The sequence below is a fragment of the Microvirga terricola genome (assembly GCF_011777495.1).
GTDB lineage: Bacteria > Pseudomonadota > Alphaproteobacteria > Rhizobiales > Beijerinckiaceae > Microvirga > Microvirga terricola.
The window spans coordinates 1-57671 of record NZ_JAATJS010000003.1; the positions used below are offsets into that span (position 1 = coordinate 1).

49 protein-coding genes and 1 pseudogene (1 of these 50 running past the window's edge) are annotated in these 57671 nt (G+C 63.2%); 20 read left to right on the forward strand and 30 right to left on the reverse strand.

From position 1 onward, the window contains the following. A partial coding sequence (locus HB375_RS08370; RefSeq protein WP_167672553.1) for a TolB-like translocation protein occupies positions 1–1635 on the reverse strand: 1635 nt, incomplete at its 3' end. A 299-nt stretch (positions 1636–1934) separates the two neighbouring features. Here HB375_RS08370 and HB375_RS08375 point away from each other — a divergent pair. Both HB375_RS08375 and mutL read left to right on the forward strand, forming a co-directional pair. Beyond that, positions 1935–3254, forward strand: coding sequence for a glucose-6-phosphate isomerase (locus HB375_RS08375; protein ID WP_167672554.1), 1320 nt, complete (start codon positions 1935–1937; stop codon positions 3252–3254). 192 nt (positions 3255–3446) lie between these two features. After that, positions 3447–5285 (forward strand): DNA mismatch repair endonuclease MutL, encoded by a 1839-nt coding sequence (mutL, locus tag HB375_RS08380; RefSeq protein WP_167672555.1) that lies wholly within the window; start codon positions 3447–3449, stop codon positions 5283–5285. Between the two features lie 47 nt (positions 5286–5332). On the opposite strand, the gene rsmD is transcribed toward mutL, so the two are convergent. Further along, positions 5333–5890, reverse strand: a complete 558-nt coding sequence (rsmD, locus tag HB375_RS08385; RefSeq protein WP_167672556.1) for a 16S rRNA (guanine(966)-N(2))-methyltransferase RsmD — start codon at positions 5888–5890, stop codon at positions 5333–5335. 10 nt (positions 5891–5900) lie between these two features. Next, positions 5901–8099: a pseudouridine synthase gene (locus HB375_RS08390; RefSeq protein WP_167672557.1), complete on the reverse strand. Its 2199-nt coding sequence runs from the start codon at positions 8097–8099 to the stop codon at positions 5901–5903. A 53-nt stretch (positions 8100–8152) separates the two neighbouring features. Here HB375_RS08390 and HB375_RS08395 point away from each other — a divergent pair, with 53 nt between their 5' ends. Further along, on the forward strand, positions 8153–8629 hold the full coding sequence (locus HB375_RS08395; RefSeq protein WP_167672558.1) for a nucleoside deaminase: 477 nt from the start codon (positions 8153–8155) through the stop codon (positions 8627–8629). Between the two features lie 17 nt (positions 8630–8646). On the opposite strand, the gene HB375_RS18490 is transcribed toward HB375_RS08395, so the two are convergent. Continuing rightward, complete coding sequence (locus tag HB375_RS18490; RefSeq protein ID WP_343232377.1) at positions 8647–8805, reverse strand: hypothetical protein; 159 nt, start codon at positions 8803–8805, stop codon at positions 8647–8649. Positions 8806–8871: 66 nt separating this feature from the next. Beyond that, a complete protein-coding gene (locus tag HB375_RS08400) occupies positions 8872–9555 on the reverse strand; it encodes an alpha/beta fold hydrolase (protein WP_343232378.1) in 684 nt (227 codons plus the stop codon). 553 nt (positions 9556–10108) lie between these two features. Between HB375_RS08400 and HB375_RS18365 the strand changes: the two genes are divergently transcribed. Next, positions 10109–11599: a PD40 domain-containing protein gene (locus HB375_RS18365; RefSeq protein ID WP_167672559.1), complete on the forward strand. Its 1491-nt coding sequence runs from the start codon at positions 10109–10111 to the stop codon at positions 11597–11599. Between the two features lie 22 nt (positions 11600–11621). Here the strand turns inward: HB375_RS18365 and HB375_RS08410 are convergent. Together HB375_RS08410 and HB375_RS08415 are read right to left on the reverse strand one after the other, a co-directional pair. Further along, a pseudogene (locus HB375_RS08410) lies at positions 11622–11840 on the reverse strand (phosphoribosylglycinamide synthetase C domain-containing protein); the annotation flags it as partial. Positions 11841–11890: 50 nt separating this feature from the next. Continuing rightward, complete coding sequence (locus HB375_RS08415) at positions 11891–12682, reverse strand: helix-turn-helix transcriptional regulator (RefSeq protein ID WP_167672560.1); 792 nt, start codon at positions 12680–12682, stop codon at positions 11891–11893. A 219-nt stretch (positions 12683–12901) separates the two neighbouring features. Here HB375_RS08415 and HB375_RS18370 point away from each other — a divergent pair, with 219 nt between their 5' ends. Further along, entirely contained in the window at positions 12902–14887 is a 1986-nt protein-coding gene (locus HB375_RS18370) for a hypothetical protein (RefSeq protein ID WP_281409337.1), read from the forward strand. A 23-nt stretch (positions 14888–14910) separates the two neighbouring features. On the opposite strand, the gene purD is transcribed toward HB375_RS18370, so the two are convergent. Both purD and HB375_RS08430 read right to left on the reverse strand, forming a co-directional pair. Continuing rightward, entirely contained in the window at positions 14911–16188 is a 1278-nt protein-coding gene (purD, locus tag HB375_RS08425; protein ID WP_167672561.1) for a phosphoribosylamine--glycine ligase, read from the reverse strand. A 134-nt stretch (positions 16189–16322) separates the two neighbouring features. After that, entirely contained in the window at positions 16323–21668 is a 5346-nt protein-coding gene (locus HB375_RS08430) for a cadherin domain-containing protein (RefSeq protein ID WP_167672562.1), read from the reverse strand. A 199-nt stretch (positions 21669–21867) separates the two neighbouring features. On the opposite strand from HB375_RS08430, the gene xseA reads away from it, so the two are divergent. Continuing rightward, positions 21868–23442, forward strand: a complete 1575-nt coding sequence (gene xseA, locus HB375_RS08435; protein ID WP_167672563.1) for an exodeoxyribonuclease VII large subunit — start codon at positions 21868–21870, stop codon at positions 23440–23442. Between the two features lie 66 nt (positions 23443–23508). Continuing rightward, positions 23509–23724 (forward strand): DUF2093 domain-containing protein, encoded by a 216-nt coding sequence (locus tag HB375_RS08440; protein ID WP_205800124.1) that lies wholly within the window; start codon positions 23509–23511, stop codon positions 23722–23724. Here HB375_RS08440 and lpxK read toward each other — a convergent pair. The 8 genes from lpxK to HB375_RS08480 all read right to left on the reverse strand — a co-directional run bounded on the left by lpxK (position 23711) and on the right by HB375_RS08480 (position 30901). After that, positions 23711–24724: a tetraacyldisaccharide 4'-kinase gene (lpxK, locus tag HB375_RS08445; protein WP_167672564.1), complete on the reverse strand. Its 1014-nt coding sequence runs from the start codon at positions 24722–24724 to the stop codon at positions 23711–23713. The genes HB375_RS08440 and lpxK overlap by 14 nt on opposite strands. Next, positions 24724–26013 (reverse strand): 3-deoxy-D-manno-octulosonic acid transferase, encoded by a 1290-nt coding sequence (locus HB375_RS08450; RefSeq protein ID WP_167672565.1) that lies wholly within the window; start codon positions 26011–26013, stop codon positions 24724–24726. Before HB375_RS08450 ends, lpxK begins: the two co-directional genes overlap by 1 nt. Continuing rightward, positions 26010–26762, reverse strand: a complete 753-nt coding sequence (locus tag HB375_RS08455; protein WP_167672566.1) for a lysophospholipid acyltransferase family protein — start codon at positions 26760–26762, stop codon at positions 26010–26012. The genes HB375_RS08450 and HB375_RS08455 overlap by 4 nt, the downstream gene beginning before the upstream one ends. A gap of 19 nt (positions 26763–26781) precedes the next feature. Next, positions 26782–27015 (reverse strand): DUF4170 domain-containing protein, encoded by a 234-nt coding sequence (locus HB375_RS08460; protein WP_167672567.1) that lies wholly within the window; start codon positions 27013–27015, stop codon positions 26782–26784. Between the two features lie 59 nt (positions 27016–27074). Then, the gene (locus HB375_RS08465; RefSeq protein WP_167672568.1) at positions 27075–27878 is read right to left on the reverse strand and encodes a 3'(2'),5'-bisphosphate nucleotidase CysQ; all 804 of its coding nucleotides are present in this window, start codon (positions 27876–27878) and stop codon (positions 27075–27077) included. A gap of 92 nt (positions 27879–27970) precedes the next feature. Beyond that, the gene (locus HB375_RS08470) at positions 27971–29362 is read right to left on the reverse strand and encodes a hypothetical protein (RefSeq protein WP_167672569.1); all 1392 of its coding nucleotides are present in this window, start codon (positions 29360–29362) and stop codon (positions 27971–27973) included. Positions 29363–29493: 131 nt separating this feature from the next. Further along, complete coding sequence (gene ubiA, locus HB375_RS08475; protein ID WP_343232379.1) at positions 29494–30426, reverse strand: 4-hydroxybenzoate octaprenyltransferase; 933 nt, start codon at positions 30424–30426, stop codon at positions 29494–29496. A 10-nt stretch (positions 30427–30436) separates the two neighbouring features. Continuing rightward, positions 30437–30901, reverse strand: a complete 465-nt coding sequence (locus HB375_RS08480) for a hypothetical protein (protein ID WP_167672570.1) — start codon at positions 30899–30901, stop codon at positions 30437–30439. A 221-nt stretch (positions 30902–31122) separates the two neighbouring features. Here HB375_RS08480 and HB375_RS08485 point away from each other — a divergent pair, with 221 nt between their 5' ends. The 3 genes from HB375_RS08485 to HB375_RS08495 all read left to right on the forward strand — a co-directional run bounded on the left by HB375_RS08485 (position 31123) and on the right by HB375_RS08495 (position 34792). Further along, positions 31123–31878 carry a 16S rRNA (uracil(1498)-N(3))-methyltransferase gene (locus HB375_RS08485; protein WP_167672571.1) on the forward strand — a complete coding sequence of 252 codons (756 nt, stop codon included), beginning with the start codon at positions 31123–31125 and terminating at the stop codon, positions 31876–31878. A gap of 159 nt (positions 31879–32037) precedes the next feature. After that, positions 32038–33177 (forward strand): carboxylate-amine ligase, encoded by a 1140-nt coding sequence (locus HB375_RS08490; protein WP_167672572.1) that lies wholly within the window; start codon positions 32038–32040, stop codon positions 33175–33177. Positions 33178–33421: 244 nt separating this feature from the next. After that, on the forward strand, positions 33422–34792 hold the full coding sequence (locus tag HB375_RS08495) for a glutamate--cysteine ligase (RefSeq protein ID WP_167672573.1): 1371 nt from the start codon (positions 33422–33424) through the stop codon (positions 34790–34792). Between the two features lie 151 nt (positions 34793–34943). Here the strand turns inward: HB375_RS08495 and HB375_RS08500 are convergent, their stop codons facing one another. The 4 genes from HB375_RS08500 to HB375_RS08515 all read right to left on the reverse strand — a co-directional run bounded on the left by HB375_RS08500 (position 34944) and on the right by HB375_RS08515 (position 39628). Beyond that, positions 34944–36446 carry a GGDEF domain-containing protein gene (locus HB375_RS08500; protein ID WP_167672574.1) on the reverse strand — a complete coding sequence of 501 codons (1503 nt, stop codon included), beginning with the start codon at positions 36444–36446 and terminating at the stop codon, positions 34944–34946. Positions 36447–36466: 20 nt separating this feature from the next. Continuing rightward, positions 36467–36784: a quaternary ammonium compound efflux SMR transporter SugE gene (gene sugE, locus HB375_RS08505; protein WP_167672575.1), complete on the reverse strand. Its 318-nt coding sequence runs from the start codon at positions 36782–36784 to the stop codon at positions 36467–36469. Positions 36785–37013: 229 nt separating this feature from the next. Then, entirely contained in the window at positions 37014–37334 is a 321-nt protein-coding gene (locus tag HB375_RS08510; RefSeq protein ID WP_167672576.1) for a hypothetical protein, read from the reverse strand. A 239-nt stretch (positions 37335–37573) separates the two neighbouring features. Then, the gene (locus HB375_RS08515; protein WP_167672577.1) at positions 37574–39628 is read right to left on the reverse strand and encodes a glycoside hydrolase family 113; all 2055 of its coding nucleotides are present in this window, start codon (positions 39626–39628) and stop codon (positions 37574–37576) included. A 160-nt stretch (positions 39629–39788) separates the two neighbouring features. Between HB375_RS08515 and HB375_RS08520 the strand changes: the two genes are divergently transcribed. Next, positions 39789–40619 (forward strand): class I SAM-dependent methyltransferase, encoded by an 831-nt coding sequence (locus HB375_RS08520; RefSeq protein ID WP_167672578.1) that lies wholly within the window; start codon positions 39789–39791, stop codon positions 40617–40619. A 71-nt stretch (positions 40620–40690) separates the two neighbouring features. Here HB375_RS08520 and HB375_RS08525 read toward each other — a convergent pair whose 3' ends face one another. Next, positions 40691–40969 (reverse strand): hypothetical protein, encoded by a 279-nt coding sequence (locus HB375_RS08525; RefSeq protein ID WP_167672579.1) that lies wholly within the window; start codon positions 40967–40969, stop codon positions 40691–40693. A 315-nt stretch (positions 40970–41284) separates the two neighbouring features. Here HB375_RS08525 and HB375_RS08530 point away from each other — a divergent pair, with 315 nt between their 5' ends. Together HB375_RS08530 and HB375_RS08535 are read left to right on the forward strand one after the other, a co-directional pair. Then, positions 41285–42463, forward strand: a complete 1179-nt coding sequence (locus HB375_RS08530; RefSeq protein WP_167672580.1) for a BaiN/RdsA family NAD(P)/FAD-dependent oxidoreductase — start codon at positions 41285–41287, stop codon at positions 42461–42463. Between the two features lie 73 nt (positions 42464–42536). Continuing rightward, positions 42537–43910, forward strand: coding sequence for an FAD-containing oxidoreductase (locus HB375_RS08535; protein WP_167672581.1), 1374 nt, complete (start codon positions 42537–42539; stop codon positions 43908–43910). A gap of 9 nt (positions 43911–43919) precedes the next feature. Here HB375_RS08535 and HB375_RS08540 read toward each other — a convergent pair whose 3' ends face one another. Together HB375_RS08540 and HB375_RS08545 are read right to left on the reverse strand one after the other, a co-directional pair. Then, positions 43920–44669 (reverse strand): class I SAM-dependent methyltransferase, encoded by a 750-nt coding sequence (locus HB375_RS08540; protein WP_167672582.1) that lies wholly within the window; start codon positions 44667–44669, stop codon positions 43920–43922. Positions 44670–44688: 19 nt separating this feature from the next. Continuing rightward, positions 44689–46038 carry an aminotransferase-like domain-containing protein gene (locus HB375_RS08545; RefSeq protein WP_167672583.1) on the reverse strand — a complete coding sequence of 450 codons (1350 nt, stop codon included), beginning with the start codon at positions 46036–46038 and terminating at the stop codon, positions 44689–44691. Positions 46039–46141: 103 nt separating this feature from the next. Here HB375_RS08545 and HB375_RS08550 point away from each other — a divergent pair, with 103 nt between their 5' ends. The 5 genes from HB375_RS08550 to HB375_RS08570 are packed head-to-tail and all read left to right on the forward strand — an operon-like array spanning position 46142 to position 50586. Continuing rightward, positions 46142–47098, forward strand: a complete 957-nt coding sequence (locus tag HB375_RS08550; RefSeq protein WP_167672584.1) for a type 2 periplasmic-binding domain-containing protein — start codon at positions 46142–46144, stop codon at positions 47096–47098. A 21-nt stretch (positions 47099–47119) separates the two neighbouring features. Continuing rightward, positions 47120–47920, forward strand: a complete 801-nt coding sequence (locus tag HB375_RS08555; RefSeq protein WP_167672585.1) for a deaminated glutathione amidase — start codon at positions 47120–47122, stop codon at positions 47918–47920. A 31-nt stretch (positions 47921–47951) separates the two neighbouring features. After that, the gene (locus tag HB375_RS08560) at positions 47952–48845 is read left to right on the forward strand and encodes an ABC transporter substrate-binding protein (RefSeq protein ID WP_167672586.1); all 894 of its coding nucleotides are present in this window, start codon (positions 47952–47954) and stop codon (positions 48843–48845) included. Further along, on the forward strand, positions 48842–49804 hold the full coding sequence (locus HB375_RS08565) for an ABC transporter permease subunit (RefSeq protein WP_167672587.1): 963 nt from the start codon (positions 48842–48844) through the stop codon (positions 49802–49804). Before HB375_RS08560 ends, HB375_RS08565 begins: the two co-directional genes overlap by 4 nt. Further along, the gene (locus HB375_RS08570) at positions 49801–50586 is read left to right on the forward strand and encodes an amino acid ABC transporter ATP-binding protein (RefSeq protein ID WP_167672588.1); all 786 of its coding nucleotides are present in this window, start codon (positions 49801–49803) and stop codon (positions 50584–50586) included. The genes HB375_RS08565 and HB375_RS08570 overlap by 4 nt, the downstream gene beginning before the upstream one ends. Positions 50587–50690: 104 nt before the next feature. Here the strand turns inward: HB375_RS08570 and HB375_RS08575 are convergent, their stop codons facing one another. Both HB375_RS08575 and HB375_RS08580 read right to left on the reverse strand, forming a co-directional pair. Continuing rightward, positions 50691–51107 (reverse strand): GNAT family N-acetyltransferase, encoded by a 417-nt coding sequence (locus HB375_RS08575; protein ID WP_167672589.1) that lies wholly within the window; start codon positions 51105–51107, stop codon positions 50691–50693. A gap of 225 nt (positions 51108–51332) precedes the next feature. Continuing rightward, entirely contained in the window at positions 51333–51959 is a 627-nt protein-coding gene (locus tag HB375_RS08580; protein WP_167672590.1) for a DUF1062 domain-containing protein, read from the reverse strand. Positions 51960–52609: 650 nt separating this feature from the next. Between HB375_RS08580 and HB375_RS08585 the strand changes: the two genes are divergently transcribed. After that, positions 52610–53803 carry a CAP domain-containing protein gene (locus HB375_RS08585; RefSeq protein ID WP_167672591.1) on the forward strand — a complete coding sequence of 398 codons (1194 nt, stop codon included), beginning with the start codon at positions 52610–52612 and terminating at the stop codon, positions 53801–53803. 58 nt (positions 53804–53861) lie between these two features. Continuing rightward, positions 53862–55148 (forward strand): NAD(P)/FAD-dependent oxidoreductase, encoded by a 1287-nt coding sequence (locus HB375_RS08590; RefSeq protein ID WP_167672592.1) that lies wholly within the window; start codon positions 53862–53864, stop codon positions 55146–55148. A 50-nt stretch (positions 55149–55198) separates the two neighbouring features. Here HB375_RS08590 and HB375_RS08595 read toward each other — a convergent pair whose 3' ends face one another. The 4 genes from HB375_RS08595 to HB375_RS08610 all read right to left on the reverse strand — a co-directional run. Continuing rightward, positions 55199–55909: an RNA polymerase sigma factor gene (locus HB375_RS08595; protein WP_167672593.1), complete on the reverse strand. Its 711-nt coding sequence runs from the start codon at positions 55907–55909 to the stop codon at positions 55199–55201. A gap of 173 nt (positions 55910–56082) precedes the next feature. Next, entirely contained in the window at positions 56083–56592 is a 510-nt protein-coding gene (locus HB375_RS08600) for a plastocyanin/azurin family copper-binding protein (RefSeq protein ID WP_246728427.1), read from the reverse strand. Between the two features lie 17 nt (positions 56593–56609). Then, positions 56610–57029, reverse strand: a complete 420-nt coding sequence (locus tag HB375_RS08605; protein ID WP_167672595.1) for a DUF5602 domain-containing protein — start codon at positions 57027–57029, stop codon at positions 56610–56612. Positions 57030–57311: 282 nt separating this feature from the next. After that, positions 57312–57671: the 3' portion of a helix-turn-helix domain-containing protein gene (locus tag HB375_RS08610; protein WP_167672596.1), read on the reverse strand. Its footprint extends 183 nt past the window's final position; the window shows 360 of its 543 coding nt (coding positions 184–543); the start codon falls outside the window, past its right edge — the gene reads right to left on this strand; the stop codon is at positions 57312–57314.

Sequence of the window (57671 nt, forward strand, 5' to 3'; positions counted from 1 at the left end):
GGCGCCGCCGCTCAGCGTGTCCTTGCCCAATCCGCCATAGATCCTGTTGGCGAAAGCATCGCCGGTCAGAATGTCATTGGCGGTTCCGCCGGTCAGGGTGGCGACGGCGGCGGTGTCGCGGGTCATGGTTCCGGCGGCGACATTGACCAGATAAGGCACGGTCCAAGACTGGCCGTTCTCCTTGACGGTGGCGAGCGCCGCCTTGAGGCCCGTGCTGGTGGCATAGGCATGGCCGAAACTGGCGAGGCCACCTGCGGGCGTGAGCGTGTCGACCGCCCCATCGCCCCACGCGACGCTCACGCTTGAAGCGGCGCCGACGCCGAAACGCGCCTCGACATAACGCCCGGCCGCGATGGCCGCGCCCTGGGCGATATAGTTGGTATCAACGAGGAAGACGTCGTCAGAGTCATTGGTGTCGCCCGGCACCAGGTTGTCGGCGTAATTACGGAACAGCACATAGCGGCCGTCGGGACTGATTTGGGCTTCGTAACTATGGTATTTGCTTTCGGTTCCGTCGGCTGCGGCCGAGATACGGACGATCTCGCCCGTGACGAGATCCTTGCGGAAAATGTCGGTGTGAGTGTTGGTGTCGCCGGGGACCAAGTTGCTGGCGTCGCTCTCGAAGACGACATACCGCCCATCGGCGCTGATCTTGGCGGTGGAGCTGTCAGAATTGCCTTGAACTCCGTTGGCCGCGCTGGACACGAGCACGATTTCTCCCGTCACCAGATCCTTGCGGAAGATATCGTAGGCATTGTTTCCATCATTCTCGACCAGATTGCTGGCACGGCTGACGAACACCACATAGCGCCCGTTAGCGCTCAGGGCGGCATCGCCGCTCCGGGCATTGCCAGGAGTTCCGTCGGGGGTAGTGGAGAGGCAGGTGACGGCGCCGGTGGTCAGGTCCTTGTAGAAGATATCGTACGTCCCGTTGGTGTCGCCACGGGCCAGATTGCTGGCTGAACTTGTAAAGACCATGAAGCGTCCATCGGCGCTGAGTTGTGCCTCGTAGCTAGAGCCATTGGCTTGAACAGCCCCACTTCCGGTGGAGAGGCGGACGACTTCCCCGGTCAACATGTCCTTGCGGAAGATATCGTAGTTATTATTGGTGTCGCCAGGCACCAGGTTGGCGGCCCCGCTCTCGAAGATCACATAGCGCCCATCGGGGCTGAACACGGGGTCGGAGCTATTGCCATCGCCTTGCGCACCATTGGCGGTCGTCGACACGAGAGCGACGATGCCCGTTTTGAGGTCTTTCCAGAAAACGTCGTGCTTGCCGTTGGTGTCGCCAGGCACCAGGTTGGTGGCGGTGCTTCCAAATATCACATAGCGCCCATCGGCGCTCATCGCGGCGCCAAAGCTCCCACCGTTGGCCTGCTCTCCGTCCACTGTGGTGGACAGGGCGTCGATGGCGCCTGTCCGCAGGTCTTTGCGGAAAAGGCCACCGGTTCCGGTCATGCCGGCCACGAGATTCGTCGCGTCGCTTTCGAAAATGACGTAACGGCCATCAGGGCTAAAGACAGGGGAAGAACTATTGTTATCGCCCTCTGTGCCATCCGCAGCGGTCGAGACGCGGGAGATGACGGAGGTAGAGGTCGGGCGGGAGAAGGATTGCAGGGTCAGGGTGAGGGGCATGGCGGCGTGCTTCTGAAGTGAAGGGGCTGTTGTTTATTATACGGTATTACGTATCGATAGCTAGATCGCTATGAAATCTGCGGCGGTGATCGCGTGCTTGAGGCCGGTGGCGGCGAAGGCGATGGCTTGCCCGAGCCCGAGCTGTCGACGCCGTAAGGGAGAGTGCTCTCGTTTGGATCGTCGAAGAGCTGGTCGAGGTGCTTTCGAGGAGAGCAGGGGGCGTGTTTTCCCATCCTAGCCTCCGGCACCTCTCTGTCCTATTGTCACGCTCCCCCGTTTTCGACTCGGAGAGTGTGTCTATGCCCCTGCAGCAATCGATCGATCTGGCCCTTGCGTCCAATATCGGTGGAGGCGGCTTGCCGCAGACGGCGCTGGACGCGGCGCTGACCGTGGTCGGGCGAGCCATGAAGCGGTTGGCCGAGGACGATGCCACCGGCCGCCTGCCGCTGCTGCACATGCCCCAGACCTCCGAGGACCTTGCCAGCATCCGCGAGGCGGCGGCTTGGCTGCGGCGCGATGCGACGGACGTGGTCTTCCTCGGCACCGGCGGGTCGAGCCTCGGCGGGCAGACCCTGGCGCAGCTGAAGGATTATGCGGTGCCGGGCGCTGGCCGCTTTGCCGATGGGCCGCGCGTGCATTTCCTCGATAATCTCGACCCCATCACCTTCGACCATGCCCTACACAAGCTGCCGCTCTCCTCGACCCGTTTCGTGGCGATCTCGAAATCCGGCGGCACAGGCGAAACCCTGATGCAGGCCATCGCAGTGCTCTCGGCGCTCGACCGGGCGGGGCTGCGCTCGCATCCGAATGACGTTTTTCTCGGCCTGTCCGAACCCCGCAAGCCGGGCGGCAAAAATGCGTTGCGCGACCTGCTCGAGCCGGAGGGCGTGCGTTTCCTCGAACATCACACCGGCATCGGCGGGCGCTATTCGGTTCTCACCAATGTGGGCCTCTTGCCCGCCGCCGTGATGGGGCTCGACATTTCCGCCATCCGCAACGGCGCGGCCACGGCCTATGCGCCGTTCCGCGAGGGGCTTGCTGCCAAGAACGCGCCTGCGGCGGTCGGCGCGGCGCTCAACGTCGCGATGGCGATGGAGGGCAAGAACATCGCCGTCACGATGGCCTATGCCGACCGGCTGGAACGCTTCACCCGTTGGTGGGTGCAGCTTTGGGCCGAGAGCGTGGGTAAGGACGGCAAGGGCTCCCAGCCCGTCGCCGCCATCGGCCCGGTGGATCAGCACAGCCAGTTGCAGCTTTATCTTGCTGGTCCCAACGACAAGCTGTTCACCATTCTTACCACCGGCGTCGCAGGGCAAGGGCCGCTCATCGATGAAAAGCTCGCGCAACGCGCGGGCGAGCCGGGCTTTGCGAACAAGCGCATCGGCGATCTCGTGGCGGCGCAAGGCCGCGCCACGGCCGACACCCTCGCCAAGAACGGCCGCCCCACGCGCCGCATCCACATCGAAAAGCTCGACGAGCACGCCATCGGCGAGCTTCTGATGCATTTCATGCTGGAAACGATTTTGACCGGCTACGCGCTCGGCGTCGATCCCTTCGACCAGCCCGCGGTGGAGGAGGGCAAGATCCTGGCGAAGCAATACCTCGCGCAGGCGAAGTAAGTTCGTTGTCATCACTGGGCTTGTCCCGGTGATCCCGCCACGTGTGGCGCTTTTCTTAATCGAGATGGCCGGGACGAGCCCGGCCATGACAAAGGGGCGTCTCGACGGTGGACACAAGGCGTACCGGCTGGCAACCTCGCGCGGCACTCTCTATCTTTGTTGTCTCGAATCCTGACACATCCGAAAGCCCACATGACCGTTCGCCGTCTCGATCCCATCCTCGTTGACCGCATCGCAGCGGGCGAGGTCGTGGAGCGTCCGGCGGCGGCGGTGAAGGAGCTTGTCGAGAACGCCATCGACGCGGGCGCGACCTCCATCGAGATCACCGTCGAGGCCGGTGGCCGCCGCCTGATCCGCATTGTGGACGATGGTTGCGGCATGACGCCGGAAGATCTCGAACTCGCGGTCGAGCGGCACGCCACGTCGAAGATCCCCGACGGCGATCTTTTCGCGATCAACACGCTGGGCTTTCGCGGCGAGGCGCTGCCCTCCATCGGCGCGGTGGCGCGCCTTGCCATCACGACGCGCGCGCAAGACGCGGAAACAGGTTCGTCGATCATCGTCGAAGCGGGTGTGAAGGGCGCGGTCAAACCCGCTTCCGCGCCCAAGGGCACGCGGATCGAGGTGACGGATCTTTTCGCCGCCACGCCCGCACGTTTGAAGTTTCTCAAAAGCGACCGTTCCGAAGCGCAGGCCGTCACCGAAATCGTCAAGCGCCTCGCTATCGCACATCCGACGATCCGCTTCACGCTCTCGGGCGAGCACATCACCTCCCTCACCTATGCGCCGGAGCCTGCGGGCGAGCACGGTTTCTTGCGGCGCCTGTCGCGCGTGCTCGGCAGCGATTTCAATGAGAACGCCATGGCGCTCGACGTTGCGCGCGAGGGCGTGCATCTGTCGGGTTTTGCCAGCCTGCCGACCTATCATCGCGGCACCTCCACGCAGATCCATTTCGTCGTCAACGGACGGCCTGTGCGCGACAAGCTTCTGCTCGGCGCGGTGCGCGGCGCGTATGCCGATGTGATGTCCTCCGACCGTCATCCGGTGCTCGCCTTGATGATCGACATCGATCCGCGCTCGGTGGACGTGAACGTGCATCCTGCCAAGACCGAAGTGCGCTTCCGCGATCCCGCCTTTGTGCGCGGCTTTCTGGTGGCGGCGTTGAAGGAAGCGATCACGCGCTTCGGCTTCCGCTCTGCTTCGACCGGCGGCGCGCGGACGCTGGAGAGTCTACGCCCGCAGAGCATTCCGGCGCGCCCCGTCTCGGTGGCGCATCGCGCGCCGTCCTTCCGCCATGCGAGTGCATTCTCAGGCTGGCAGGCGCCGCTCGATCAAACATCGCGCGCGCCCGGCCTGTCGGAGATGCAAACGAGCCTGCCCGATCTTGCCGCCCCCTCCGCCGACAGCCGCGCCAGCCTGCATGAGCACGATGCGGTTGAGGACGACGCACCCCTCGGCGCGGCGCGCGCGCAGGTGCACGGCACGTATATCGTCGCGCAGACGAAGGACGGCATCGTCATCGTCGATCAGCACGCGGCCCATGAACGTCTCGTCTATGAACGCCTCAAGCGCGAACGCGCGGCTTCAGGCATCGCGCGGCAATTGCTGCTGATTCCGGAAGTGGTCGATCTCGATCCGGTAGACGCGGACCGCGTGATGGCGGAAGCAGCAACGCTCGAAAGCCTCGGCCTCGTGCTCGAAAGCTTCGGCTCCGGTGCGCTTCTGGTGCGCGAAGTCCCGTCCGCGCTCGCGGGCGGGCGCATCAAGGCGCTGGTGCAGGATGTCGCCGATGCGCTCGCCGAATGGGGGCAGGGCGCGGCGGGCCCGCTGGAGGAGCGTCTCGACGCCGTGCTTTCGCGCATGTCCTGCCACGGCTCGGTGCGCGCAGGGAGACGCATGAAGCCGGAAGAGATGAACGCACTCCTGCGCGAAATGGAAGCGACGCCGCTTTCCGGCCAATGCAACCACGGCAGACCCACTTACGTGGAATTGAAGCTCAGCGATATTGAGCGGCTGTTCGGGCGGCGGTGAAGCGCTGCTGATCGCACGGTTCAAGCGCCGTACGCTCATACGACTCGTCAACCGCTATAGCGGCCGAACACCACTTGCGTCTCGCCGTAGTCGCGCCGGTCCAACTCCTCGAAGCCTTCGGGTAGCGTGAGAGCCGCGCCTTGCGCTTCCTCGACGATCACGAGGGCGTCGGGGAGAAGCCAGCCGCCTTCCGCGCAGGAGCGGAGCGCTTGCGGCGCGAGGTCCTTGCCGTAGGGCGGGTCGCAGAAGACGACGGAGAAGGGCGCGTTCGGCGCGGCGGCCCCCATGCGAGTGGCGTCGCGGCGGAAGAGGCGCGTTGCACCGCCTGCACCCAACGCTTCCACGTTCTCGCGGATCAGGCCGCGCGCCTGAGCGCCGTCATCGACGAAGAGTGCGAAGGCGGCGCCGCGCGAGAGGGCTTCGAGCCCCATCGCGCCGGTGCCCGCGAAAAGGTCGAGCACGCGCGCTCCCTCGATGGGGTCGTCATAACCGTGCGCGAGAATGTTGAAGAGCGTCTCGCGCAGGCGGTCGGAGGTCGGACGGATGCCGTCCGACTTCGGTCCTGCGAGCGAGCGGCCGCGCCAGCGTCCGCCGACGATCCTCATGGCTCACGCCTCACGGACGGCGTCCGCGCGGGCCGCCTTTCGGGCCACCCTTGAAGCCACCACCCTTGGGACCGCCGCTTTTGAAGCCGCCACCCTTGAAGCCTCCTGCCGGACGGCCTTTCGGACCGCCGCGCGATGGGCCATCGCCCCGGGGCGGACCGCGGCGCGGGCGGTCATCGCCACCGGCGCGGAACGGCTTGTCACCATCCCGGCTGCGGAAGGGGCGATCTCCTTCGGGACGCGGACGGCGCGGGCGGTCGCCCTCATCGCTACGAGCCCCGAACGGACGGTCGCCCTGCGGCCTGCGGGGACGCTCTCCTTCATCGCTGCGCGCCCGGAACAGCTTGTCGCCAGCCGGACGGCGCGGACGGTCGTCGTCGCGGCGCGGGCGCTCGAAGCCGCCTTCGCGAGGGGCGCGTGCGGGACGCTCCGCGTGACGACGCGGACGATCCTCACCGGCGGGCGCGCCACGACGGGGCTTGCGCACGGGCGCCTCGTCCTTCGGCTCGCTGACCACGCGCTCCACCAGAACCTTGCGGCCTTCGCTCGAGGCAATGGCGCCGACGCGCTGATGAGGACGCGCGCCTGCTGCCGTGCGGGCCTCGCGCGGGTCGACGTCGCGCCGAGGCGCCTTCTTGCGGGCGGGAGCTTCCTCTTCGCCAGCGCGCCAGACGCTGGTCTTGACGTCGAGGGGCGAGGGACGCTTGCGCGGTTCCTCCTCGTCACGGCCACGGCGCTCGTCGTCACGGGCGCGGAAGGGCTTTCGCCCTTCGTCCCGACCGCGACGCGGACGATCCTCGTCGCGCGCGAAGCGTGACGGACGCTCACCGCGGTGCGGGCGCTCTTCGCGCTCAAGCTTTTTCGGCGAGCCGAAGGGGGCGATGGGCTCGCGCACCGGGCTTTCGAAATCGACCCCGGCCTCAGCTGCCAGCGCTGCGCCGAGCTGGTCGCGCAGGATCTTGGTGCGCACCTCCTCGACCATGCCAGGCTCGACGTCGCCGAGCTGGAACGGGCCGAAGGAGAGGCGGATCAGGCGGTTCACCTGCAGGCCGAGATGCTCGAGGATGCGCTTGACCTCGCGGTTCTTGCCCTCGCGCAGGCCGAGCGTGATCCACACATTGTCGCCCTGCACCCGGTCGAGGCGGGCCTCGACGGGGCCGTATTCCATGTCATCGACCGTGACGCCGTCGCGAAGCTTATCGAGGTCGGCCTGCGTCACGTCACCATGGGCGCGGACCTTGTAGCGACGCAGCCAGCCGGTATCGGGATGGGCGATGACGCGCGCCAAGCCACCGTCATTGGTGAGAAGCAGCAGGCCCTCGGTGTTGATGTCGAGCCGGCCGACCGCCACCACGCGGGGCAGCTCTTCGGGCAGGTTGTCGAACACGGTCGGGCGGCCCTCCGGGTCGCGCGCCGTGGTCACGAGGCCGCGCGGCTTGTGGAACATCCACAGGCGCGTACGCTCCTTCGCCGGCAGAGGCTCGCCATCCACCGTGATTGTGTCGGCGGCGGTGACGTTCACGGCGGGGGATTCCAGCACCTTGCCGTTCAGCGTCACGCGACCTTCCGCGATCATCGCCTCCGCATCGCGGCGGGAGGCGATGCCCGCGCGGGCGATCACCTTGGCGATCCGGTCCTCGGCGGGCTCCTGCGGCTCAGCCTGAACGGCGGGGCGCTCGCTGCGGGCGCGGTGCGGGCGATCCTCACCCGCGCGCTCGAAGCGGCGCGGACGGTCGTCGCCGCCACGGCCACGGAAGGGACGGTCACCGTCCTCGCGCTTGGCGCGGAAAGGACGGTCGCCCTCTTCACGCCGGGGGCGGAAGGGTTTGTCACCGCTTTCACGGGGACGGCGGGGCCGCTCGTCACCGTCGCGGCTACGGAAGGGCCTGTCGCCGCCCTCGCCACGCGGGCGGAAGGGCTTATCGCCCTCCTCGCGCCGGGGGCGGAAGGGTTTGTCACCGCCTTCACGAGGACGGCGGGGCCGCTCGTCACCGTCGCGGCTCCGGAAAGGCCTGTCGCCGCCCTCGCCACGCGGGCGAAAAGGCTTGTCGCCGCCTTTATGCGGGCGCTCGTCGCCGCCGCGCGCACGGAAGGGGCGGTCGCCATCCTCGCGGGATTTGCGGAAGGGGGGCCGGTCACTGGAAGTGCGGCCTCGGTCGGAGCGTCCCGAAGAACGGCCCTTACGATCATCGTTATTGCTGTCGGTCATGTTGGCCTGATAGCAGAGGAAAGCAACAGAAGCGAGGCCCCACAATAACCCCCATGGACAACACCGGCTCCAGCAAGTTCGATCCGATGGCGGCTGCCTTTGACGCGGCCCGCGCCGCCGCGGCGCGCGGGGAGGTGCCGGTGGGGGCCGCCATCGTCAAGGACGGGCAGATTATCGCGATGGACGGCAACCGCCCCCGCGAGCTGAACGACCCCTCGGCACACGCCGAAATGCTCGCCATCCGCCGCGCCTGCGAGGCGCTTCAGGACGAGCGGCTGACCGGCTGCGACCTCTATGTGACCCTCGAGCCCTGCACCATGTGCGCGGCGGCCATCTCGTTCGCCCGCATTCGCCGGATCTATTTCGCGGCCTACGACCCGAAAGGCGGCGCGGTGGAAAACGGCGTCCGCTTCTTCCAGCAGCCGACCTGCCACCATGCGCCGGAGGTCTATGGCGGCATTCGCGAGAGCGAAGCAGCGGATTTGTTGCGAGGCTTTTTCGCCGACAAGCGCGACGCTGGGGAGGGCTAGGGCAGGGGGCTTAGCCCTCACGACCGCAAAAACTCCTGCAACGCTTCCAGCGTCGCGCCGGGGTTCTCCTCCGCCACGAAATGTCCCGATGAGACGCCGAGGCCGGTGATGCTCGGCGCGAAGCTCTGCCGCCAGACGTCGAGCGGGTGCTGCTCGTGGCCGAGGGGGCCGCTCACGAGATAGAAGTCGCTCCAGATCAACTGCACCGGACAAAGGATGGTTTTGTCCGCGGAGAGGTCCGCCTAGTCGGCCTCGATGTCGCGTGTCGCGCCGGCGCGATAATCCTCGCAGAAGGCGTGGATGCGCGAGGGTTCGTTGAACCCCTCGCGATAGGCCCGCATGGCGCGCGGATCGAAGGCGGAAAGATCACCCTCCGCCGACCAGGAACGCATCAGCCCCTCGAAATATGCTGCCGGATCGCGGCCGATCTCCTCCTCCGGAATCGGAAAGGCCTGCGAGAGAAAGCCCCAGTGAGCGGTGGGGATGAGGCCCGCTTTCATCTGCGCCCAAACATGGAAGGTGGGCAGGATGTCGAGAAGCGACAATCGCTCCACGCGGCCCGGCTGATCGAGCGCAAGACGATAGCCGACGCGCGCACCGCGATCGTGGCCTGCCACCGCGAAACGGATATGGCCGAGCGCTCCCATGACGCGGACCACGTCATCCGCCATGGCGCGCTTGGAATAGGTCTCGTGCGCCGCATCGCTTCTCGGCGCAGTGGACCAGCCATAGCCGCGCAGGTCCATGCAGACGACCCGGTGCGTCTGCGCAAGCTCGGGCGCGAGACGGTGCCACATCACATGCGTTTGCGGAAATCCATGCAGCAAGGCGAGGGGAGGGCCGTCTCCCTTCGTGCGCGCAAAGATGCGCCCGATATCCGTATCGATCCAGTGGGATTCGAAACCGGGAAAGAGATCGTCGCTCATCGGGTGTCACTCTGGTGAAGGGCAGTCTTCATTCACCTAGTGGCTGGGGATCGTTCGTCAGCCCTGCTTCTGCTCTGCGGCGCGCCAGAGACAAGCAGAGCAGATAGACAAAGGGCCGCGGCGAACAGCGGCCCTCGCATGTTGAGTGCGCGCATTTGTCCCCTCGATGACCTGCCCATCTGACTGTGGGAGGCGTACGCTCTTACAGCGCGCCCAAAACAGGTAGATAAGCGCTAGACCGCGACCCTTTTGCGAGGCTGACACGCTTAAAGAATTATCAGTTTAACTAAGCTTAGACCTGCTGGCACTTTACTTAATTGTCATAGCTTCACGGACGGGCAGCGCCCTAGTGCCATTGCGGAGTGATAATGTAGCAATCAATTGAAGCAATATATCTCTCAGATTTTATTTGATCTGTTCCTTCTTTGCCAATTTTCAGTTCGCGCTTGGCCACGACAGGATCTGGCGAGTTCCGTAAGCCTGACGGACGCTTTGTCGTGACATGGCGGAGCGGCGATCCACTTGGCCCGCATCCGACTGAACTGGAAATCTCATGCGCCTAGCACTCTCTTTCAGCCGCCCGGCTAGCACAAACATTGTCACCCGCGTCTCCACCGCAGCCGACGGGGCGGAAGCCGACGGTTTCAGTTTCATCGCCCAGGTGAGCGCCGACGGGCGCTATGTCGTGTTCGTGAGTGACGCCGGCAATCTGGTTGACGGCGATACCAACGGCACGTCTGATATTTTCCGCAAAGATCTGCTGACGGGGGTGATCACCCGCGTCTCCACCGCCGGCGACGGGGCGCAAGCCAATGCTCAGAGTTACAATGCTGATGTCAGCGCCGATGGGCGCTATGTCGTGTTCGACAGTAGGGCAGGCAATCTGGTGGCCGACGACACCAACGGCGCGGCTGACGTTTTCCGCAAGGATCTGCTGACCGGGGCGATCACCCGGATCTCCACCGCCGGCGACGGGGCGGAAGGCAATGCTGGGAGTTCCTTCGCCCAGATCAGCGCCGACGGGCGCTATGTCGTGTTCGAGAGTGACGCCAGCAATCTGGTGGCCGGCGACACCAACGGCACGACTGACATTTTCCGCAAGGATCTGCTGACCGGAGCGATCACCCGGGTCTCCACCGCCGGCGACGGGGCGCAAGCCAATGATTTGAGTTACGATGCTCAGGTCAGCGCCGATGGGCGCTATGTCGTGTTCGAGAGTGACGCCAGCAATCTGGTGGCCGGCGACACCAACGTCAGGTCTGACATTTTCCGCGTGGATACTCTGCTTCAGGACCATGCGGTGGCTGTCGCCGAAAAGCGCTTTGTTGAATTGAACTGTAACGTCGGCTCGGCTTCTTCGGTCAGCGTCGCCTGGGGCGACGGCACTGTCGATACCTTGACGCCGACGGGCGGCAGCGCGCCTTTCTGGCATAGCTTTGCCGCGACTGGCCTGAAGGCGGCCGTTGTGACAGTCAAAGAGGGTGCGCAGACCTGGATCGTCCCGCACAGGATCGATCTCGCCGCGGGCAGCATGACTCGCGACGCGGCCCTCCTGGACACGCTCACGGGCGGTTCCGGCAAGGATGCACTCACCGGCGACGCTTTCGCCAATATCCTCAAAGGCGCTGCCGGCAACGACACGCTCAAGGGACTCGCCGGCAATGATCAGCTCTGGGGCGGTGCCGGCAACGACGTGCTGACCGGCGGCACGGGCAAAGACATCTTCGTGTTCGACACCAAGCCGAACAAAAAGACCAACTTCGACAGGATCACCGACTTTTCCGTGAAGGACGACACGATCTGGTTGGACGATGCCGTGTTCAAGAAGCTCGGCAAGGGCACCGTGGCCAAACCGGGTAAGCTCAACAAGGCGTTCTTCACCGTGGGCGACGCGGCTAAGGATAAGAACGATTATCTGATCTACAACAAGAAGACCGGCGTGCTGTCTTACGACGCCGACGGCTCGGGTGCAGGCAAGGCGGTCGAGATCGCGATCTTAAAAAAGGGCCTTGCAATAACCGCCGCGGACTTCTTCGTGATCTAAACGGATCGTGCGAGCGGTGGCTTCAGCCCCGCTCGCGCGCCACTTCGCGCCAGCCGATGTCGCTGCGGCAAAAACCTTCCGGCCAGTCGATCTTCGAGACTGCCTCGTAAGCGCGCGCCTGTGCTTCCGCGATGGTGCGGCCTAGTGCCGTGATGTTGAGAACACGTCCGCCATTGGCGAGGATTTTGTCGCCATCATGACCTCGCCCCGAGCCTTCCACCATGACGGTGCCATCGTCAGCTTCCACTCGCTGTCTCTGTTCGTGTGCTTCAAGCGAGAGGGAGTCATGCCTCATGGCCTCGTCTGTCCCAGCCACAGCGCCATCAATTCCGCGCGGCTGCTGACGCCGAATTTGCGGTAGAGGCGTTGCAGGTATTCGTTGGTGGTGTTGGGGCTGTGTTCCATGTCGGCAGCGATCTGCTTGCTGTTCTTGCCTTGCAGCAGCAGTTGCAGGACCTGCTGCTCGACTGGCGTCAGCGGGGCGCCGGCCAGCATCAGGCCGTGGCCCAGCAGCAGCCTGCGCCAGAACCAACGCAGGCTGCGCAGCGCCTGTTCCGCCAGTGCGCAGTCATCGCGGGTGAAGCGCGTTTCCGAGCGAAAGAAGGCCAGCCCGGCCTCGGTGTCTGCGTTCACCGGGGCGCCTACGAACATGACGTCGATCGCATTCATGCCTTTGCGAAAAATATGGCGGTAGAAGTCGCTCTCGAACCATTCTGGCTCCACCAGGTCCGCCATGAGCAGGACGCGGAAGCGTCCCGCCTGCGCGTGAAAGCGCACGGACTTCATGTCCGGGCCGTCTTCATAGCTTTGCTGGTAGTCGCGGATGGTGCTGTCGATGCTGGGCAGAGGATGCAGGTAGGTCATCACCGGCATGCGCCAGCCTCCCAGCGGGTCATTGAGATTCGGCTGGGCTAGCCGCACGGCGCCGGACCACATGGCATTGTCAGCCTCCAGCAGCGCACTGAGCTCGTGCAACAGGTATTGGCGCGCATCCACTATCTGGCTGGACGAGAAATCAGCCAGCGCATCCCATAGGGCGTGAATGCGGGGTTGCCGGTCGGAGAGGGCGGGGGAAGCAGTCATGGCGGGCTCCAGCAAGCAGGCCATGGATAGAGGAAGCGGGCAAACCAACCGCCTCCCCCAATCCTGAGGGAAGACAAGCACGCCATGCCCGACTACAGAAAAAAAGCCTATGAATCAATCTCCAGGCATCGAGCGACGCAAAAGCTGGCATCATTGACGTCAGCGCGACGCGAGTTGCTCAAGTTCGCCTGCCTCACAGATGACTGAACTGGAAATCTCATGCGCTTAGCACTCTCTTTCAGCCGCCCGACCAGCTCTGACATCACCAATGTTGTCACCCGGGTCTCCACTGACGCCGACGGGACCCAAGCCACTGGTATCAGTTCCAACGCCCAGGTTAGCGCCGACGGGCGCTTTGTCGTGTTCACGAGGGACGCCAACATTTTCCTCAAGGATGTGCTGACAGGGGCGATCACCCTGGTCTCCACCGACGGCGACGGGGCGCAAGCCAATAATTGGAGTGATGGTGCTCAGGTCAGCGCCGACGGGCGCTATGTCGTGTTCACGAGTTATGCCGACAATCTGGTTGCCGGCGACACCAACGGCGCGCGTGACATTTTCCGCAAGGATCTGCTGACCGGGGCGATCACCCGGGTCTCCACCGACGGCGACGGGGCGCAAGCCAATGCTTGGGCTGGCAATGCTCAGTTCACCGCCGACGGACGCTATGTTGTGTTCGAGAGTGATGCCACCAATCTGGTTGCCGGCGACACCAACGGCACGGCTGACATTTTCCTCAAGGATGTGCTGACCGGCGCGATCACCCGGGTCTCCACCGACGGCGACGGGGCGGAGGCCAATGCTTGGAGTTCCAATGCTCAGGTCAGCGCCGATGGGCGCTATGTCGTGTTCGAGAGTGACGCCGACAATCTGGTTGCCGGCGACACCAACAGTACGGCTGACATTTTCCGCAAGGATCTTCTGACCGGGGTGATCACCCGGGTTTCCACCGCCGGCGACGGGGCGCAAGCCAATGCTCGGGGTTACGATGCTCAGGTCAGCGCCGATGGGCGCTATGTCGTGTTCGAGAGTAACGCCGACAATCTGGTTGCCGGTGACACCAACGGCAGGTCTGACATTTTCCGTAAGGATACGCTGACGGGAGCGATCACCCGGGTCTCCACCGCTGCCGACGGGGCGCAAGCCAATGCTTCGAGTGCCAATGCTCAGATCAGCGCCGATGGGCGCTATGTCGTGTTCGAGAGTGATGCCACCAATCTGGTTGCCGGCGACACCAACGGCACGTCTGATATTTTCCGCAGGGATCTTCTGACCGGGGCAATTACCCGGATTTCCACCACCGGCGACGGGGTGCAAACCAACGGTTTCAGTCTCAACGCTCAGATCAGCGCCGATGGGCGCTATGTCGTGTTCGAGAGCACTGCCGACGATCTGGTGGCCGGCGACACCAACGGCGAGACTGACATTTTCCGCGTGGATACTCTGCTCAGGGAGCATGCGGTGGCTGTTGCCGAAAAGCGCTTTGTTGAACTGAACTGTAGCGTCGGCTCGGCTTATTCGGTCAGCGTTGCCTGGGGCGATGGTACAGCCGATACCTTGACGCCGGCCGGCAGCAGCGCGGCTTTCCGTCATACCTATACTACGACAGACCTGAAGGCGGCCGTCGTGACAGTCAAAGAGGGCGCGCAGACTTGGGTCGTTCCGTACCGGGTCGATCTCGCCGCAGGCAGCATGGCTCGCGACGCGGCCCTCCTGGACACGCTCACGGGCGGTTCCGGCAAGGATGCGCTCACCGGCGACGGCTTTGCCAACCTTCTCAAAGGCGCTGGGGGCAACGACACGCTCAAGGGACTCGCCGGCAATGATCAGCTCTGGGGCGGTGCCGGCAACGACGTGCTGACGGGCGGCACGGGCAAAGACATCTTCGTGTTCGACGCCAAGCCGAACAAAAAGACCAACTTCGACAGGATCACCGACTTTTCCGTGAAGGACGACACGATCTGGTTGGACGATGCCGTGTTCAAGAAGCTCGGCAAGGGCACCGTGGCCAAACCGGGTAAACTCAACAGGGCGTTCTTCACCGTGGGCGACGCGGCTAAGGATAAGAACGATTATCTGATCTACAACAAGAAGACCGGCGTGCTGTCTTACGACGCCGACGGCTCGGGTGCAGGCAAGGCGGTCGAGATCGCGATCTTAAAGAAGGGCCTTGCAATGACCGCTGCCGACTTCTTCGTCATCTAAAACGGATTGTGCGAGCGGTGGCTTCAGCCCCGCTCGCGCGCCACCTCGCGCCAGCCGATGTCACCGCGGCAAAAACCTTCCGGCCAGTCGATCTTCGAGACTGCCTCGTAAGCGCGCGCCTGTGCTTCCGCGATGGTGCGGCCGAGCGCCGTGATGTTGAGAACGCGCCCGCCACTGGCGAGGATTTTTGCGCCGTCCTGTTTCGTGCCCGCGTGGAAGACGAGCACGTTCTCCAACGCCTCAGCCTTGTCGATGCCGCGGATTTCCGAACCCTTTTCAACCGCGCCGGGATAGCCATTCGCCGCCATCACGACGGTCAGCGCGGCCTCGTTCGACCATTGCAGGGAAATGGAGTTCAGCACGCCGTCGCACGCCGCAAGCAGCGCAACGACGAGATCTGACTTGAGGCGCGGCAACAGCACCTGCGTTTCCGGGTCGCCGAAGCGCGCGTTGTATTCGATCAGCTGCGGCCCGCCTTCCGTCAGCATCAGGCCCGCATAGAGAATGCCGGTATAGGGCGTGCCGCGCTTTCTCATGCCTGCCAGGGTCGGCTCGATGATCTCGCGCATCACGCGGGCCTGAAGCTCCGGCGTCAGCACGGCGGCGGGGGAGTAGGCTCCCATGCCGCCGGTGTTCGGGCCCATGTCACCGTCGAAGACACGCTTGTGGTCCTGCGCGGTACCGAGCGGGATCGCCGTCGTTCCGTCGCAGAGGGCAAAGAAGCTCGCTTCCTCGCCTTCCAGAAACGCTTCGATCACCACTTCGGCCCCGGCGTCTCCGAGGCCGCCGCCGATCATCATGTCGATGGCGGCTTCCGCTTCCAAAAGCGTCGTGGCGACGACCACGCCCTTGCCGGCAGCCAACCCATCCGCCTTCACCACGATGGGCGCGCCATGCTCGCGCACATAGGCCTTGGCGGCCTCGGCATCCGTGAAGCGGCGGTAGGAGGCAGTGGGGATGTTGAACTCGGCGCACAGATCCTTCGTGAAGGCCTTGGAGCCCTCAACTTGGGCTGCGGCCTTGCTCGGCCCGAAGGCCTTGATCCCGGCGGATTTCAGGTCGTCTACCAGGCCGGCGACCAGCGGCGCCTCGGGTCCGACCATCACGAAATCGATCTTTTCCGCGCGGCAGAAGGCGATGATCGCCGCATGGTCGGTGACGTCGAGGGGCACGTTCGTGCCGTGCTGCGCCGTGCCGGGATTGCCGGGCGCAATGAACAGGCGCTCGCAGAGGGGGCTCGCCGCAAGGCTCCAGGCCAAGGCATGTTCGCGTCCGCCAGAGCCGATGAGAAGAATGTTCATGCCGCGCCTCCTGTGTTCCCGCGCTCTTAGCGGCTCAGGCGGCCTTCGCCTACCCCCACGAGGGCTTTCGCGCGCAACATTCTGCGAGAGGCCGGTCCCGATGGGCGGGTCAGGACCGGTCAGCTGGCTCGTTGTCAGATCACGAAGAAGTCGGCGTAGGTCATCTTGAAACCCTTCTTCAACTGGGCGATCTCAACCGCCTTGCCAGCCCCGCTGCCGTCCGCGTCGTAAGACAAAATGCCCGTCTTGCTGTTGTAGATTAGGTAGTCGTCCTTATCCTTCGCCTTGTCACCCACGGTGAAGAAGTTCTTGTTCAGCTTGCCAGGCTTCAGGATGGCGCCCTTGCCGAGCTTCTTGAAAACCGCATCGTCGAGATAGATGCTGTCGTCCTTCACGTTGAAGTCGGTGATCGTGTCGAAGTTCGTCTTCTTGTTCGGCTTGGTATCGAACACGAACACGTCCTTGCCGATGCCACCGGTCAGCGTGTCGTTGCCAAGGCCGCCGAAGAGCGTGTCGTCACCAGCTCCCCCGCCAATACTGTCCTTGCCGGCACCGCCGACGATCTTGTCGCTCTCCGCACTGCCGGCCGTCCCCTCCGATGAGACGTCGCCGACGGAGATGGTGAACCACTTTGTGAAGGTTGCGCCGCCCTGGTCTTTCACCTCGATTTGAATCGCGTGCGTCTTAGCCTGCTCGTAGTCGAGCTTGACGCCCTTGTTGGCGACGATCTTTGTTCCCGTCGCATCGAGCATGAAGCGACCGTCCGCATCGTTCAGGAGCTTGAAGGTAAAGGTGCTGCCGGGATCGTCCGTCGCCGAAAGATCGCCGACGGGGGTTCCCGCTCCCGCAAGTTCACTCACCGATGCCCCGCTCAGAGCGATGTCCGACGGCGGGCGGTTCGTCGGGGGCTCGTTGACGTCGTTGACGGTGATCGTGAAGGTTTGGACCTGGATCGCGCCCTTCGCGTCCACCGCCATGATCGCGATGTCGTGCGATCCGCCGGTCGCGTAATCGAGAAGACTGCCGTTCGCGACGACGATCTTGTAGCCGGTAAGCGCGCTGCCGACGATCTTGAAGCGACCCTCGGCATTGTTGATGAGTACATAGCTCACCGCGTCACCCTCGGGGTCGACCGCACTCAAGTTGCCGACGAGCGTCTCGATGGTCGCGTGTTCGTCGACCTGCAGCGCGCCGCCGGTTCCGGTGCCGGCAAGTTTCATCGCCGGCGCTTCGTTCACATCCTTGATGACGATGGTGATGGTTTGAGGGGCGCTGACGCCGCCCTTGCCATCCGAGGCGACGACCTTGAGCGTGTAGAACTTCGCTCCTTCGGCCATCGCTTCGTAATCGATCACGGCGCCGGGCGCGAGCTTGATCTGGTTCGTCTCGTTGTCGATGACGAAGAGCCCACCTGCGTTGCCTCCCGCGGCGAAGGAATAGGTTACGTCGTCGCCATCGAGATCGAATGCATTGAGCGTGCCGATGAAAGTGTTGTGGTCGGCGTTCTCGTCGAGCGAGATCGTCGTCGCGCCGTTCAGCGTCACATTCGTCGGAGCGTGATTACCCGGCGTACCGACGACATCCTTGACCGCGAACGTCACCGCTTTGGTGACCGACAAGCCGCCATGATCCGTGACTGTGACCTTGACGGTGTAGGATGTCACGCCGGCATCGAGGCTCTGCCCACCCTTCAGACGCAGTTCGTTACCGATAACCTCAAACTTGCCGCTCGCATCTTCCGCCAGCGCGAAGGTGAAGGCGTCGTGCGCGTCCGGGTCCTGCCCCGTGAGCGACGCGATCAGCCCCGTCGTATCCCGCATAACCTCGGTGCGCGAGAGGGCGAGGCCCGTCGGCTTCTCATTCACGTCATTGATGTCGATCGCGACGGTCTTGGTGACCGACAGACCGGCATGATCCGTCACCGTGATCTTGATGGTGTGAGACTTCGCTGTCTCGTAGTCGAGGCTCTGGCCATCTTTCAGGCGCAGCTTGTTGTCGACGATCTCGAAATTACCGCTCGGATCGAAGGCGAGGGCATAGGTGAAGGTGTCGCCCGCGTCTGGGTCAGTGCCGCTGAGCGTGGCGAGATCGCCGGTCGCGTCCTCGTCGACGGCGGTGGTCGAGAGGCGCACATCGGTCGGCTTCTCGTTCACATCCTTCACGTCGATGGCGAAGGTCTTGACCTGATAGGCGCCCTTGGCGTCCTTCACCAGAACCGTGATCTCGTGTGCCGTGCCGTTGATAGTTTCGAAGTCGATGAGAGCGCCGTTGGCCACGACAATCTTGTTGCCGACGATCTTGAAACGCCCGCCTGCATTGTCGAGGAGGGTGTAGGAGACCGCATCGCCTTCCGGGTCGATGGCCGCGAGCGTGCCAATGAGCGTCCCGTTCTCCGCATTCTCGTTGACGACGAGCGCGCCGCCGGCTCCGGTGCCGGTCAGCGTCATCTCGGGGGCTTCGTTGACGTCGTTGACGCCGATGGTGATCTCTTGCGGGGCGCTCTTGCCGCCGCGTCCGTCGGAGGCGATGACCCAGAGCGTGTAATACTTCGCGCCTGCCGGCAGCGCTTCGTAGTCGATCACGGCGCCCGGCGCGAGCTTGATCTCCTTCGTCGTATTGTCGATGACAAAGAGCCCGCCCGCATCGCCGCCGGGCGCGAAAGAATAGGTGAGGGCGTCACCGTCGAGATCCGTCGCATCAAGAATGCCGATGAATGCATGATGATCGGAGTTTTCGTTGATGGAAGCGGCGGTTCCCCCGTTGAGTGTCACGTTCGTCGGGGCGTGATTATCCGGCGTGCTGACGGCATCTTTGACTGTGAACGTCACCGCTTTGGTAACCGACAAGCCACCGTGATCCGTGACTGTGACCTTGACCGTGTAGGATGTCACGCCCGCGTCGAGGCTCTGCCCACCCTTCAGACGCAGTTCGTTACCGATAACCTCGAACTTGCCGCTCGCATCTTCCGCCAACGCAAAGGTGAATGTCTCGCCGGCATCCGGGTCCTGCCCGGTGAGCGAGGCGATCAGCCCGGTCGTATCCCGCGCCACTTCGATTCGCGAGAGGGCGAGGCCGGTCGGGCTTTCATTCACGTCCTTCACGTCGACGGTGAATGTCTTGACTTGATAGGCGCCCTTCGAATCTTTCACCAGAACGGTGATCTCGTGCGACATGCCGTTGATGGCTTCGAAGTCGAGGAGATTGCCGTTGGCGACCACGATCTTGTTGCCGACGATCTTGAAACGCCCGCCAGCATTGTCGAGGAGGGTGTAGGTGACCGCGTCGCCTTCCGGGTCGACCGCATCGAGCGTGCCGACGATGGTACCATTATCCGCATTCTCATTGACGATCAGAGACCCGCCGGCTCCGGTGCCGGCCAGCGTCATCTCGGGCGCTTCGTTCATGTCATTGACGCCGATGACGATCTTTTGCGGCGCCGTCACGCCGCCGCGTCCGTCGGAAGCGATGACCCAGAGCGTGTAATACTTCGCGCCTGCCGGCAGCGCTTCGTAGTCGATCACGGCGCCCGGCGCGAGCTTGATCTCCTTCGTCGTGTTGTCGATGACGAAGAGACCACCCGCATCCCCGCCGGGAGCGAAGGAGTAGGTGAGGGCGTCGCCATCGAGGTCCGTCGCGTCGAGAATGCCGATGAACGCATGATGATCGGAATTTTCGTTGATCGAGGCGGCGGCGCCACCGTTCAGCGTCACATGCGTCGGGGCGTGGTTCTTGCCCGCCACGTAATTCACGTCGATGGAAAAGGTCTTCGTATAGGTCAGGCCGCCGTGGTCCGTGACCTGGATGGTGACGAGGTGCGATTTGGCGGAGCCGTAATCGAGCGTCGCGCCAGCTTTCAAGCGGAGCTCATTGCCGACGATCTCGAACTTGCCGCTCGGGTCGGCGACCAGTGTATAGATGAACGTTTCGCCCGCATCCGGGTCGGTCGCGCTGAGCGTTGCGATCTTACCGCTCGCGTCTTCATCCACCTCGGTGGTCGACAGCTTCAGGCTGGTTGGCTTTTCGTTGACGTCGGTCACCTGAATCGTGACAGTCTTCGTGTAGGAACGGCCGCCATGGTCCGTAACCGTGATCTTGATGGCGTAGGACTTCGTCGTTTCGTAGTCGAGGATCGCGCCGTCCTTCAGCCTTAGCTCCCGGCCGACGATTTCGAACTTGCCGCTGAGATCCTCGGCGAGTGCGTAGGTGAAGATCTCGTCCGCATCCGGGTCGACGCCGGTCAGGGTCGCGATGAGGCCGGTCGTTCCCTCATCCACCGTGTCTCGCGAGAGAGTGATGTCGGTCGGCGCGCGGTTGGTGTCGGTGAGATAATAGCGATGATAGATGCCGTATCCCGAACCATCCTGATTGGCGGATTGCCAGGTGATGACCCAGCCGCCACCCGGCAGCGCCGTCACGCTGGGGTTCTGCTGGTCGCCGGCGGTGGTGACGTTGACGAGCTGATCCGTTGCGAAGACGGCCTTTCCGTCCTTGTCGAACTGCTGGAAATAAATGCCGTCGCCGGAACCGTCATGGCTGGGCGACTCCCAGACCACGATCCATCCGCCATCAGCGAGAGCGGTCACGGTGGAGGGTTCCTGGGCGCCGGTCGACGACACGTTGACACGCGCGGAAGTCGCCAGCAGGGCGCTCCCGTTCTTGTCGAAACGCTGCTGGTGGATGTCGCCGTCGTTATACGAGGTCCAGGTGACGACCCAGCCGCCGTCGGCCAGCCCGGTGACGCTGGAGATGATTTTGTAGTCCATCGTGTTGCCTTCGACAGTGATGTCCGCCGTGGGCGAGGTGGCGGTTCCGAACTTGTCGAAGCGCTGCTGGAAAATGTGGTGCGTGTTGAAACTGCTGTTGTGGGATTCCCACGTCACGACCCATCCGCCGTCGGTGAGCGCAGTGACGCTGGCGCGATACTGGTTTCCGTCCGTGAGGGTGTTGACGAGCCGCTCCCCGCCGGCAACGTTGCCGGAGGCATCGTAACGTTGCTGATAGATGCCGTTGTCGGAGCCGTCCTGTTTGTACGACTGCCAGGTCACGACCCATCCGCCGTCCGAGAGCGCCGTCACGTTCGAGGCCGATTGGTCGTAAGTGGTCGTCGTGTTGACACGAGTCTCGCCGCCGACCGGGTTGCCGTTCTTGTCGTAGCGCCGCTGGTAGATTTCGCCGTCCCAGGAAAAGCCGGATGACCAGGTCACGACCCATCCGCCGTCCGACAGCGCGGCGATAGAGGGCTGCCACTGGTCGTTCGGGGTGGTGACGTTCACGAGCTGGTCGACGGTTCCGACCGCTTTGCCTTCCTGGTCGTAGCGCTGCTGATAGATGCCCCAGCCGGCGCCGTCCTGGTTGGCGGACTGCCAGACCACGACCCATCCGCCATCGGCCAACGCTTTGATGCGCGGGGCGATCTGGTCTCCGGCTGTGGTCACGTTGACGCGAGTCTCGTCGCCGATCTTCACAATTGGGCTGGCCATGGCGGTGCTCCCGCAGTGTCATTTTATCTGAAAACTTGTTTATGTAATAACATGCTCTTTTGATGAGTCTAGCTTAAGGCCGTGAAAATCCTTGGCGGGCAAGGTTTTCGTAAACAAAACCTCTCCGGGTTCTTTCCCCGAAGGGGCCTGCCTCAACGTCACCCTTGGCAGCGGTGGGCGGGCGAACTAGGGTCGCGCGATGTTCGACGACAACCCCCCCTCCAATGCGCCCGAATGGTCGGTGTCCGATCTCGCGGGCGCCCTCAAGCGAACCCTCGAGGACGCGTTCGGCCATGTGCGCCTGCGCGGCGAAATCTCGGGCTATAGGGGGCAGCACTCGTCCGGCCACGCCTATTTCAGCCTGAAGGATCAGAATGCGCGCATCGATGCAGTGATCTGGAAGGGCACCTTCTCGCGCCTCCGTTTCAAGCCCGAGGAGGGGATGGAGGTCATTGCCACGGGGCGCATCACCACGTTCCCGGGCAAGTCGACCTACCAGATCGTCATCGAATCTTTGGAGCCCGCAGGCGCGGGCGCGCTGATGGCCCTTCTGGAGGAGCGCCGCCGCAAGCTTCTGGCGGAGGGGCTCTTTGAAGCCTCGCGCAAGCGTCGCCTGCCTTATCTCCCATCCGTCGTCGGCGTCGTCACCTCGCCGACGGGCGCGGTTATCCGCGACATCCTGCATCGGCTGGAGGATCGTTTCCCGCGCCATGTCCTCGTCTGGCCCGTCCGGGTGCAGGGCGACACCTGTGCGGCCGAGGTGTCCGCCGCCATTCGCGGCTTCAATGCGCTCCAACCCGGCGGCCCGATCCCGCGTCCCGACGTGCTCATCGTGGCGCGTGGCGGCGGGTCCATCGAAGATCTGTGGGGCTTTAACGAAGAAGTCGTGGTGCGCGCCGCCGCCGAGAGTGCCATTCCGCTCGTCGCGGCGGTGGGGCACGAGACGGACTGGACCTTAATCGACCACGCCGCCGACATGCGCGCGCCGACGCCAACGGGCGCGGCTGAAATGGTCGTGCCGGTGCGCGTCGAACTCATGACGGCGATCAACGATCTCGCGCGCCGCCATGTCGAGTCCATGCTGCGCGTCGTTGACCGCCGCCGGTCCGATCTGCGCTCTGCTGCGCGCGCGCTGCCGACGCCGGATGCCCTGTTGGCGCAAAAGCGCCAGAAGCTCGATCTCGCCGCCGCGAAGCTCGGCCCTGCGCTGTCGCGCAATGCGCGTGTGCATGAGGCGCAGCTTCGCGCTCTCTCCGATCAACTTGCGCGCTTCTCTCCCACCGCGCGCCTTGCGGCGATGCGCGCGCGGCTCGATGCGGTCGCGCAACGCCCGCATCACGCGGTCACTCGCTCGCTCCTTCTACGCCGGGAGAACCTGCGCCAGATCGAACGGCGTCTCGTCGTATCGCGGGACAATCTGCTGCGCGCCGAGCGCACCCGTCTGGCGCAGGCGAACGATGTCACGCATCGTCTTGCGGAACGGCTCGCACCCGCTTTCCATCGTCAGATCGTGCGCAAGGCGGATCGGTTGGAGGCGGTGTCGAAGCTCTTCGACAGTCTGAACTACAAATCCGTGCTGGCGCGCGGTTTCGCGCTCGTGCGCGATGCATCGGGCCAACCGTTGCATTCGGCAAGCGATGTCACGGAGGGGCGGGCGCTCGTGCTCGAATTCGCGGATGGCAAGGCCGATGCGACCGGCGGCAAGGGCGGCGTGCGCGCCAAGGCCGCCAAACCTAAAACTCCGACGGGAGAAGGGCAGGGAGCTCTGTTCTGAGCATTGAAAGCTCATGCCGGACGTTCATATCTAAAGGGCCCACTTTTTCAGACCATTGATGCGATCATGAATAAATTTGAGCGTGGCGGCGAAGCCGTCGTCCAGTATCTCGACAGCAACCTGCGGATCATCAAGCCGGGCTCGTTCGTGCGCTGCGCCGTGACCGGGCAGCAGATCTCTCTGGACGATTTGAGGTACTGGAGTGTCGAGCGGCAGGAGGCTTATGCGTCTCCGGAAGCCGTCATGGTCCGGATCACCGGAAAAGACCTCAAGACGCTTTGAGGCGCCGCTGCCCGATGCGCCGCAGGATGAAATTGCGGAACGCAGCTTCATCCTCGATCCGCAACCGCACCGGTAGGGCCTGAAGCGCATCCCATTGCGGCACGCCTTCGAGGCTTTGGATGCGCATGAGGTCCTTTTGCGTCGTCACGGACGTCAGTCCGCGTTTCTCGGCCTCTTCTCTCAGCGATGCGAGGTCGCTGATGCTATAGGCATGGTGATCTGGGAACGGCCGCGCCTCTTCTACAATCGCGCCCAAGCTCCGCAGCGTGTCGAAGAACTTGTCCGGTCGTCCGATGCCGGCGAAGGCCAGGACCTTTTGACCCTTGAGAGCTTTGGCGGCGGCCTCATGCGGGATGAGCGTGGCGCGAAACACCCGCTTGCTCCGCCGCTTTGCTTGATCCTCGACCGCTTCGCCGGCGAGGCCGTCGCCGACGATGAGCACCGCATCGATCTTGCGCCATTGCGCCCGCATGGGTGCGCGTAGAGGACCTGCGGGGAGACACAAACCGTTGCCGATGCCGGTCGCTCCATCCACGACTGCAATGGCGCAGTCCTTCCTCAGGGAGGGGTTCTGCAACCCGTCATCCATAATGACGGTGGTCGCGCCGATCTCGTGCGCCAGCCATGCGCCGGAAGGACGGTCGGCGGAAACGACGGTGGCGGCGGTTGCTGCCAGCAGCCTCGGCTCGTCACCGACATCGCGCGCAGTGTGCTGGGGACCAACCTCGACGGGGCCCTTAAGCCTGCCGCGATAGCCGCGCGACAGGAAGGCCGGGCTCTCGCCGCTCTCTTCCAAAAGCGCGGCGATAGCAAGCGCGGTCGGGGTCTTGCCAGCTCCTCCAGCGGTGAAGTTGCCGACGCAGATGATCGGCAGTCCCGCCCGCACGCCACGCCGAGCCATCCGCAGGGCCGCGACAGCGCCGTAAATCAGGCTCGCAGGCCAGAGAAGACAGGCAACAAGAGACGGTGCCTTCCGCCACCAGAAGGCGGGCGCGCGCATCAACGCCGCGCTCCGAGCTTCGCCTGGACAATGAAGGGCTCGATGGATTGCATGGTGCGATCCACGGCGCCTGAGAGCGCCTGCACCGTATCCGAGGCGTTGCGGGCCATGTCGCGGGCAAGCGACGCATTGCTCAAAAGTTCGCTCGCGGCGCGGGCGAGGCTCGAGCTGTCCTTCACCAGCAACGCTCCGCGCGCCTCATCGAGCGCTTCATAGATTTCGCGCGCGCTATGAATATGCGGGCCGTGGAGGATCGCCGCGCCGAGCTTGGCGGGTTCGATGGGGTTGTGTCCGCCGATGGGGGCCAACGTTCCGCCCATCAGCACGATCGGCGAGAGGCGGAAGAACAGGCCCATTTCGCCGACCGTGTCCGCCACATAGACATCCGTCGCGCGGTCGGGGTGAATACCGCGCGAGCGCTGGCTGGCGCGCAGGCCCGCGCGCTCCGCGATGGCCGCGACCTCCGGCCCGCGATGCGGGTGGCGCGGCGCGATGATGGTCAACAGCTGCGGATGACGCTGCGCGAGCGCGCGGTGCACCGCCACGATGGCGTTTTCCTCGCCCGGATGCGTGCTGGCCGCGAGCCAGACGGGGCGACCGGCGATGAGGCCGGAAAGGTGCGCGACGATGCGCGGATCGGCGGGTGGCGGGGCCGAGTCGAATTTCAGATTGCCCGACACCAGCACGCGAGGCGCGCCGAGATGCGCCAGCCGCATCGCGTCATCGGGAGATTGGGTGAGGCACAGCGCGAAACGTTCGAGCAGCGCGCCGATGATGCCCGGCAATTTCTGCCAGCGCTGGAACGAACGGTCGGACATGCGTCCATTGACCATGACGAGCGGGATGTGGCGCTCCTCGAGGGTGAGGACGGTGTTCGGCCAGATTTCGGATTCCGCCATCAGCACGAGGTCCGGCTTCCAATGGTCGAGGAAGCGGCGGATGTAGCGCGGCACGTCCACCGGCACGAACTGGTGCACCGCGCCGGGCGGCAGGCGGCGTGCGATCAGCGCCGCCGAGGTGCGCGTGCCGGAGGTGACGAGCACCGAGAGGCCGCGTTGGGTCAGGCGCTCCACCACCGGCAGCAGCGAGAGCGTCTCGCCGATGCTTGCTCCATGCACCCAGATGACATGGCCCCTCGGCCGTTGGCGGCTGGGGTAGCCCTGCCGCTCGCCGAGCCGCGTGCGGTCTTCGCGGCCCTGGCGCTGACGCCAGTAGAGCAGGCCGATCACCGCCGGCTCCAGCACCGTGGTCAAGACGCGATAGGTCTTGAACAGAAGAGGCGTCCTCATGCGCGGCTGCCTCTCGCAAGTGCCGTGGAAGGGGTATTGCGCGCCTTCGCGCCGGGGTCGCGCGATCCGATGAGGGCATAGGCGCGCTCATGCACCGCGTCGAGTTCGCGCTCGACCGTCTGGCGCGCGCTTTCGAGGGTTTCAGCGTCCGCGTCGCGGGGGACATGGATCGGCTCGCCCAGCACGATGGCGCCGCGTCCGAAGGGGAGGCCGATGCTCGCTTTGTCCCAGTTGTTGAAATCCATCCGCCGACTCGTCACCACCGCCACCGGTACGATCGGGCGGCCAGAGACCTGGGCGAGGGTCACGATGCCTTCGCCGCAAACGCGCGCAATTTTCGGGATGTCGGCGGTCATCACCACCATCTCGCCATCGGCAAGCGCCCGCATCATCGCCCGCATGGCCTGCACACCGCCCTTCTTGCGGATGTCGCGCCCGCGCGCGCCGGAACCGCGGATGGCGCGCACACCGAGATGGCGAAGGGCAATCGCGTTGAATTCCCCGTCGCCCGAGCGGGAGACGAGGCTCGCCGCCGGATCCTGCGGCCGTTTGGCGAAATGGATCATGAAATGCTGCCCGTGCCACATGGCGGCGATAACGGGCATCTGGGGGCCGATCCGGTCATAGGCATCCGCCGGTTCCATGACGAACCGGTTCGTGCGCTGCACGAGCTTGAGATAACTCGCGACAAGCAGGCCCAGACTTTCCTGGACCGCTCGCGAGCGGCTGATGCGCTTGATCAGACCCATCGGGCTATTCTTGGGAAAATCAGTCGTTCTGCGGTTCAAGCAGACGGTGCAGGTGGACGACGAAATAACGCATGTGAGCGTTGTCGACACTTGCCTGCGCTTTGGCCTTCCAGGCCGCGTGGGCGGTGGCGTAGTTCGGGTAGATCCCGACGATGTCGAGCTTGGACAGGTCCTTGAAATCGACGGAATCGAGATCGGTCAATTCGCCGCCGAAAACCAGGTGAAGAAGTTGCTTGCCGGGCTGCTCGGTCATAGTGAAGGGGCTCTCCTAACGGAATGCAAGAATGTTGCGGCTGTGAGGCGGCCTGTCGTTCAGGCTCTCATGGCTCCAATAGCACGCGGATGCAACCGTGACGCAACGGCAACCATTTCACCATGGCGTGGCTGAGCTTTGTTATAGACAGGTGAAGCGCCTTCGAAGTCGGTCAGCACGGCTCCCGCCTCCTGCAAGATCAGATCGGCGGCGGCGATGTCCCAGTCGTGGGAATCCTTGGAGACGAGCCCGACATCGATGGCCCCTTCCGCCACGCGGGCGAGCCTGAGCGCCAGGGAGGGCACCTTGGGGAGGTGCTCGATGGGGCCGATCTGGCGGGAGAGGCGGTCAATGAGCGGCTGGGGACCTGCGACCCGCAGCGGGTCCGGGTGCTTCGCATCTCCTACGGACAGCCGCTGACCGTTGCAGGCCGCGCCGCTTCCGGCCTGAGCCTCATAGAGCCGGTCGTGAATGGGGGCATGGACGACGCCGAGCAGAGGGCGGCCCTCCGCGACGAGGGCAATCGAGATCGACCAGTCCGGGTGGCCGGAGGCAAAGGCCCGCGTGCCGTCGATGGGATCGACGATCCAAACGAAACGCCGTTCGAGCCGGGCGGGGTCGTCCGTCGTTTCCTCCGAGAGCCAACCGGCTTCCGGCAAGAGGTTGGTGAGACGTCCCTTCAAAAAGGTGTCGAGCGCAATATCCGCCTCGGTCACGGGCGAGTGGCCGCCCTTGAACCAAAGCCGCGCCGAGGTCTGCGCGCCGCCGCGGAAGAACGGCAGGGCCAGCGCGCCGGCCTCGTACGCGGCCTCGCGGACAGCCTGGCTGAGAGAAAGGGTCAAATCGGAGGAGGGGGCTAGCATCGTCTGTTAAGATGGTGATTGCGACCAGCGAATGCCATATTCCACGCGATAACGCGCCACGTATTTCGTCGCATGGCGAAGGTTGCGGCCGGTCACAATTGGAAGCCCCGGCGAAGAGAATAGGCACGGCCGAGCACGCCCGCGCCGCCACCGCTGAACAACCCGTTCGTGAACCAATGCGGGTAATGCAGCAGGTAGTGCAAAAACTTCTCGCCGATGCGCCGCTCCCAGTCGACGAAGAAGAGCCCGGCCGCAATCATCGGCACATAGCTTTGCCATTCCGGCGTCTGGCTCGTGAGCGGCTGGCGGAAATCGAACGAACGGGGCGCGTCGCTGCGGCGAGTCATGGCATTGATGCCGGTCGGCTCGGCCAACACCATGTCGGCATAGGTTCTCGCGATGCCGATCATCTCCTCTTCCTTGACCAGGAGCCCCTTGTCGGCCAAAGCCAGCGGCAACTCGGCCGTCACGGTCATTTTCCAAAAGTATTCGGATTTCTGCTTCTTCTTGAACGTCACGTCCTGCTGATAAGCGGATGAGATCGCACCGTCGCGATCCACCACCATCGCGGCGCGATAGAAGTTCAGGATCTTGCGCACCTTTTCGAGATGGCGTGCTTCTTTCGTGAAGGCGTAAAGCTCGACGAGGCCCGCGCCGAAGGCGTGAACGTGGTTGGTTGGGTCGACTTCGCTCGGAATGAAGGCGTAGCGATAATAGCCCGCATCGAGATCCGGCCGATCGACGTAGAACTGCTCATGCTCGTCAAAGGAGGGGATGAGCTCTTCGGCAAGAGCGGCAACCTCCTCGTTGCTTTCACCACGCGCCGCCAGCCGGTTTGCCAGTTGCAGGATCGGCAGCGCGATCAGCCCGGTCGCGGTGATGTCCGTGCCGCGCATCTTCGGCCCGCCAAAGGTGATGACCGAGCCCCAGGATTTGACGACGCGCTTCTGGTTTTCGTCGATCACGCCATGCTTGTCGTCGCGCGCCGCCATCACGTTGTGGGCCGCGCCGATGAGCAGCGTGAGAAAGCGCATCTCACCGGTGGCCTCGTAGAGCTGGAGCGCGGCGCGTCCCCAGAAGGACCATTGCCAGGAATAGAGCTGGCCGCGTTCGTGAATGGGCGGCAGGTTTTTGTCCGGGCTGTCGGGCGCCGTCAGCCAGCGCAGGCCCCAGTTCAGGAAATCGAAGAAAACATCGCGATGCGGCGTGCAGCTCGCAAAGACGCCGAAGGCACTGGCGGTGGGATAACACTCTTTCCGCTCCACGAAGGATGACGGATGTTCGAGAAGCGCCATTGCCTCTCTGTCCTCCACCTTGTCGCCGCTGAGGTAGCGGTTCCAGATCGCGAGATATCGTTGATAGGCGCTGCGGCTCTCGTCCAGACCGGCAAAGGTCAATCCCGGCCAGGTCCACCCCGTCAGCACGGTCGGCGCGAGAACAGGCACGCAAAGAGTGCGCAGCATCCGCCGTCGCGTCAGTTTCATGAGTTCGACCCCCTCGGAACTCCGCGCACTGCGGCGCGGTTCGGTTCCTCCGGGCAATCGTATTACAGATGAAAGCTTAAGTCATGCGCCGCCGCGCTTAAAAGCGCATGTTTTCGCGGCACGCCATACGATCAATAAAAGCAATCGAAGGCGAGCGCCGCAAACAGGATCAGGCCGGCATCACGGTTGGAGCGGAAAATCCGCAGCGCGCCTTCGCCGTCGTTGCGGTCGATGTGCCAGACCTGCCAGGCGAGGTGCAGGGCGAACACGCCAAGCCCCGCGTACGAGATCGGCCCTGCCTCTTTCGACAGCCGCAGTGCGAGGCTCATGAAGCCGAGGGTCAAGGCATAGCAGAACGCGACGCCGAGCTTCACATGGTCGCCGAAGAACCGGGCGGAGGATTTGATGCCTGCGATCTCATCGTCCTCGATATCCTGCAGCGCATAGATCGTGTCGTAGCCCACGACCCAGGCGATGCTGGCGAGATAGAGCGCAAGCGCTGTCCAGCTCAAGGAGCCGAAGGCGGCGGCCCAACCCATCAGCGCGCCCCAGGCGAAGGCAAGGCCGAGCACGATCTGCGGCATCCAGAAGAACCGCTTCATGAAGGGGTAGAGGGCGACGATGCCGAGCGACGCGAAGCCCGTGGCGATGGCAAAATCGTTGAACTGCAGCAGAACAGCGAGCCCCACCGCGCATTGCAAGGTCAGGAAGATGACGGCGCCCTTCAGGCCGGCCTGGCCCGAGGGCAAGGGGCGTTGGCGCGTGCGCTCGACGCGAGCGTCGAGATCGCGGTCGACGATGTCGTTATAAGTGCAGCCCGCGCCCCGCATTGCCACCGCGCCGATGAGAAACAGCACGCAGTAGCCAGGATTGGGCCAAGGCTTGCCGCCGGCCAGGGCTGCCAGCGCAGCCGACCACCAGCAGGGGAGGAGCAGAAGCCACCATCCGATGGGCCGCTCCATGCGTGCGAGGCGCAGGTAAGGCCTCACACTCGCCGGAGCCCATCGGTCGGCCCAATGGCCCCGAACGGCGTCCGGCAGGGATGAGGCGGGGTGGTTGTCCACGATGGGGCCCTTAGAGGGCGCCCTTCGGCATCGTGTAAGTGCCCGTCAGACCGCCGCCGCCGAGAAGGCCGCCCCCGCCGTTCTGCTGGGCATTCTTGGCCTGCTTTTCCATCTGCTCCATCTTCGCCGCTATCGCGCAGGCCTTGCCCTTCATCTCGACGGAACGGGCATGGTCCTTCTTGAAGCCGTCGGCGAACTGCTCGGGAATCTGGCACCAATCCTTGTTGGCCTCGATCCATTTCATGCCCGTGTCGCCATTGGCCGTGAGCTTGGTGAAGATGGCGCAAGCCGCGCGCGGGTCGACCTGCTTGTTCTTGCCGCCGCTCAAGCTGTTGAGCTGCTGGATCAGGGTCTGACGTTCGGACAGGAATTTCTGCGCATCCTGGCAATTGCTCGACTGCGCAAGGGCAGGAGCGGCCATGAAAATGCCAGTGGCGGCAAACGCAGCCGCAAGGTGCGAACGGAAATGCGTCATTGGCAATGTCCTTCCCGGAACGTGCGCGACGTCTCGCACACCTGCCGTTGTGTTAACAGGTTCGCGGCCTCAAAGCCAAGCGGCTATTGGCCCCGGTCGAGCGGGGATGTGCAGCGGCGCACGTGAATGAAGGCTTAAATTCCCGTGGGCCGGCGCGACTTTCCTCTCCCGCCTGCCTGCCTGAGTTGATAATTCTTGCCCGACGGTTTTTGAAGGTTCGCATGGCCTCTTACGACTTCAACGCTCCCCGCCTTTTCGTCGAATCGCCCCTCGCCGCAGGGGCGCGAATCGCCCTTGACCGGGCGCAGGCCAACTATCTTCTGAACGTGCTGCGGCTGGGAACCGGCGATGCGGTCCTGATCTTCAACGGGCGGGATGGCGAGTGGCGGGCCGAGATCGCGGTCGAGGGCCGCAAGGCCGCCGACCTTGTCTGCGTCGAGCGCACCCGCGAGCAGGCCGTCCGCCCCGAACTCATCTATGCCTTCGCTCCGCTCAAGCATGCCCGCCTCGACTACATGGTGCAGAAAGCCGTCGAGATGGGAGCCGGCGTCCTCCAGCCCGTCCTCACCCGACGCACCCAGAGCACGCGGGTCAACCTCGAGCGCATGCGGGGTAATGCGATCGAGGCGGCTGAGCAATGCGGGATCCTGACCATTCCGGAGGTTCGGGACGAAGAGAATTTAGATAAATTCATCAAGGCCTTGGGGGATGATGTCCTCCTCGTGTTCTGCGACGAGGATTCCCCGGTTTCTAATCCTGTCGAGGCCCTTAAGGCCCAGGTGCCGGCGGGGAACAACGCTGCCAAACTGGCCGTTGTCATTGGACCGGAAGGTGGGTTCACCGATCAGGAGAGAGCCCTTGTTGCCACCCACAAAAGATGCGTCCGTGTTTCGCTAGGGCCGCGAATCCTGCGAGCCGATACGGCCGCCGTGGCGGCGCTTGCAGTGGTCCAGTCCGTTCTCGGCGATTGGGCCTGACACGGCCGTCCGGCAAGATCCGTCCGCCCATCAACAGCTTAGCAGTTTCGCGACGATTGGCCCCATTCTCGCCCCATTAGGCGGGATGTTTGAGGTATAAACCTACGATTCGCAGCACATCATAAAATAAGCCGACAGAATAATTTGGAGGACTTGGAAATGAACGGGGAATTCAAGTTCGGTATCGAAGAAGAATACTTCCTGAACGACGTTCTTAAACGTGACATTGCCCGCTCCGGCATCAAAGAATTCTTTAGTTCTTGTCGCGATGAAATTTCTCACGACATTCAGCCGGAAATGCTCGAGCCCCAGGTCGAGGTCGCGACGACCCCTTGCGTCGATTTCGACGAGGCGCGCGCGCAGCTCACCGGCCTGCGTTCCGCCGTCGGTACGCTCGCCCGTGACCACAACCTGTCCATCATGGCCTCCGGCACGCATCCGCTGGCCGTCTGGGCGCGGGTGCGGCCCACCGAGGCGCCGCGCTACGGCAAGGTGATGCACGATTTGCAGATGGTCGGCAGCCGCACGGTGGTCTGCGGCATGCATGTCCATGTGGAGGTTCCGGATTTGGCGCTGCGCGTGGACATCATGAACCGCATTCAGCCCTATCTGCCGTTGCTCTTGGCGCTCTCGACATCCTCGCCCTTCTGGCAGGCCCATCGCACGGGCCTCCTCGGCTACCGCCTTGCGGCCTATCGCGAATTACCACGCACCGGTCTGCCGGATCTTTTCCAGGACGTGAAGGACTACCAGCGCTACATCGACACGCTGGTCGAGGCCCGCGCCATCGAGGATTCGAGCTATGTCTGGTGGGTGATCCGGCCGTCGCTGAAGCACCCGACGCTCGAACTGCGCGTGGCCGACAGCTGCACCCGGGTGGACGATACGCTCGCCATCGCCGCGCTCTATCGCTGCCTTGTCCGCCGGCTCAGCCTTGACCTGTCCTTGAACACCAACCAGACCGGGGCCTCGCGCGCCATCAACGACGAGAACGGCTGGCGCGCCCAGCGCTACGGCATCCACGGCAGCTTCGTCGACGAAGCTTCGCGCAGCGCCAAGCCGGTGGGACAGATCCTCAACGAGACCCTGGATCTGGTGGCCCAGGACGCCAAGGTGCTCGGCTGCGAGCGCGAGCTGGACCTCGCTCGCTGGATCGTCGCCCGCGGCACCAGCGCGGATCAGCAGCTCTCCTTCTACACCGAGGCCCTCGGCCGCGGCCTGTCGAATCGCGATGCGCTCGCCGGCGTCGTCGATTGGCTCTCGGCCGAAACCATGGGCGAGCCTGTCGCGCGGCACTAAACGGGCGCAACTCAGGACCTCTCTTGCTACGGCCGGGCTCGCCCCGGCCATAGCAATCCTCTAAGCTACAAGGCTTCGTCCCTCCGCGGCACCCGCGATATTGCGTCTCGCTCCTCCCGAAACGCATGCGCGTACCTCATATCATTGTATCATTGTCGCTCATTGCAGCTTGGCCTTAACCCGCCTATCTACACCCGACCCGAAGTCGGCGCGCCTTGAACGCGCTTTTTTGATGAGGTGATACATGGCGCGTGACGTATCCGATGCTGCCGTCATCGGAGCGCGGTCCGAGCTCGTGGAATGGATCGCGTCCGGCGAGAAGCCGCGCGAGACCTGGCGGCTCGGCACGGAACACGAGAAGGTGCCTTTCTATAAAGCCGATGCGACGCCCGTTCCCTATGAGGGCGAGCGGGGCATCCGGGCGCTGCTGGAAGGATTGCAGCGCCTGACCGGCTGGGACCCGATCAAGGAGAACAGCCACCCGATCGGCCTGGCGGACGATGTCCACGGCGGCGCGATTTCGCTGGAACCCGGCGGACAGTTCGAGCTGTCGGGGGCGCCGGTCAGAACGCTCCATGAGACGGCGGAAGAAACCGCCCAGCATCTGGCGCAGGTCAAGGCCGTCGCCGAGGATCTCGGCATCGGTTTCCTGACGCTCGGCATGAGCCCGCTCTGGACCCGGGCCGAAACGCCGGTGATGCCGAAAGAGCGCTATCGCATCATGACCGGCTACATGCCGAAGGTCGGCAAGCTTGGTCTCGACATGATGTATCGCACCTCGACGGTGCAGGTGAACATGGACTACGCGTCCGAGGCGGACATGGTGAAGAAGATGCGGGTGTCTCTCGCGCTTCAGCCCATTGCCACGGCGATCTTCGCCAATTCGCCCTTCACCGACGGCAAGCCCAACGGCTATCTGTCCATGCGCTCCGAGATCTGGCGCGACACGGATCCCCACCGCACCGGCATGATGGATTTCGCGTTCGAGGATGGCTTCGGCTACGAACGCTATGTGGACTGGGCACTCGACGTGCCGATGTATTTCGTCAAGCGCGGCGCGGTCTATCACGATGTGTCGGGGCTGTCGTTCCGCGATCTGTTCGCGGGCAAGCTCGCGCAGCTGCCCGGCGAGCGCGCCACGCGCTCGGATTGGGCGAACCATGTCTCGACGCTGTTTCCGGAAGTGCGCCTGAAACGCTATCTGGAAATGCGCGGCGCCGACGTCGGCCCGCCCGCGCATATCACGGCGCTCTCTGCTTTCTGGGCCGGGCTTCTCTATGACGAAGCGGCGCTCGACGGTGCGTGGGAATTGGTGAAAGGCTGGAGCGCGCAGGATCGCGAGAGTCTGCGTGCCGATGTGCCGAAGCTCGCCTTGAAGGCGACGGTTGCGGGACGCTCCGCACAGGATGTCGCGCGCGATGCGCTCGCTCTCTCGCGCGCGGGCCTCAAGCGCCGCGCCTTTCTCGATGCACAAGGCCGGGACGAGACGCATCACCTCGATTACGTGGATGAGATCGTCGCCTCGGGCCGCACCGTGGCTGAGCGTCTTCTCGCGCTTTACCACGGCCCCTGGAAGGGCTCGGTGCTGCCGGCTTTCAAGGAATGCGTTTACTGATCGGAGCGTTGTCGGCGGCGCGGCTCATGATACCTCGCCGCCGCTAGAGCATGATCGAGACCCGTGGAAGCCGGTTATTCTTGCCGATCATGCGGCAATAAGGAATCGAGACTTTGATCATGTTTCAAAGAGACATGATCAAGCTCTAGCCTTACGCCGCTTCGCTCGCCGCGATGCGGTTGCGCCCACCGAGTTTCGCGCGGTAGAGCGCGCGGTCCGCCATCGCCACCAGGGTTTCAGGTGCGACGAGCGGGACGTCGAGGCTCGGAACCAGCGTCGCGCTGCCGATGCTGATCGTCAGGACCGGCAGCGGTGCATTGGCTTCGTGCCGCATGGCGAGAGCCTCGACGCGGGCGCGGATGATTTCCGCAAGCGCCATCGCACCGTCCGCATCCGTGCCCGGCAGCAGCACGGCGATTTCCTCGCCGCCATAGCGCGCTACCAGATCGCCCGGCCGCCGGACGGTCCGGCTCAGCACCTGCGCGAGGGACCGCAGACATTCGTCGCCCGCCTGGTGGCCATAAAAATCGTTGAATGATTTGAAGCGGTCGACATCGATCAGGAGCAAGGAGAGCGAGGTTCCGTCGCGCGTGGCACGCCCGCACTCCACTGCGAGTTCCCGGTCGAAGATGCGGCGGTTCGCAAGGCCGGTGAGGCTGTCCGTTGCTGCCAGCACCGCCAGTTCCGCCTCCATTCTTTCACGCTGACGCAACTGCGAGGCGAGACCCCAGCCAAGAATGCCGATGGCCGCCACGAGCAGGGTCACCGCGATGGCGCGGACGAAAAAGTCTCCATCCCACCGTGCGAGCGCCTGGCTTCTCCCCACGGCGGCGAGCGTCACGACGGGAAATTTGTCGCTCAGCCGGTACCCGCTCAGACGGGGCATGCCGTCGACATTCGATGTGTAGGCGTAATACCCGGCGGAGGCGCGCGGTAGATGCTGCGTGAACAACGGATCGCTGGCGCCGGACCTGCCGATGGCTTGCTCCGCGTGAGGATAGCGCGACAGCAGCGTGCCATCGCTGCCGAACAAGGCGATGGAGCCTTCCGATCCGACATCGAAATGCGAGTAGTAGTTCGAGAAGTAGCGCGGGTCGATGAAGACCACCGCGACACCCCCGAAACTGCCATCCGCCTTGTCGATGCGGCGGGAAATGCTCAGAACCCATTTGTCGTCGAAAGGATCGCGGATCAACGAACTGAAGAACCAATCGTTGTTCGCCGGTTTCTCGTGACGCTTGAAAAACGGCTGGTTCTCACCCTGCATGTGTTGCGGGAGATGCCCGAGAGAGCTGCAGATGAAACGGCCATCCTCGCCAAAGATGGCGAGCGCCTTCAATCGCGGCAGGGTTTTGATCCGCTCGCTGAGAAACGTGTGCAAGCGGTCGGCGGTGGCCGGCGTCGCACCTGTCGTCTCGATCCGGTCGACGATGTCGACGATGACCGCGTCCGCCAGCTCGAAGGTGTCGTCCGCATGTTGGGCGAGCGACTGGGCGAGGTTGGCCATGTTGCCCTCGACTCGCACCACCTCCGCGTTGCGCTCGTTCCAGTCGCGCCAGCCTTCGAGCGAGATGATCGCCAGGCACACCACCACGACAAAGGCATTCAGCCAAAAGGCCGAGGAGCGCGGGGACGAGGTGGCGGGTGGGTGCATGACGATGCTCGGCGGCGCGGCTAACTCGCGGCCATCTTGAGGCCGAGGATGCCTAAGACGATCAGGCTGATGCAGCTCAGGCGCAGTGCGGTCGCCGGCTCGCCGAGGAGAATGATTCCGAGAATCGCCGTTCCGACCGTGCCGATACCGGTCCAGACCGCATAACCGGTGCCGACGGGCAGCGTCTTCAAGGCGAGCCCCAGCAGCACGACGCTTGCGACCATGAAGATGACGGTGAGAACCGAGGGAAGGAGGCGCGTGAAGCCGTCGGTGTATTTCAGCCCAATCGCCCAGCCGATTTCGAACAGACCGGCGAGCACGAGATAAGTCCATGCCATGACAGGACCTCCGTCATAGGCAGGGCCGTCCCCACCGCTTTTCGGGAAAATGCGAGGTCGTCCTCGCCCCTCTGTTCATACAGGATAAGGCGTCGCACCTCAATACAGAGGGCGAAAATTGAAGCGTGTTTTCACAAGGCGCGCGCTTCTCAGCGCGCGCCCGAAAGCCGGATCCGGCATGGGGAGATCGATCAAAAAATCGGATTGATCCCTCTCGGATGAAGCGCCTTTAGCGCGCGTTCTCCTCGGCGGTCTTGTTCCGCGCGCTCAAGGAGGCCAGCGGGTTGAACGGCGCGTAGGTCTGGTGCTTCCAGTTGTCGCCGCACTGGCTGCAGATGGAGCGCACCATGTAATCGCTCTGTTCCATGCGCTTGAGCAGCTTCTCCTGGCGCGCCTGCGCATCGTTCTGCTTGTCATAGCCGGAAGGCCGCACGGTCAACACCATGGCTTTGGAGGAGGGGGGCGTCTCCTCCGCAGAAGCCGCGCCGGCAAAGGCGCAGGCGAGCAGGGCGGTTGTCAGAAAGAGGTGCATCGGTCGGATCTTGGTCATGTCCTGACAGGACTCCATTTGGTGGCCGTTCGTCAAGCCGGGGCGAGGATTTTATAAACTTGAGCGCCTCCGTAGGGAGCGGCGGCGAGGATGGCGATTCGGCAATCGATACGAACATTTCGACATTGTGTATCGTTGTAAACAGTGTTTCGTGTGCGGTCGCCGAACCTGTACGGAAGAGATCAGGACGCCGTCGAGGGAAAAGCCCCAGCACCAACGGTGAACGTTTCACACCAACGTCAGATGACGAAGAACTCGGTGGCAGTCATCTTGAGGCCCTTTTTCAGCTGGGCGATTTCCATCGCCTTGCCGCGGGCGCTGCCGTCCGCGTCGTAGGACAGAATACCCGTCTTGTTGTTGTAGATCAGGTAGTCGTCCTTATCCTTCGCCTTGTCGCCGATGGTGAAGAAGTTCTTGTTCAGTTTGCCGGGCTTCGAAATCGCGCCTTTGCCAAGCTTCCTGAACACCGCATTGTCGAGATAGATGCTGTCGTCCTTGACGACGTAGTCGGCGATCTTGTCGAAGTTCGTTTTCTTGTTCGCTTTGGTGTCGAACACGAAGATGTCCTTTCCCGCGCCGCCGGTTAGAGTGTCGTTGCCGAGGCCGCCATTGAGTGTGTCGTTGCCGGCATCTCCTGAGAGCTGGTTCTTGCCTGCATTGCCGACAATCTGATTGGCAAGCGCATTGCCCGTCAGCGACAGAGCGGCGCTGCCGCTTGCCTTGAGATGATCTAGGTTCGCGCCCAACGTGAAGCTGATGCTCGTGATCACCGTGTCGATACCGACCGAGTCGAGAATCTGATCTTTGACGGAGTCGACATAATAGGTGTCGTTGCCACGCCCGCCCAACATCGTGTCGGCGCCGGCGCCGCCATTGAGCACGTTGTCCGCATCGTTGCCGGAGAGCCAGTTGGCCAGGTCGTTTCCGATTAGCGCAAGCGCTCCGTTCCCTTCGGCGAAGAGATACTCGACGAAGGCGGGGAGGGTGCAATTGATCGTGGTGTAGAGCACGTCGCTTCCGCTGTCGGAGGTTTCGATCACCCGGTCCCCGGGATTGTCGACGTAATAGGAGTCGTTGCCAGATTTTCCTTCCATCGTGTCGGCGCCGGTGCCGCCGATCAGTTCGTCCTTGCCCGCGCCGCCCCACAGGCTGTCGTTGCCCGCGCCGCCGTCGAGCGTATCGTTGTGATAGCCGCCGTCGAGCCGGTCCATGAGGTTGGTGCCGGTGAGCGAAAGCCCCGCGACGTGTTCGGGACTTGAATAGCCCGTGGTGATGACGTCGTTCGCGGGCTTGCCCTGTGTCGTGAAATCGGTCGGCGGGAGATAGGCCGGATCGAGGCTGGTCTGGTAGCTCCAGAGAAGCGCGCCGTCGAGCCATTGGCCGCCATAGGTGGTCATGACCTTGAACAGCGCCTCGTAGCAATCGCGCTGCTCGTCATTGTCGACGGGCTGGTTCTGCAGCCAGCCGGGGCTCAGGTTGACGCCGTCATAGCTGCCATAGCCGATCTCGGTGAAGATGACCTTCTTGCCCCACGTTTCCGACAGGTTCTTCCAGGTGTCGATGACCGATGTGGTGCCGTAGACTTTTTGCGAGTTCCAGTTGATCGGCGGCTTGATCCAGGAATCGATCAGGTCCTGTACCGTCGGATTGGTGCTGTTGGTCATGCTGAAATAGGCATCGACGCCGATATAGTCGACCTTATCCCAGAACTTGATCTTGAGGGCCTCCTCATCGGTCGCGGCATAGGTGACCTTGCCTAAAAAGACTTGGCGCACGGCATCGATGATATCGGCCCATTTCTGCGTATAGGACTTGCCGTCGCTGCAGACCTTGGTTGGGTCCGTCATGCTCTTCATTTCGGTGCCGACCACGAACATGGCTGCGCCGCCTTCTTGCGCCACCTTCGCGTATTTCACCATCATGGCCTTGTAGTTCTCGAACCACACGGCGGGGTCTGTCGGGTCGATCTGCGCGCGCCAGACGCGGTTGTCGGTCTCGACATGGGGCTTCACGACCACATTGAGGCCGCGCGCGACGCTGTCCATGATCGCCTGCTTGACCTGATCGAAGGTGTCGCTTTCCGACTTCCAGGGCGTGACGGGATCCACGTTCAGCTTCATCTCATTGCTGTGCTCGTCAGCCATGAAGAAATTCGGAACGAGGGAGACCGTGTTGGCGCCTGTGGCCTTGATCTGGTCCATCGCGTCCAAGCCGCTCGAGGTCTGGAAGCTGCCGCCCCAATAGGAGGGGAGGCTGATGCCTTCCCAGGTGAAGATCGTCTCGTCCATCGGCATCAGTCGGATTCCTCTTGGGGGCTCACGTGAATCACAATGATATATCATGTATCAACATCGAGAAAAGCACGCGTGGCCTCTCGGAGGGGGGACCACGGAAGAGTAAACCGCTTCGAAACGCCGCGTGGTAGGCTTCCCTTGCTATCAAGGGCCAAGCTCGATGCCACGACGGCGGGATGACATCCGCGCGAACTACGCCAGCCCCGACATCGTGGAGCGGGTGCACGCGGCCGTGTCGAAGATAGCCCGCATGGCCGGGCAGTTGACCGCCGACATGCTCTATCCGTTCGACCAGATTCACGTCCGCGAGCTGGCGGCGACGCGCGAGCATGTGGAGCGGCTGCATCTCGAAAAAGGCATGCAGGTCGTCGATGTCGGATGCGGGATCGGCGGGCCGGCGCGTTACATCGCGATGTCACACGACGTGCATGTCACGGGCGTCGATCCCGTTCCGGAATTCATCGCAGCGGCGCGCGATCTCACGCGCCGCTGCGGCCTGGAGGACCGAATTGTCTTTCAGGAGGCGGACGCGCTCGCCATGCCTTTTGGCGACAACAGCTTCGATGCGGCGCTCTGCCTCTACATGGCCATGAACATTGCGGACAAGGGTAGGCTCTGCCGTGAGATTCATCGCGTGCTGAAGCCTGGTGGGCGCGTCGTCTGGAGCGAGATCGTGCTCGGCCCCGTCGGCCCGGCGCGGTTTCCGCTGCCTTGGGCCAGCACGCCCTCGGCAAGTTTCCTCGTGCCGGGGCAAGTGCTGCGCCAGATCGTAAGCAAGAACGGGCTTCGCATCGTCAGTTGGAGCGACGAGACCGAGCGCTTCGTTTCACGCCCGGTGAATGGCGGCTCGGCGGGCAGCGTCTCCGCCAGCCTGCTGCCAACAGGTCATCGGCTCGTCATGGGCGCAGAGCAATCGCAGAGCCAAAACCTCCTCATGAACATGATGGAAGGTCGGCTGTTGAGCATTCTCATCGAAGCGCAGAAAATGTGAGCAGCATTTTTGGTGAGAGACGACGCAACCGCGCGGTCAGCGCGGTTGCGTTTTATTGGTGCTGAAACGCATCAAAGACGGATGGGACCGGCAGGGCCCATATACAGGATCGAGAACCCGCGCGAGCGCAGGGAATGAAGGACGGCGTTGGATTTCGCGTGTCCGACCACGAGGCACGGCTCGTCCTGAGCGGGCGTGTCGAGCGCAAATTCCCGCAGGGCCGCAACCTTTGCCCGCTCGGAAACGGCGCGGATGGTCCAGCGGGCGCCGTCATTGCGGGTCACGTGAAAATCGACTGGGGGCTTTTGCGGCAGTGCGGTGGGGTGGTGTGCGTGACCGGCTGAAAGCATTCCATCACCTCATCGAGAAAGGGGCCTAGGTCGAAATGTTGGCTCTGATTGTCTGCAAAAATCGTGCCCTTTCACCTCCCCTTCCGGTGAGGAGAAGGTCTTTGGGGCTAAAACGGAATTGCAGGGCGGGGCGTTGCGCCCCCATGGCTCTTCCGGACAGAAATGCCTGAGCCGGAAATCGGTTCCCTCCTTTGAAAGTAGTCAGGCGTTATCTAGGTGCCTGATTCGCGGCATCAAGGCCCCGGCCCAGCTTGGACCTTGCGCCGTTCGCGCGCCCCGGCTAACCCCGCAGTGGTGGGTGCGGAAGGGCGTATCTTGGATCAGTTCGATGTGGTGGTGGTCGGCGCGGGCGCGGCCGGAATGATGTGCGCGGCCGAGGCTGGCAAGCGTGGCCGTTCCGTGCTCGTGGTTGATCACGCGGCTGCACCCGGCGAAAAAATTCGTATTTCCGGCGGCGGGCGCTGCAACTTCACCAATCTCAACGCCGCGCCGCAAAACTACATTTCCGGCAATCCGAGCTTCTGCATTTCGGCTCTGCGACGCTACACGCAGCGGGATTTTATTGCCCTCATCGAGAGCTACGGCATCGCCTACCATGAGAAGACCCTGGGGCAGCTGTTTTGCGACGGCTCGTCCCGGCAGATCGTCGATCTTCTGCTGGCCGAGATGAAGCGCCACGGCGTGGAGTTGAGCCTGCGCACCGCCGTCGAGCGGGTCGAAAAGACCCCTGATGGGTTTCGTCTCGCGTTTTCCAACGGTGCCGCCGAATGCCGCTCGCTCGTCGTCGCAGCCGGCGGCAAGTCGATCCCCAAAATGGGCGCGACGGGCTGGGGTTATGACATCGCCGCCCAGTTCGGCCTGAGCGTAACCGAAACTCGCCCCGCGCTCGTTCCCCTGACCCTGGAACCCACCACGCTTGAACGACTGAAGCCGCTCGCCGGCGTGGCGGTGGACGCGGTCGCGTCCTGCGGCAAGGCCCGCTTTCCCGAGGCCATGCTCTTCACCCACCGGGGCTTGAGCGGCCCGGCGATCCTGCAAATCTCATCCTATTGGCGGGAGGGCGCGGAGATCACGCTCTCCATGCTGCCCGGCACCAATGTGTTTGAGGAATTGCGCGGTGCCCGCGCGCAGAACGGCCGCCAGGCGTTGCAGACTGCGCTCTCCGCCTTCCTCCCCAAAAGGCTCGCCCAGCTCATCGCTGAAACCGAGAACGCGACCGGCAATCTCGCCGACCTATCCGACAAGGCGCTGCGCCGCATCGACGAGGCGGTCAATCAATGGCGCTTCAAGCCCGCTGGGTCGGAAGGCTACCGCACGGCGGAGGTGACGCTGGGCGGCGTCGACACGCGCGAACTCGATTCCCGCACCATGGAGGCGAAGTCCATCCCCGGCCTCTACTTCATTGGCGAAGTGGTGGATGTCACGGGCTGGCTCGGCGGCTATAACTTCCAGTGGGCTTGGTCATCCGGATGGAGCGCCGGGCAGGCCGTGTGAGGCGCTTGCCTTCGCGACGAGCCCTCTAAATCCGTTGAGGCGATGCCTCTCGCGGCTCGCGGGAGGCTTAATCATGGCCGAGTACGACGCCATCATCATCGGTGCGGGGCAGGCCGGCCCATCTCTGGCCTTCCGGCTGGCGAACGCGGGCATGAAAGTTGCCGTCGTCGAGCGCGCCCGCGTCGGCGGCACCTGCGTCAATACAGGCTGTACGCCGACAAAGGCGCTTGTCGCCAGCGCTTATACCGCCCATCTCGCCCGCCGTGCCGCTGAATACGGCGTCTCCGTCGGTCCGGTGCGAGTGGACATGCGTGAGGTCAAGGCGCGCATGGATGCCATCGTCGCGAAATCGCGCGGCGGGCTTGAGGGCGCTTTGCAGAAGGCGAAGAACTGCACGCTCGTCAAAGGGCACGCGCGCTTCATCTCGCCGCGCGAAGTCAGCGTCGGCGATCAGGTGCTGAAGGCGGAGCGGATTTTTATCAATGTCGGTGGCAGACCATCCGCGCCGCCCATGCCGGGGCTCGATCAGGTCGCCTACCTCACCAGCTCGTCGATCCTGGACCTCGATACAATTCCTGAGCACCTTGTCATCGTCGGCGGCAGCTATATCGGCCTCGAATACGGCCAGATGTTTCGCCGCTTCGGCAGCGAGGTGACCATCGTCGAAATGGCGCCACGCCTCATCCAGAGGGAGGATGAGGACGTATCCACGGCGATTGCGGAAATTCTCGAACGCGAGGGGATCAATCTGCGGCTCAATGCCAAATGCATCGCACTCGCGCCGCATGAAAAGGGCGTCGCCGTCACCCTTGATTGCGAAAACGGCCCACCCATCGCGACGGGCTCGCATGTGCTGCTCGCGGTGGGCCGTCGCGTCAACACCGACGATTTGGGGTTGGAGGCGGCAGGCATCGCTTACGACAGTCACGGCATCATCATCGTGGACGATGAATTATGCACCAATGTGCCGGGTATCTGGGCGCTGGGCGATTGCAATGGCAAAGGCGCGTTCACGCACACGGCCTATAACGATTTCGAGATCGTCGCCGCCAACCTGCTCGACGGTGCGTCGCGCCGGGTGAGCGACCGCGTTCAGACCTATGCACTCTACATCGACCCGCCGCTCGGTCGCGCGGGCATGACACAGGCGCAAGCGGTGCAAGCAGGAAAACGCGTACTCATCGGCCAGCGCCCGATGACTCGCGTCGCGCGCGCGGTCGAGAAAGGCGAAACGCAGGGCTTCATGAAGGTGATGGTCGATGCCGACACGAACGAGCTTCTGGGCGCATCGATCCTCGGCCCCGGCGGGGATGAGGTCGTTCACACGGTGCTCGACATGATTGATGCAAAAGCTCCTTACACGGTTCTGCGCGATGCGGTGCACATCCACCCCACAGTCGCCGAACTTGTGCCGACCATTCTCGGGCGTCTCGAACCGGCGAAGTGAGTGTGGCGATTACGCCAAGCCGCCGAGCGGGATGATGTCCTTGGCGTCAGGATGGTACGGGGTTCCCTGCCAGTCGCCGAGCCATGTCTCGACCATGAGACCGGCGGCGGCGATCATATCCGCGAGTTCTTCCAGCGGTGTGAAGCGGATCTGTGCCGAGCCAGAAAAAGCCTGACCTGTCGCGAGAATGCGGTAGCCGTTTTCATAGGTGAGAATGTTCGTGCTGTCATCGAATGACGGCTCGTTCCAGGCTTCAAGCGGACCGAGCTGGGGATGATCGAGCCTATGCAGGGTATTGTGCTGGTTGCGGTTCTCCCACGTCCGGATCGCCGGGTTGCGGCTGTCGAAAATGAATCGCCCATCCGGCTTCAAATGGGCGGCGATGGTCGCCAGCACGGCCCGCTGATCGTCCTCCGTCAGAAAGACCTGAAAGACGTGCCCTGTCAGCACGATGAGATCGAAGCGCTGACCGAGACGCACGTTGCGCGCATCGGCTTCCACCCACGTCACCTCGCGTCCGCCCGGCCGCTTGCGTGCGATATCGAGCATCGCCCCAGCGGGGTCGACGCCGGTCACCGAGCGATTCACCGCCAGCGCCGCCGCGAGTTCGCCTGTGCCGCAGCCGAGATCGAGAACGGACTGAGCATCCGCGGCCAGCGTCACGCAGTAGTCGAAGTCGACGCCCCATCGGTTCGCGGCATCGTAGAGCTGCGCCAGATTGGGATCGCGGTAGAGCGGATCGTCCGTCGGATCGTTCATGTGTCGTTCCTTATCCGCTTCACACCGATATGCGGCCGAACATCGTTTCAGGGTCGATCAGCGCAATCGCGTCGGCGACTTCCTCGACATTCACCGTGAGATGGCTCGTCGCGACGCGGACATGATGCGTCGGCTTGATGGAGCATTTGCGCCCCGGCAGTACCGCGATGCGCCGCGCCGCCAATGTCACCATGGCGAATTGCTCGGACCGCACGGGGATCCAGAGGCACAGGCCGTCCCTGTCCGGCAGATGCACGCCGCGTTGCGTGAGCGCGGCGAGAAGCGCACGTCGCCGCTCGGCATAAACGGATTTTGCGTGCACGACGATGTCCGCCGTTTTCTGATCGTTGATGAGCCACGCGACGGCATCTTGCAGAATGCGGCTCGTCCAGCCCGCGCCGAAGCTGCGATAGGCCTGGATCTGACTGACGATGTCGTTCGAACTCGACAGAACGGCGAGGCGCAGATCGGGCCCAAAAGTTTTGGAATAGGACATGATGTGCACCGTCCGCTCCGGAAAATGCGCACCAAGGCTCGCGGGCGGCTGCGCGGAGAGATTGCTGATGCCGTCATCCTCCACGATCAGCGTATCGCTGTCTTTCAGGAGGCGCGCCATGTCGTCGAGCCGCGCCGCGCTGACCTTGTGTCCGGTGACCGCGTGCGTGCGCGGCTGATAGAGGAAGGCTGCGGGTTTTCTCTGCAGCGCTTGCGCGAGACAATCCAGCCTCGGCCCTTCCTCGTCGCACGCGACGGGCACGACATGCGCGCCGAGATTGTCCAGAATGTCCAACAGGCGCATCTGCGTCGGGTCTTCGATGGCGATGACCGAGCCTGGCATCACGAGGGCCTGAAGCGTCACATAGATCGCCTCGAAGCCGCCATTGGCCGCAAGAAAAGCCTGCGCGGGATAGGGCCATTTTTCACGCACGGCCTCGCGCAACGCGTCCGTGATCGGAATGCGCTGATAGCTGTTCAACCTGCCCGTTTTCGCGCCGTGCGAGAGCGCCTCTTCGAGTGGGGGCAGCAGGGCTGGGTCCGGCGTCGCGACGCTGAGGTCGATCACGTGGTCGCCGAAGTTGCCGATGTTTTCGAAACGCTGCGGGCGAGGGGCGATCTTGTCGCCGCTGACCCACACGCCGGTGCGGCCGCGTCCGCTGATGACCTTGTGCCGCCGCAGCTCGCTCCAGGCGGATGAAATTGTCGCAGGGCTCACGCCGAGGGCCTGCGCCAGCTCGCGGACCGGAGGCAATTGGATGCCCACCGGAATCGCGCCGGAGCGGATCAAAGCACTGGTTTCAAGGGCAATTCCGCGCGTCGTCCTGTCTTGGAGACGCTCAGCGAGCCATTCGATGGAGAGAGTATTGGTCATCCGAACTTTCTTTGTTCAGTAACAAAACTATCATTGTCCAGCAGAAAGTAAACAATTAGCATCTTCCCTAACGATAAGTCACAAGCGTTCAAGGGGATGCGTTTTGAGTATTACGATCAGGCTCGCGGTTCGTGATTGGGACTACATCGTGCCGCTTGCATTGGGCGATGTGCGTTCGGATAAGTTCGACCTCCATCTCGATCGGGTGCAGTCCTTGCCTGAGGATCTGGCGAGCGATCCGCGCTACGATGCGGGCGAAGTTTCGTTCAGCCGTTATTCGCTGGGCCGCGCGCGCGGCGAGACGTCGATTGTCGGCGTGCCGTATTTCCTCATGCGCGGCTTCCGGCATCGCTGCATCATCACCGCGAAGACGAGCAACATCACCTCTCTCGAGCAGCTTGCGGGCAAGAAGATCGGCCTCACCGGCTGGCAGGATTCCGGCAACACCTGGACCCGCGCGATCCTGCGACGCATCGGGATCGGCATTGAGGATGCGTATTGGTTCGTCGGGCGCCTGACGGAAGCACACCCCATCACCGACCGCTTGAGCGGCTATGGCCGCCCGGGCCGCATCGAAGCCGCGCCCGGCGAGCGACCTATGATGGAATTGTTGGAGGAGGGCGTTCTCGATGCCGTCTTCACGCCCTTCATGCCGCCCGGATTCTTCGATGCGGATTCCAAGTTCCGGCAGCTGTTGCCTGATTTCCGCAAGGCGGAAGTCGATTACTTCAACGCGGTCGGCTACGTGCCGGGCATTCACCTCCTCGGCATCAAGCCCGCCATCGTCAAGGAATATCCCTGGTTGCCGCAGGCGTTGAGCGAAGTTCTGGACGAGTCCACCCGCGTGTGGCTCGAACGGCGCGCTAAATATGCCGACACGACGCCCTGGATCATTGATGAAATCCGGCAGGTCGCGCGCGATCTGCCGGCCTCCTGGGATCGCAACGGCTTTGCTGCGAATGAAAAGATGATCGCGGATTTCGCGACCGAGCTTCACGCGCAGAACCTGACCGACAAGAAGATGACGCCGCGCGATCTCTTCCCGGCTTACGCGGCTTAAAGAACGAGAGAGGACGAAACGATGAAAGTGGCCATGGGGCAGTTCGCGGTCAGCCGCGATTGGCAGGACAACGCCAACACCTGCCTGCGACTGATGCGCGAAGCGCAAGCGGGCGGCGCCGATCTTCTGGTGCTGCCGGAAGGCATTTTGGCCCGCGACATCGCCGACCCGAACCTCGTGTTGAAAGCCGCGCAGCCGCTCGATGGTCCTTTCATGTCCCAGCTTGTCGAAGCGAGCCGGGGCAGCGACATGACGGTGATGCTGACGATCCACACGCCGACGGGCGGGGAGCGCGTCTGGAACCTTTTTGTCGTGCTGCGCAACGGCGAGATTTTGGCCGAGTACCGCAAGCTGCATCTCTACGACGCGTTTTCGGCCAAGGAATCGACCAACGTCATGCCCGGCGACGATGTGCCGCCGCTCGTGGAAGTGGCTGGCCTCAAGGTCGGCATGATGACCTGTTACGACGTGCGCTTCCCCGAACTCGCGCGGCGGCTCGTGCTCGACGGCGCTGACGTGCTGGCCCTGCCCGCCGCTTGGGTCAAGGGGCCGTTGAAGGAGGCGCATTGGGAAGTGCTGGTCACGGCGCGTGCGCTCGAAAACACGACCTATGTGGTCGCCGTCGGCGAGTGCGGCGAGCGCAACATCGGCAACAGCCTGGTGGTCGATCCGCTCGGCGTCGCCATCGCCCGCGCGGCGGAAGCTCCGGCGCTCGTCTTTGCCGACATCGACCCGGCGCGTCTCGCCCATGCGCGCAACATTCTGCCGTGCCTCGCGAACCGCCGGTTCGAAAAGCCTGAACTCAACAAGGCCAGCGCCTGAAAAGCTGCGCCGCAACCAAGGGAAAACCGTCATGAAATCCAGTGCAATCGCCTCCGCAGCCCTTTTGGCCGCAGCCCTCTTCTCCGCGCCGCTTTACGCGGAAGAAGTGAAAATCCCGACGCAAACGGTCGATGCCGCTCTGCGCGCGAAACTGCCGAAGGAAATCCTCGACGCGGGCGAGATCATCTCCGTCAACAACGGCTCCTTCCCTCCCTATGAGATCGTGACGGATACGCGCAGCCTCACCGGCGCGAGCGCGGACCTTGCGCATGCCATCGGTGAAGTGCTCGGCATCAAAATGCGCCATGAGTCGGTGAGCGGCCTGTCAGGCATGCTCGCTGGCATCAAGTCCGGCCGCTACCAGATGGGCATTGGCCCGACGGGCGATTTCCCGGATCGCCAGGCCGCCAACGACTTCGTCGATTTCGTGCAGGAATACGTCGTCTTCGCCGTGCAGAAGGGCAACCCGAAGAACATCCAGGGCCTGGATGACACTTGCGGTGCGCGCATCGCGGTCATGTCGGGCGGTTCGGCCGAGCGTGTCATCAAGCAGCAGGCCGAGGCCTGCACCAAGGCGGGCAAGCCGGCGATCGAGGTGCAGTCCTTCGCCGATCAGCCGACCTCGATCCTCGCGGTCCGCTCGAAGCGCTCCGACGCCTTCTTCTCGTCGCAAGCACCGCTGACCTATTTCATCCAGCAGTCCAACGGCGAGCTGGAGCTGGCGGCGGTCGGCAAGAGCAACGGCTTTGAGGATCTTTTCCAGGGCACCGTCGTTCCCAAGGGTTCGGTTCTCGGCGAGGTCATCCTCGAGGCGTACAAGAAGCTTTTTGCCAACGGCACCTATGCGATCATCATGAAGAAGTGGGGTCTTGAGAACAACATGCTCAAGGCGCCGGGCATCAACCTCGCCGGGAAGAAGCAGTGACGGCGGCCGCGACCAAGCCGGCGTTTTCGCCGAAGGACGACGTCACGGAGCTCGCGCTCCGTGACGTTGCTCATGCGCGCCAGCCGATCAACTATAGTCGCTGGCTGATGTGGGCGTTCACGCTCGCGGTCACGCTCAAGTTCGGCTGGATGGTCGCCAACAACAAGAATTTCGAATGGCACGTCGTGGGGCAGTGGTTCACGGCGGATTCGATTCTGCGCGGCCTGTCCGTGAGCCTCGGCCTCACCGTCGTCGCCATGGTCATCGGTGTCGTCATCGGTCTTCTTCTCGCGATTGCGCGCATGTCGGACAGCAAGCTCTTCGTCATGCTGTCCAGCCTCTACATCTGGTTCTTTCGCGGCACGCCGCTGCTCGTGCAGCTGATCTTCTGGTACAACATGTCCACGTTGTTCCCGCAGGTCACGATCGGCATTCCGTTCGGCCCGACGCTTGCAAGCTGGAACACGAACGATCTCATCACGCCGCTCACCGCGGCCATCGCGGGTCTTGCGCTGAACGAGGCGGCCTACATGGCCGAGATCATTCGCGGCGGCCTTCTGTCGGTCGATCCGGGGCAGATCGAGACGACGCAGGCCTTCGGCATGACGCGGGCGCGTGCGCTTCGTCGCATCATCATTCCGCAGGCGATGAAGTCCATCATCCCGCCCACAGGCAATCAGCTCATCAGCATGATCAAGGCGACCTCGCTCGTCAGCGTCATCGCCATGGGTGATCTGCTTTATTCGGTTCAGGCAGTCTATAACCGCACCTTCGAGATCATCCCGATGCTGATGGTTGCGGTGCTGTGGTATCTGCTCGTCACCTCGATCCTCAATGTCGGCCAATCCGCCATCGAGCGCTACTATTCCCGTGGCGACAAGGGCAGAACGGTTGCGACTGCAAAGCCCGCGCCCGAGGCTGAAGCCGGAATGGCGGTCAATTTGGGGGATGCGCGATGAACGCACAAACCATCTCGCAAGCGGAGCCGTTGGTCAAAGCCCGCAACGTGCACAAGTCCTTCGGCGACAACGAGGTTCTGAAGGGCATCGACCTCGATGTGATGCCCGGCGAAACGGTGGTGATCCTCGGGCCGTCCGGCTCGGGCAAGTCAACGTTCCTGCGCTGCATCAACCATCTCGAAGCGATGAACCGCGGCTCGATCCAGGTCGGCAACGAGCAGATCGGATACGAGCTGCGTGGCAAGCATCTGCGCAAGCTGTCGGCCCGCGCCATCGCGCGGCAGCGCCGGCAGATCGGCATGGTCTTTCAGCAGTTCAACCTCTATCCGCATCTGACGGTGTTGCAGAACATCATCGAAGCGCCGGTCGGCATTCACGGCGAAAGCCGTCAAGCGGCGGAAGCTTACGCCATGACTCTACTGCAACGCGTCGGGTTGAAGGAAAAGGCCGATGCCTATCCGCGCCAGTTGTCGGGCGGTCAGCAGCAGCGCGTCGCGATTGCCCGCGCACTGGCGATCAAGCCGAAGCTGATCCTGTTCGACGAGCCGACCTCCGCGCTCGATCCCGAGCTTGTGGGCGAAGTTCTCGCCACCATGAAGGATCTGGCGGAGCAGGGTTTGACGATGGTCGTCGTCACGCACGAGATCGGCTTTGCGAAGGAAGCGGCGGACCGCGTGGTGTTCATGGACGGCGGATACATCGTCGAGCAGGGTCCGCCGGATGAGATTCTGGTGAACCCGCAACACCCACGCACCCGTGCGTTCTTGAGCCGGGTCATCTGAAAACGCATCGGTCCTATGTGACCGATGCCGCCGCCCATGCGGAGGGGCAGCCGCGATAGGAGCGACAGGGGGCCTGCGATGCAGGCTCCCTTTTTCATGGGCGATCAGCCCCACCGTTTGGCCATCCAGATCCGGTCGTGACCCGGTGGCCGATCCCGCAAACGGCCGATCTCGGCATAACCCTGCTTTTGGTAGAACCCAACCGCCTGAAAAGTCGCTGTCGTCAGTTGCGCGCCGATGGCGCCATGCGCCCGAGCGGCATCCTCGGCCAAGCGCAAGAGGCGCGCGCCATAACCTTGCCCACGCAGAGCTTCGTCGACCCAGAAGTGGTCAACCTGAAGCCAGCACAGCGCAATGGTCCCTCGGATGCCCCCGCGCACGCGATTGTCGGCATCGCGCATGAGCAGGGTGAGCGGGAGACGTGGCAAAGGGCCGGTCTGCTCAACCATGTGAGCCCGCAATCCGGCCGTGACATCATCAGCTCCGGGAGGATTGGCGTCCTCGAGGATCTCGATCTCCATGTGATTGTCCATCAGAATTGCAACGCGATCAGGTGCTTACTTTGCAGCGGTGGCGATCACCAGCAATAAAGGACATCAGGAAGCCCGCGCAACGCCAAAAGAACTACCTCAGTCGGTCATGATCCGGGAATGCCATCGGTGGATCTAGCTCTTTAGTCGGCCGCCCAGGCATGGCAGCACCCAAGGTCGAGATTCAGCCCTTGGGCGCGCCACTTATGCGCTGGGTTACTTCCCAATAGCGGGCGGTTTCCACAGTTCTCGATCGGCATATCCGGAGAGATCGATTGTCACCTTGAGGCCGTTCTTGATCCTGCGCCGCAGAATATCGGTGCGGTCCGGTTCTATCCTGAGCAACGCCCTTTCGTGGAGGTCGATCAGTTGAGGACGCGAAACGTTCAGCTCTGTCGCAAGCAAGCGATCCAAACGTGTGCTGGTCGGAAAGCGCGCCACAAGTTCGATCTCCAGTCGCGTCCAATCTGGAGTTTCGCAGAGTAGCTCTTTGACGATCTTGCATTCCGGAAATTCGTTGATCCGCTGCGCCTTGCGTCGAAGAGCTTCGAGATTGAACGTTTCGCCGCGAATCCAATCAGGGTCATTGGACTGCAATGCTTCGAGCACGATGGGACTGATGTTTCGAACATTCTGGCGCTCGAAAATTGGGCGGTTCCACGTCTTCTCGCAGATTGTGCATTTGTAGATGAGCCACGCATCAAGCTTTCGCCCGTTAGCGTTGAGCCTGATCTTATCGCTGCTTTGGAAGGCGCGAAGGCCTCCGCATCCACTGCATGCTATCCACGGCTGGGGAGCGAGTTCAGGGGTTATGGTCCACCGGACCTGAAGTGTTTGGCACATACCGTCTTGGTCTTCCGTTCGGAAGTCCACCAAGATGGGGGCGTGAGAGATCCACTAGGGGCGCGGTGTGGCGTTGTTCGGGCGACTGAAGAGCTGAGACATGAGGCTGCTCATGGCACATTTAAAACGATGCCAAACCGGTCTCATGCCACCACCCGATGAACATAAAGATATGTCCCGACAAGCTCACGCTGTCAGGCATACGGGTAAAACTGGATCGAGACCGGTATTTACTTAGGCAAGATTGACCTCAGTGCGCCAATGGCTCTTCGATTGAAAACCATAATGGAGGGAGCGCTCCACGGGGAGTCCCAGCCGCGTCGGATATGTTGAAGTCATCGCTGCGCGACATTTTTGCAACTTCCGGTGTGGCACCTTTCGCTGGCCACGACCGTCTTCCAGATGACCTGGTGAAGGCATCGGGTTCTCGCTTCGGAGCGGCTTTCGCGACGCTTGCAACGCACAGCGTGCGGCACTCGACAGAGTGTGAGAAAGAGGGCACGTTCAAGTCCTTGAGGGCGTGAATTTTGGGGCCGGATGTTTCGTATCTCGCTGCTGTTGCTGCTCTGCCTTGGATCCGGAGAACAAACGAGCTGCGGCCGGTCTCGACAAGACTCGTCCCGCTAAATGAGCAGTGAGCACTCCAAACCATGTACAGCCCGACCACTCTGGAGGTCTATTTCCTCCAACTCGTGAATGAGACCCGCGCCAAGGCCGGGGTCCGGCCTCTCACCTTCGACGGCGAGCTTCTGGCAGCCGCGGACGCGCACAGCGCCTGGATGGACCAGAACGACAAGATCACGCACACGGGCGAGAACAGCACGACGGCAGATGCTCGATTGACGGCGGCGGGCTACGGATGGGTGAGCATCGCCGAGAACATCGCTTATGTGAACGGCCCGATGACGGAGGCGACCATCCTCAAGCTGCACGAGATGCTGCTGAGTTCGACGACCTACTACACGAACATGATCAGGGCCGGCTACGAGGAGATCGGGATCGGCGTGAGGGCGGGCACCCTGTACGGAAAGGACGTGGTCTTCGTCACGCAGAACTTCGGCGTTCCGAATGACCTGGAGCGCGCGGAGCCCGACGATGTGGGACCGACTGTCCCGGATGCGCCTCGCACTGACGACAGCGTCATCGCCGGCACAGACCTGAGCGATATCCTGTACGGCACGTCCGGTGACGACCTGATTTACGGATATGCAGGTCATGACGTCATCCACGGGCGGGGCGGCATCGACATCATGTACGGAGGCACCGGCAACGACACCTATTACGTGGATCAGGTGGGCGACAAGGCCATCGAGAGGGCCGGAGAAGGCATCGACAACGTCTACAGCTCGATCACCTACTCGCTGCACGGGCAGGCCGTCGAGAACCTCACGCTGACCGGCTCTGCCAACATCGACGGCACGGGCAACAGCCTGCACAACAGGCTGACGGGCAATGCAGGCGCGAATGTCCTCGACGGTGGCGCCTTGAACGACATCCTGAACGGCAGGGGCGGCAAGGACGTTCTGATCGGCGGCTCGGGAAGCGACATCTTCGTGTTCGAGACCGAGAGCGATGCCCGCGGCGATACCATCGTCGATTTCGAACACGGCCTGGACCGGATCTACCTCGTCAACATCGATGCGAACCGGGCGCTTGAGGGCAGACAGGCATTCACCTTCATCGGCACGGAGCGGTTTCATAACGTGCCGGGCGAGCTGCACGTCTATCATCTGCCTGACGGCAACACCTACATCTCGGCTGACAGCGATGGCGACGGCCGAGCCGAGTTCGCCATCAAGGTGCTCGGCTGGCACACCTTCACCCGCGCAGACTTCGAGCTGTGATGCCGATGCGTGGCAAAGTCTCTTGATCGCTCCACAATCTGTGTAGGGAGAACAGACGATGCCGAGCGGGACACCCGATGGTCATCATGTGGTCGTTGTCGGCGCGGGGTTCGGCGGGCTCGAAACCGTCCGGCGTCTTGCGGGCGCACCCGTGCGCATCACGATGGTGGACCGGCGCAATCATCATCTCTTCCAGCCGTTGCTCTATCAGGTGGCCACCGCCTCGCTGGCGCCTTCGGAAATCGCCTGGCCGATCCGGCATCTCCTGCGCAGGCGTCCTGAGGTCACAACGCTGCTGGCGAGCGTCGAACGCGTCGACAAGGAGAGGCGGCATGTTATCCTGGATGACGGCTCGGCGCTCGCCTACGACACATTGGTGCTGGCCACCGGCGCCGGGCACGCCTATTTCGGCCACGATGATTGGGAGCCCTTCGCACCGGGCCTCAAGACCCTCGAAGACGCGACCTCAATCAGGCGGCGCATTCTCGTCGCCTTCGAGAAGGCGGAGCGGGAAACCGATCCCGAAAAGCGCGCGGCCCTTCTCACCTTCGTCATCATCGGTGCCGGGCCGACAGGCGTCGAGCTTGCCGGCACCATCGCCGAGCTGGCCCATGTCACGCTCACAAAAGAGTTCCGCAACATCGACACAAGGCAGACGCGGGTGGTGCTGATCGAGGCTGGCCCCCGCATCCTGCCGGCCTTCGCCGAAGATCTCTCGATTTACGCGCAGCGCGCTCTTGAGAAGCTCGGCGTGGAGGTCGAACTTGGCCGTCCGGTCACGGCATGCACGTCGAAAGGGGTCATGTATGGCGGGAAGACGCTTCCAGCCTCCACGATCATTTGGGCGGCGGGCGTCCAGGCGTCGCCTGCGGCACAATGGATCGGCGCGCCAGCCGACCGCGCCGGAAGGGTGACGGTCGAACCGGACCTGACGGCACCGGGCCACCCCGAAATCTTCATCATTGGCGACACAGCGAGCGTAGCGGCCCCCGACGGCACTCCCGTCCCCGGTATCGCGCCCGCGGCCAAACAGCAGGGCAAGTATGTGGCGGCGACGATCCGGCGAAGGCTCGAGGGGAAGCATGCCGCCGCGCCGTTCCGCTACTACCACCAGGGAAGTCTCGCCACGATCGGCAAGCGGCTCGCCGTGATCGATTTCGGCTGGATCAAGCTGCGCGGCGCACTCGCCTGGTGGATCTGGGGGCTTGCCCATATCTACTTCCTGATCGGCGTGCGCAACCGCTTAAGCGTGGCGCTGAGCTGGCTCTGGATTTACACGCGCAACCAGCGAAACTCCCGTCTGATCACGCAAGGGGACGCCGCAAAGAGCCTAACCAAGACGTGATGACGCGTATGATGTTGTAACCGGCGAGTCAGTTCACATCGCGCACGTGATTATCCCTCCGGTGGAGGCTCGATCCCCAGTCGCGTCAGCACGGCTTGAGCGATCCGGTTGCAACGGGCGCCGGCGCACGGGAAGACATCGCTCACGGTGGCCGACAGAGTTCGGTCGAGGGATTGCCGCAGCAGACGCCGGGCGCGATGAAGCCTCGTCTTCACCGTTTCCGGGCGCAGGCTGAGATGCGACGCGGTTTCCTCGGTGCTCATCTCCTCGATATCCCGCAGAACGAAGACGATGCGGAAAGGCTCCGGGAGTTGGTCCACCGCGCGTTCGAGCAACCGTCGCACCTCGGCATGCGCAGCGGCGGCTTCCGGGTCGCTGTCCTGGCGGGCCGAGGGCAGAAAGATCACGCGGGCCTCTCCCTGATCGTTGATGGCATCGATGTCGTTCAACTCGACCATTGTGCGTCGCCGTCGGAGCCGTCCGAGCGCCTCATTCAGCGCGATGCGCGTGAGCCAGGTTGAGAGCTGCGCCTCGCCCCGGAAACTGTCCAGATGGGTGAAGGCCCGAACGTAGGCTTCCTGAACCACGTCCTCCGCCTCGGCATCGTCGTTCAGAACGCCGCGGGCCACGCGGTAGAGACGGCGGTTGTGCCTTTGCATGATGAGCCGAACCGCGGCACCGTCCCGGTTTCGGGCAAGTTCAACCAGCGCCGCATCATTGAGCCCGTCCAATCCTGTTGTCGCGACTGCTGCCGTTTGCATGGCCAAGCCCCTGCTTCTGGTTCTTAGAGTTTGATCATGTCTCTTTGAAACATGATCAAACTCTCGATTCCTGAGTGCCGCATGATCGGCAAGAACAACCGGTGTCCACTGGTCTCGATCATGCTTTAGATAGAGCACCCGGAAAAAGGTTCCCGACGCCCTGACGCGAGTCCTTACGAGGGCCGGACCACGCCTTGCTTCATGATTGTCTCGATAGAAGGGAAAGCACGGAGCGCGATGTCCGGGATCGGTTCCCCGCCTGGAGCTTGCGTCGGCAAGCTGTCGGCTGAAGACATGCCCGGTTGACCCACGACGATCCGTCCGACCATGCCCGCATGCTCATGAGGGATGCAGAAGAAATCATAGACACCCTCGACCGTGAGCGTGACAGAAAAGTTCTCGTTCGGCAGCAGGTAGTCGGAATTCCAGGGCTCGGCACCTTTCGGGATGCGCAGCGGGTGATCGAAGTTTTTCGGATGGTAAGCCGTCGCGGTATGAGAGTTGCCGGGATCCATGTTGAGCCAGCGGATGGTCTGACCGGGTTGGATGCGCAAGCCGATAGGGTCGAACCAGACATGCGAGCCGTCGGCGTTGCCCTGCATCCGGATCTCGACCAGGTCGCCGGCGAACGTGAGCCGAGGCAGGGAAAGACCGGCGAGGAGTCCCCCGCCGATCCGCAGCATGTTTCTTCGCGAGATCATCATTTCGCTGCCACCCGCGCCTCCTCGGCCTTCGACACGTGCCACAGGACGACGTGCACATGGGGCTTCTCGACGCCGGGATGGCCAGCGTTGTAGTAGACATCGACATGATCGACCTTACCGCCGGGCGAGGCGAGATCGTCGAAGCGCTTGTCCTTGTTCGTCAGGTCCTCGATGGGGAGCATGTAGATCGTGCTGACGAGTTTCCCCTCACGGTCATAGGCCAGGAACGGACCGGCGGGCAGGGTTTTGGGGTCGACAAAAAGTTGGCCCATGCCGGGCAGGAAATCGGGCAGCTTCACGAGCTCGCTCACCTTCTTGTAAGCGCCTGAAGGCGGAGCCTTCTCGACCTGATCAGCGGCCAGCGCCGGCAGGCTGAAAGCGGCGACCAGGGCGAGTGCGGTGACAGCGATCCTCATGATAATCCTCCGTTGGCGCGCGCGACCTCCATCAGGCCCGCGCATTCCCATTGGATGGGGTTTGATCCGGAAGGTTCCCGAATTTTTTGGCGCAAGATGGAGGTGGTGCGGTTCTAGCGGTGCGCCTTTATGTGCTGCAGGGCGTCGAACATCTCGAGAACCGCTCTCAAAACGCGTTCAATGCGGGGGCCACGTGCGATCAGGCGCTATCGGCAACAGATTTCGCAGCGCGGGTGATCGTCAGGCAACCACGGCAGCGGTTCCGCGCGCACCTGGGGGGCCTCAAATCCCTGCGCCATCGTCGAACCATCCTTCCCAAAGCTCGCGCGCGGCCGCTTCCTCCTCCTCGATGCGGATAAGGTGGGCGAAAAGTTCATCGCGTAATTCATTGATGCTCCGACCTGCGGGGACGTCTTCGCTAGGACAGTGCGGCTCGTCGGCGACCGGGGAGGGCGGTCGTGTGGCATTGAGGCTGCCGAGCGCGCGGGTGAGGCTCGCCAGCGGCTGGAGGGAGCGCTGGGTCAGTTCCACTGGCTTGTCCCGCAGATTCTTGGCGCGCTGAGCCGTCAGCCGCCAAAGCCGTTCCGTTGTCTTGGCCTGCTGGCGGGCGATGCGCGCCGGCAAAGCCGCGCCGGGCGGGCG

Excerpts from the sequence above, each read along its gene's own strand:
- HB375_RS08375 (WP_167672554.1), top strand. The coding sequence starts at position 1,935 with ATGCCCCTGCAGCAATCGATCGATCTGGCCCTTGCGTCCAATATCGGT.
- mutL (WP_167672555.1), top strand. The coding sequence starts at position 3,447 with ATGACCGTTCGCCGTCTCGATCCCATCCTCGTTGACCGCATCGCAGCG.
- rsmD (WP_167672556.1), bottom strand. The coding sequence starts at position 5,890 with ATGAGGATCGTCGGCGGACGCTGGCGCGGCCGCTCGCTCGCAGGACCG.
- HB375_RS08390 (WP_167672557.1), bottom strand. The coding sequence starts at position 8,099 with ATGACCGACAGCAATAACGATGATCGTAAGGGCCGTTCTTCGGGACGC.
- HB375_RS08395 (WP_167672558.1), top strand. The coding sequence starts at position 8,153 with ATGGACAACACCGGCTCCAGCAAGTTCGATCCGATGGCGGCTGCCTTT.
- HB375_RS08400 (WP_343232378.1), bottom strand. The coding sequence starts at position 9,555 with ATGAGCGACGATCTCTTTCCCGGTTTCGAATCCCACTGGATCGATACG.
- HB375_RS18365 (WP_167672559.1), top strand. The coding sequence starts at position 10,109 with ATGCGCCTAGCACTCTCTTTCAGCCGCCCGGCTAGCACAAACATTGTC.
- HB375_RS08415 (WP_167672560.1), bottom strand. The coding sequence starts at position 12,682 with ATGACTGCTTCCCCCGCCCTCTCCGACCGGCAACCCCGCATTCACGCC.
- HB375_RS18370 (WP_281409337.1), top strand. The coding sequence starts at position 12,902 with ATGCGCTTAGCACTCTCTTTCAGCCGCCCGACCAGCTCTGACATCACC.
- purD (WP_167672561.1), bottom strand. The coding sequence starts at position 16,188 with ATGAACATTCTTCTCATCGGCTCTGGCGGACGCGAACATGCCTTGGCC.
- HB375_RS08430 (WP_167672562.1), bottom strand. The coding sequence starts at position 21,668 with ATGGCCAGCCCAATTGTGAAGATCGGCGACGAGACTCGCGTCAACGTG.
- xseA (WP_167672563.1), top strand. The coding sequence starts at position 21,868 with ATGTTCGACGACAACCCCCCCTCCAATGCGCCCGAATGGTCGGTGTCC.
- HB375_RS08440 (WP_205800124.1), top strand. The coding sequence starts at position 23,509 with ATGAATAAATTTGAGCGTGGCGGCGAAGCCGTCGTCCAGTATCTCGAC.
- lpxK (WP_167672564.1), bottom strand. The coding sequence starts at position 24,724 with ATGCGCGCGCCCGCCTTCTGGTGGCGGAAGGCACCGTCTCTTGTTGCC.
- HB375_RS08450 (WP_167672565.1), bottom strand. The coding sequence starts at position 26,013 with ATGAGGACGCCTCTTCTGTTCAAGACCTATCGCGTCTTGACCACGGTG.
- HB375_RS08455 (WP_167672566.1), bottom strand. The coding sequence starts at position 26,762 with ATGGGTCTGATCAAGCGCATCAGCCGCTCGCGAGCGGTCCAGGAAAGT.
- HB375_RS08460 (WP_167672567.1), bottom strand. The coding sequence starts at position 27,015 with ATGACCGAGCAGCCCGGCAAGCAACTTCTTCACCTGGTTTTCGGCGGC.
- HB375_RS08465 (WP_167672568.1), bottom strand. The coding sequence starts at position 27,878 with ATGCTAGCCCCCTCCTCCGATTTGACCCTTTCTCTCAGCCAGGCTGTC.
- HB375_RS08470 (WP_167672569.1), bottom strand. The coding sequence starts at position 29,362 with ATGAAACTGACGCGACGGCGGATGCTGCGCACTCTTTGCGTGCCTGTT.
- HB375_RS08480 (WP_167672570.1), bottom strand. The coding sequence starts at position 30,901 with ATGACGCATTTCCGTTCGCACCTTGCGGCTGCGTTTGCCGCCACTGGC.
- HB375_RS08485 (WP_167672571.1), top strand. The coding sequence starts at position 31,123 with ATGGCCTCTTACGACTTCAACGCTCCCCGCCTTTTCGTCGAATCGCCC.
- HB375_RS08490 (WP_167672572.1), top strand. The coding sequence starts at position 32,038 with ATGAACGGGGAATTCAAGTTCGGTATCGAAGAAGAATACTTCCTGAAC.
- HB375_RS08495 (WP_167672573.1), top strand. The coding sequence starts at position 33,422 with ATGGCGCGTGACGTATCCGATGCTGCCGTCATCGGAGCGCGGTCCGAG.
- HB375_RS08500 (WP_167672574.1), bottom strand. The coding sequence starts at position 36,446 with ATGCACCCACCCGCCACCTCGTCCCCGCGCTCCTCGGCCTTTTGGCTG.
- sugE (WP_167672575.1), bottom strand. The coding sequence starts at position 36,784 with ATGGCATGGACTTATCTCGTGCTCGCCGGTCTGTTCGAAATCGGCTGG.
- HB375_RS08510 (WP_167672576.1), bottom strand. The coding sequence starts at position 37,334 with ATGACCAAGATCCGACCGATGCACCTCTTTCTGACAACCGCCCTGCTC.
- HB375_RS08515 (WP_167672577.1), bottom strand. The coding sequence starts at position 39,628 with ATGCCGATGGACGAGACGATCTTCACCTGGGAAGGCATCAGCCTCCCC.
- HB375_RS08520 (WP_167672578.1), top strand. The coding sequence starts at position 39,789 with ATGCCACGACGGCGGGATGACATCCGCGCGAACTACGCCAGCCCCGAC.
- HB375_RS08525 (WP_167672579.1), bottom strand. The coding sequence starts at position 40,969 with ATGCTTTCAGCCGGTCACGCACACCACCCCACCGCACTGCCGCAAAAG.
- HB375_RS08535 (WP_167672581.1), top strand. The coding sequence starts at position 42,537 with ATGGCCGAGTACGACGCCATCATCATCGGTGCGGGGCAGGCCGGCCCA.
- HB375_RS08540 (WP_167672582.1), bottom strand. The coding sequence starts at position 44,669 with ATGAACGATCCGACGGACGATCCGCTCTACCGCGATCCCAATCTGGCG.
- HB375_RS08545 (WP_167672583.1), bottom strand. The coding sequence starts at position 46,038 with ATGACCAATACTCTCTCCATCGAATGGCTCGCTGAGCGTCTCCAAGAC.
- HB375_RS08555 (WP_167672585.1), top strand. The coding sequence starts at position 47,120 with ATGAAAGTGGCCATGGGGCAGTTCGCGGTCAGCCGCGATTGGCAGGAC.
- HB375_RS08560 (WP_167672586.1), top strand. The coding sequence starts at position 47,952 with ATGAAATCCAGTGCAATCGCCTCCGCAGCCCTTTTGGCCGCAGCCCTC.
- HB375_RS08570 (WP_167672588.1), top strand. The coding sequence starts at position 49,801 with ATGAACGCACAAACCATCTCGCAAGCGGAGCCGTTGGTCAAAGCCCGC.
- HB375_RS08575 (WP_167672589.1), bottom strand. The coding sequence starts at position 51,107 with ATGGAGATCGAGATCCTCGAGGACGCCAATCCTCCCGGAGCTGATGAT.
- HB375_RS08580 (WP_167672590.1), bottom strand. The coding sequence starts at position 51,959 with ATGTGCCAAACACTTCAGGTCCGGTGGACCATAACCCCTGAACTCGCT.
- HB375_RS08585 (WP_167672591.1), top strand. The coding sequence starts at position 52,610 with ATGTACAGCCCGACCACTCTGGAGGTCTATTTCCTCCAACTCGTGAAT.
- HB375_RS08590 (WP_167672592.1), top strand. The coding sequence starts at position 53,862 with ATGCCGAGCGGGACACCCGATGGTCATCATGTGGTCGTTGTCGGCGCG.
- HB375_RS08595 (WP_167672593.1), bottom strand. The coding sequence starts at position 55,909 with ATGCAAACGGCAGCAGTCGCGACAACAGGATTGGACGGGCTCAATGAT.
- HB375_RS08600 (WP_246728427.1), bottom strand. The coding sequence starts at position 56,592 with ATGCTGCGGATCGGCGGGGGACTCCTCGCCGGTCTTTCCCTGCCTCGG.
- HB375_RS08605 (WP_167672595.1), bottom strand. The coding sequence starts at position 57,029 with ATGAGGATCGCTGTCACCGCACTCGCCCTGGTCGCCGCTTTCAGCCTG.